This is a genomic window from Azonexus sp., assembly GCF_030824335.1.
GTDB lineage: Bacteria > Pseudomonadota > Gammaproteobacteria > Burkholderiales > Rhodocyclaceae > Azonexus.
Genome location: NZ_JAVBXX010000003.1, coordinates 115343 through 170834, shown reverse-complemented (window position 1 = coordinate 170834; position 55492 = coordinate 115343). Strand labels below are relative to the sequence as shown.

The 55492-nt window shown below is 57.7% G+C and carries 65 protein-coding genes (2 of these 65 cut by a window edge); 40 read left to right on the top strand and 25 right to left on the bottom strand.

Annotated features, from left to right (window positions below):
• The 4 genes from kdpD to RCI20_RS00720 form a co-directional block, all read left to right on the top strand.
• On the top strand, positions 1-2405 hold the 3' portion of the coding sequence (gene kdpD, locus RCI20_RS00735) for a two-component system sensor histidine kinase KdpD (RefSeq protein ID WP_306602546.1). 301 nt of this gene lie to the left of the window's left edge; only the last 2405 of its 2706 coding nucleotides appear in the window; its start codon lies off the left edge, out of view; its stop codon occupies positions 2403-2405.
• A 4-nt stretch (positions 2406-2409) separates the two neighbouring features.
• A complete protein-coding gene (gene kdpE, locus RCI20_RS00730) occupies positions 2410-3102 on the top strand; it encodes a two-component system response regulator KdpE (protein WP_306602544.1) in 693 nt (230 codons plus the stop codon).
• A gap of 425 nt (positions 3103-3527) precedes the next feature.
• Entirely contained in the window at positions 3528-5195 is a 1668-nt protein-coding gene (locus RCI20_RS00725; RefSeq protein WP_306602542.1) for a ShlB/FhaC/HecB family hemolysin secretion/activation protein, read from the top strand.
• Positions 5196-5254: 59 nt separating this feature from the next.
• Positions 5255-8272, top strand: coding sequence for a filamentous hemagglutinin N-terminal domain-containing protein (locus RCI20_RS00720; RefSeq protein WP_306602540.1), 3018 nt, complete (start codon positions 5255-5257; stop codon positions 8270-8272).
• 137 nt (positions 8273-8409) lie between these two features.
• On the opposite strand, the gene RCI20_RS00715 is transcribed toward RCI20_RS00720, so the two are convergent.
• The 16 genes from RCI20_RS00715 to RCI20_RS00640 all read right to left on the bottom strand — a co-directional run bounded on the left by RCI20_RS00715 (position 8410) and on the right by RCI20_RS00640 (position 19616).
• Positions 8410-8928 (bottom strand): phage virion morphogenesis protein, encoded by a 519-nt coding sequence (locus RCI20_RS00715; RefSeq protein WP_306602538.1) that lies wholly within the window; start codon positions 8926-8928, stop codon positions 8410-8412.
• 83 nt (positions 8929-9011) lie between these two features.
• On the bottom strand, positions 9012-10286 hold the full coding sequence (locus tag RCI20_RS00710) for a PBECR2 nuclease fold domain-containing protein (protein ID WP_306602537.1): 1275 nt from the start codon (positions 10284-10286) through the stop codon (positions 9012-9014).
• A 189-nt stretch (positions 10287-10475) separates the two neighbouring features.
• Positions 10476-10637 (bottom strand): hypothetical protein, encoded by a 162-nt coding sequence (locus tag RCI20_RS00705; RefSeq protein ID WP_306602535.1) that lies wholly within the window; start codon positions 10635-10637, stop codon positions 10476-10478.
• Positions 10638-10704: 67 nt separating this feature from the next.
• Positions 10705-12246 carry a DUF935 domain-containing protein gene (locus tag RCI20_RS00700; protein WP_306602534.1) on the bottom strand — a complete coding sequence of 514 codons (1542 nt, stop codon included), beginning with the start codon at positions 12244-12246 and terminating at the stop codon, positions 10705-10707.
• Positions 12239-13999, bottom strand: coding sequence for a phage terminase large subunit (gene terL, locus RCI20_RS00695; RefSeq protein ID WP_306602533.1), 1761 nt, complete (start codon positions 13997-13999; stop codon positions 12239-12241). The genes RCI20_RS00700 and terL overlap by 8 nt, the downstream gene beginning before the upstream one ends.
• Positions 13992-14486, bottom strand: a complete 495-nt coding sequence (locus RCI20_RS00690; protein ID WP_306602532.1) for a DUF1804 family protein — start codon at positions 14484-14486, stop codon at positions 13992-13994. Before RCI20_RS00690 ends, terL begins: the two co-directional genes overlap by 8 nt.
• 2 nt (positions 14487-14488) lie before the next feature.
• Positions 14489-14881, bottom strand: coding sequence for a hypothetical protein (locus RCI20_RS00685; protein ID WP_306602531.1), 393 nt, complete (start codon positions 14879-14881; stop codon positions 14489-14491).
• On the bottom strand, positions 14878-15426 hold the full coding sequence (locus tag RCI20_RS00680) for a lysis system i-spanin subunit Rz (protein WP_306602530.1): 549 nt from the start codon (positions 15424-15426) through the stop codon (positions 14878-14880). The genes RCI20_RS00685 and RCI20_RS00680 overlap by 4 nt, the downstream gene beginning before the upstream one ends.
• Positions 15423-16049 (bottom strand): transglycosylase SLT domain-containing protein, encoded by a 627-nt coding sequence (locus RCI20_RS00675; protein ID WP_306602529.1) that lies wholly within the window; start codon positions 16047-16049, stop codon positions 15423-15425. Before RCI20_RS00675 ends, RCI20_RS00680 begins: the two co-directional genes overlap by 4 nt.
• Entirely contained in the window at positions 16046-16243 is a 198-nt protein-coding gene (locus tag RCI20_RS00670) for a hypothetical protein (protein WP_306602528.1), read from the bottom strand. Before RCI20_RS00670 ends, RCI20_RS00675 begins: the two co-directional genes overlap by 4 nt.
• On the bottom strand, positions 16243-16602 hold the full coding sequence (locus RCI20_RS00665; protein ID WP_306602527.1) for a putative holin: 360 nt from the start codon (positions 16600-16602) through the stop codon (positions 16243-16245). The genes RCI20_RS00670 and RCI20_RS00665 overlap by 1 nt, the downstream gene beginning before the upstream one ends.
• 92 nt (positions 16603-16694) lie before the next feature.
• Entirely contained in the window at positions 16695-17303 is a 609-nt protein-coding gene (locus tag RCI20_RS00660) for a hypothetical protein (protein ID WP_306602525.1), read from the bottom strand.
• A 10-nt stretch (positions 17304-17313) separates the two neighbouring features.
• Positions 17314-18267, bottom strand: a complete 954-nt coding sequence (locus RCI20_RS00655; RefSeq protein ID WP_306602524.1) for a hypothetical protein — start codon at positions 18265-18267, stop codon at positions 17314-17316.
• 48 nt (positions 18268-18315) lie between these two features.
• On the bottom strand, positions 18316-18480 hold the full coding sequence (locus tag RCI20_RS00650; RefSeq protein WP_306602523.1) for a helix-turn-helix transcriptional regulator: 165 nt from the start codon (positions 18478-18480) through the stop codon (positions 18316-18318).
• Between the two features lie 68 nt (positions 18481-18548).
• Positions 18549-19043 carry a hypothetical protein gene (locus RCI20_RS00645; RefSeq protein WP_306602522.1) on the bottom strand — a complete coding sequence of 165 codons (495 nt, stop codon included), beginning with the start codon at positions 19041-19043 and terminating at the stop codon, positions 18549-18551.
• 87 nt (positions 19044-19130) lie between these two features.
• Entirely contained in the window at positions 19131-19616 is a 486-nt protein-coding gene (locus tag RCI20_RS00640; protein ID WP_306602521.1) for a helix-turn-helix domain-containing protein, read from the bottom strand.
• A gap of 97 nt (positions 19617-19713) precedes the next feature.
• Between RCI20_RS00640 and RCI20_RS00635 the strand changes: the two genes are divergently transcribed.
• The 31 genes from RCI20_RS00635 (at position 19714) to RCI20_RS00490 (ending at position 44133) form a co-directional block, all read left to right on the top strand.
• Positions 19714-19950, top strand: coding sequence for a helix-turn-helix domain-containing protein (locus RCI20_RS00635; RefSeq protein ID WP_306602519.1), 237 nt, complete (start codon positions 19714-19716; stop codon positions 19948-19950).
• A gap of 10 nt (positions 19951-19960) precedes the next feature.
• Positions 19961-21310: an H-NS family nucleoid-associated regulatory protein gene (locus RCI20_RS00630; protein WP_306602518.1), complete on the top strand. Its 1350-nt coding sequence runs from the start codon at positions 19961-19963 to the stop codon at positions 21308-21310.
• A gap of 3 nt (positions 21311-21313) precedes the next feature.
• Complete coding sequence (locus RCI20_RS00625; RefSeq protein ID WP_306602517.1) at positions 21314-22975, top strand: Mu transposase C-terminal domain-containing protein; 1662 nt, start codon at positions 21314-21316, stop codon at positions 22973-22975.
• Between the two features lie 10 nt (positions 22976-22985).
• Positions 22986-23930: an AAA family ATPase gene (locus tag RCI20_RS00620; protein WP_306602516.1), complete on the top strand. Its 945-nt coding sequence runs from the start codon at positions 22986-22988 to the stop codon at positions 23928-23930.
• A 9-nt stretch (positions 23931-23939) separates the two neighbouring features.
• The gene (locus RCI20_RS00615; RefSeq protein ID WP_306602515.1) at positions 23940-24254 is read left to right on the top strand and encodes a hypothetical protein; all 315 of its coding nucleotides are present in this window, start codon (positions 23940-23942) and stop codon (positions 24252-24254) included.
• A gap of 20 nt (positions 24255-24274) precedes the next feature.
• Positions 24275-24892: a DUF3164 family protein gene (locus tag RCI20_RS00610; protein ID WP_306602514.1), complete on the top strand. Its 618-nt coding sequence runs from the start codon at positions 24275-24277 to the stop codon at positions 24890-24892.
• A gap of 1 nt (position 24893) precedes the next feature.
• Positions 24894-25220 carry a hypothetical protein gene (locus RCI20_RS00605; RefSeq protein ID WP_306602512.1) on the top strand — a complete coding sequence of 109 codons (327 nt, stop codon included), beginning with the start codon at positions 24894-24896 and terminating at the stop codon, positions 25218-25220.
• Positions 25213-25911, top strand: coding sequence for a DUF2786 domain-containing protein (locus RCI20_RS00600; RefSeq protein ID WP_306602511.1), 699 nt, complete (start codon positions 25213-25215; stop codon positions 25909-25911). Before RCI20_RS00605 ends, RCI20_RS00600 begins: the two co-directional genes overlap by 8 nt.
• Positions 25911-26129, top strand: a complete 219-nt coding sequence (locus RCI20_RS00595) for a hypothetical protein (RefSeq protein ID WP_306602510.1) — start codon at positions 25911-25913, stop codon at positions 26127-26129. Before RCI20_RS00600 ends, RCI20_RS00595 begins: the two co-directional genes overlap by 1 nt.
• On the top strand, positions 26117-26572 hold the full coding sequence (locus RCI20_RS00590; protein WP_306602509.1) for a regulatory protein GemA: 456 nt from the start codon (positions 26117-26119) through the stop codon (positions 26570-26572). Before RCI20_RS00595 ends, RCI20_RS00590 begins: the two co-directional genes overlap by 13 nt.
• Before the next feature lie 2 nt (positions 26573-26574).
• Positions 26575-26991 (top strand): hypothetical protein, encoded by a 417-nt coding sequence (locus tag RCI20_RS00585; RefSeq protein WP_306602507.1) that lies wholly within the window; start codon positions 26575-26577, stop codon positions 26989-26991.
• A gap of 85 nt (positions 26992-27076) precedes the next feature.
• Positions 27077-27253, top strand: coding sequence for a DUF3606 domain-containing protein (locus RCI20_RS00580; protein ID WP_306602506.1), 177 nt, complete (start codon positions 27077-27079; stop codon positions 27251-27253).
• A 267-nt stretch (positions 27254-27520) separates the two neighbouring features.
• Complete coding sequence (locus tag RCI20_RS00575) at positions 27521-28522, top strand: phage protease (RefSeq protein WP_306602505.1); 1002 nt, start codon at positions 27521-27523, stop codon at positions 28520-28522.
• A 54-nt stretch (positions 28523-28576) separates the two neighbouring features.
• The gene (locus RCI20_RS00570; RefSeq protein ID WP_306602504.1) at positions 28577-29491 is read left to right on the top strand and encodes a Mu-like prophage major head subunit gpT family protein; all 915 of its coding nucleotides are present in this window, start codon (positions 28577-28579) and stop codon (positions 29489-29491) included.
• Between the two features lie 78 nt (positions 29492-29569).
• A complete protein-coding gene (locus RCI20_RS00565; protein ID WP_306602503.1) occupies positions 29570-29992 on the top strand; it encodes a hypothetical protein in 423 nt (140 codons plus the stop codon).
• A complete protein-coding gene (locus RCI20_RS00560; RefSeq protein WP_306602501.1) occupies positions 29992-30486 on the top strand; it encodes a phage protein Gp36 family protein in 495 nt (164 codons plus the stop codon). Before RCI20_RS00565 ends, RCI20_RS00560 begins: the two co-directional genes overlap by 1 nt.
• The gene (locus RCI20_RS00555; protein WP_306602499.1) at positions 30483-30890 is read left to right on the top strand and encodes a hypothetical protein; all 408 of its coding nucleotides are present in this window, start codon (positions 30483-30485) and stop codon (positions 30888-30890) included. Before RCI20_RS00560 ends, RCI20_RS00555 begins: the two co-directional genes overlap by 4 nt.
• A gap of 11 nt (positions 30891-30901) precedes the next feature.
• Positions 30902-31087, top strand: a complete 186-nt coding sequence (locus RCI20_RS00550) for a hypothetical protein (protein ID WP_306602498.1) — start codon at positions 30902-30904, stop codon at positions 31085-31087.
• Positions 31080-31730 (top strand): phage tail protein, encoded by a 651-nt coding sequence (locus tag RCI20_RS00545; RefSeq protein ID WP_306602497.1) that lies wholly within the window; start codon positions 31080-31082, stop codon positions 31728-31730. Before RCI20_RS00550 ends, RCI20_RS00545 begins: the two co-directional genes overlap by 8 nt.
• Before the next feature lie 18 nt (positions 31731-31748).
• Positions 31749-32060, top strand: coding sequence for a phage tail assembly chaperone (locus RCI20_RS00540; RefSeq protein ID WP_306602495.1), 312 nt, complete (start codon positions 31749-31751; stop codon positions 32058-32060).
• Positions 32060-32377 carry a DUF1799 domain-containing protein gene (locus RCI20_RS00535; RefSeq protein ID WP_306602688.1) on the top strand — a complete coding sequence of 106 codons (318 nt, stop codon included), beginning with the start codon at positions 32060-32062 and terminating at the stop codon, positions 32375-32377. Before RCI20_RS00540 ends, RCI20_RS00535 begins: the two co-directional genes overlap by 1 nt.
• Before the next feature lie 50 nt (positions 32378-32427).
• Positions 32428-37302, top strand: coding sequence for a tape measure protein (locus tag RCI20_RS00530; RefSeq protein ID WP_306602494.1), 4875 nt, complete (start codon positions 32428-32430; stop codon positions 37300-37302).
• Positions 37302-38846 (top strand): hypothetical protein, encoded by a 1545-nt coding sequence (locus RCI20_RS00525; RefSeq protein WP_306602493.1) that lies wholly within the window; start codon positions 37302-37304, stop codon positions 38844-38846. Before RCI20_RS00530 ends, RCI20_RS00525 begins: the two co-directional genes overlap by 1 nt.
• A gap of 1 nt (position 38847) precedes the next feature.
• Entirely contained in the window at positions 38848-39708 is an 861-nt protein-coding gene (locus RCI20_RS00520; RefSeq protein ID WP_306602492.1) for a hypothetical protein, read from the top strand.
• Positions 39708-40649: a hypothetical protein gene (locus RCI20_RS00515; protein ID WP_306602491.1), complete on the top strand. Its 942-nt coding sequence runs from the start codon at positions 39708-39710 to the stop codon at positions 40647-40649. The genes RCI20_RS00520 and RCI20_RS00515 overlap by 1 nt, the downstream gene beginning before the upstream one ends.
• The gene (locus RCI20_RS00510) at positions 40646-41209 is read left to right on the top strand and encodes a DUF4376 domain-containing protein (RefSeq protein ID WP_306602490.1); all 564 of its coding nucleotides are present in this window, start codon (positions 40646-40648) and stop codon (positions 41207-41209) included. The genes RCI20_RS00515 and RCI20_RS00510 overlap by 4 nt, the downstream gene beginning before the upstream one ends.
• A complete protein-coding gene (locus RCI20_RS00505) occupies positions 41206-41607 on the top strand; it encodes a hypothetical protein (RefSeq protein ID WP_306602489.1) in 402 nt (133 codons plus the stop codon). The genes RCI20_RS00510 and RCI20_RS00505 overlap by 4 nt, the downstream gene beginning before the upstream one ends.
• A gap of 150 nt (positions 41608-41757) precedes the next feature.
• Complete coding sequence (locus tag RCI20_RS17715; RefSeq protein ID WP_373691443.1) at positions 41758-41955, top strand: Com family DNA-binding transcriptional regulator; 198 nt, start codon at positions 41758-41760, stop codon at positions 41953-41955.
• A complete protein-coding gene (locus tag RCI20_RS00500) occupies positions 41918-42667 on the top strand; it encodes a site-specific DNA-methyltransferase (protein WP_306602488.1) in 750 nt (249 codons plus the stop codon). The genes RCI20_RS17715 and RCI20_RS00500 overlap by 38 nt, the downstream gene beginning before the upstream one ends.
• Positions 42668-42740: 73 nt before the next feature.
• A complete protein-coding gene (locus RCI20_RS00495) occupies positions 42741-43025 on the top strand; it encodes a hypothetical protein (protein ID WP_306602487.1) in 285 nt (94 codons plus the stop codon).
• 295 nt (positions 43026-43320) lie between these two features.
• On the top strand, positions 43321-44133 hold the full coding sequence (locus RCI20_RS00490; protein ID WP_306602486.1) for a hypothetical protein: 813 nt from the start codon (positions 43321-43323) through the stop codon (positions 44131-44133).
• A gap of 75 nt (positions 44134-44208) precedes the next feature.
• On the opposite strand, the gene ccoG is transcribed toward RCI20_RS00490, so the two are convergent.
• From ccoG to RCI20_RS00465, 5 genes are all read right to left on the bottom strand, one after another.
• Positions 44209-45624: a cytochrome c oxidase accessory protein CcoG gene (gene ccoG / locus RCI20_RS00485; RefSeq protein ID WP_306602485.1), complete on the bottom strand. Its 1416-nt coding sequence runs from the start codon at positions 45622-45624 to the stop codon at positions 44209-44211.
• Positions 45625-45719: 95 nt separating this feature from the next.
• Positions 45720-47132, bottom strand: a complete 1413-nt coding sequence (locus tag RCI20_RS00480; RefSeq protein WP_306602484.1) for a PLP-dependent aminotransferase family protein — start codon at positions 47130-47132, stop codon at positions 45720-45722.
• A gap of 30 nt (positions 47133-47162) precedes the next feature.
• Entirely contained in the window at positions 47163-47519 is a 357-nt protein-coding gene (locus tag RCI20_RS00475) for a PepSY domain-containing protein (protein WP_306602483.1), read from the bottom strand.
• Positions 47520-47579: 60 nt separating this feature from the next.
• Positions 47580-48329 (bottom strand): Crp/Fnr family transcriptional regulator, encoded by a 750-nt coding sequence (locus RCI20_RS00470; protein ID WP_306602482.1) that lies wholly within the window; start codon positions 48327-48329, stop codon positions 47580-47582.
• Positions 48330-48457: 128 nt separating this feature from the next.
• Positions 48458-49189: a Crp/Fnr family transcriptional regulator gene (locus RCI20_RS00465; RefSeq protein WP_306602481.1), complete on the bottom strand. Its 732-nt coding sequence runs from the start codon at positions 49187-49189 to the stop codon at positions 48458-48460.
• Positions 49190-49547: 358 nt separating this feature from the next.
• Here RCI20_RS00465 and RCI20_RS00460 point away from each other — a divergent pair, with 358 nt between their 5' ends.
• Positions 49548-49766 carry a prenyltransferase gene (locus RCI20_RS00460; protein WP_306602480.1) on the top strand — a complete coding sequence of 73 codons (219 nt, stop codon included), beginning with the start codon at positions 49548-49550 and terminating at the stop codon, positions 49764-49766.
• A gap of 59 nt (positions 49767-49825) precedes the next feature.
• Here RCI20_RS00460 and RCI20_RS00455 read toward each other — a convergent pair whose 3' ends face one another.
• The gene (locus RCI20_RS00455) at positions 49826-50020 is read right to left on the bottom strand and encodes a hypothetical protein (protein WP_306602479.1); all 195 of its coding nucleotides are present in this window, start codon (positions 50018-50020) and stop codon (positions 49826-49828) included.
• 252 nt (positions 50021-50272) lie between these two features.
• On the opposite strand from RCI20_RS00455, the gene RCI20_RS00450 reads away from it, so the two are divergent.
• Positions 50273-50653 (top strand): DUF4398 domain-containing protein, encoded by a 381-nt coding sequence (locus RCI20_RS00450; protein ID WP_306602478.1) that lies wholly within the window; start codon positions 50273-50275, stop codon positions 50651-50653.
• Positions 50654-50746: 93 nt separating this feature from the next.
• Here the strand turns inward: RCI20_RS00450 and RCI20_RS00445 are convergent, their stop codons facing one another.
• Complete coding sequence (locus tag RCI20_RS00445; protein WP_306602477.1) at positions 50747-51631, bottom strand: YihY/virulence factor BrkB family protein; 885 nt, start codon at positions 51629-51631, stop codon at positions 50747-50749.
• Positions 51632-51673: 42 nt separating this feature from the next.
• Positions 51674-51991, bottom strand: a complete 318-nt coding sequence (locus RCI20_RS00440) for a YqjD family protein (protein ID WP_306602476.1) — start codon at positions 51989-51991, stop codon at positions 51674-51676.
• A gap of 350 nt (positions 51992-52341) precedes the next feature.
• Here RCI20_RS00440 and RCI20_RS00435 point away from each other — a divergent pair, with 350 nt between their 5' ends.
• The gene (locus RCI20_RS00435) at positions 52342-53214 is read left to right on the top strand and encodes an OmpA family protein (RefSeq protein ID WP_306602474.1); all 873 of its coding nucleotides are present in this window, start codon (positions 52342-52344) and stop codon (positions 53212-53214) included.
• A gap of 96 nt (positions 53215-53310) precedes the next feature.
• On the top strand, positions 53311-53460 hold the full coding sequence (locus RCI20_RS00430) for a lmo0937 family membrane protein (protein ID WP_306602473.1): 150 nt from the start codon (positions 53311-53313) through the stop codon (positions 53458-53460).
• 86 nt (positions 53461-53546) lie between these two features.
• On the opposite strand, the gene RCI20_RS00425 is transcribed toward RCI20_RS00430, so the two are convergent.
• On the bottom strand, positions 53547-54110 hold the full coding sequence (locus RCI20_RS00425; RefSeq protein WP_306602472.1) for a lipid-binding SYLF domain-containing protein: 564 nt from the start codon (positions 54108-54110) through the stop codon (positions 53547-53549).
• A gap of 273 nt (positions 54111-54383) precedes the next feature.
• Here RCI20_RS00425 and RCI20_RS00420 point away from each other — a divergent pair, with 273 nt between their 5' ends.
• Positions 54384-55492, top strand: partial view of a response regulator gene (locus RCI20_RS00420; RefSeq protein ID WP_306602471.1) — the 5' portion only. Its footprint extends 1822 nt past the window's final position; only the first 1109 of its 2931 coding nucleotides appear in the window; its start codon is at positions 54384-54386; its stop codon lies off the right edge, out of view.

The window sequence follows — 55492 nt, the reverse complement described above, 5'->3', positions numbered from 1 at the left end:
TGGCCCGCAAACCCGCATTGATCCTGATGGACGAACTGGCTCATTCCAACGTGGCTGGTTCACGCCATGCCAAACGCTGGCAGGATATCGACGAGTTGCTGGCGGCTGGTATCAATGTCTATTCCACGGTCAACGTTCAGCATCTCGAAAGTTTGAACGATGTGGTTAGCGGCATTACCGGCATCCGCGTCTGGGAGACGGTGCCAGACAAAGTATTCGATGCCGCTGACGAGGTTGTCCTGGTCGACCTGCCGCCAGATGAACTGTTGCAACGCCTGCAGGCTGGCAAAGTCTATCTGCCCAACCAGGCGGAACGGGCGATTCGCAACTTTTTCCGCAAGGGCAACCTGATCGCCCTGCGTGAACTGGCACTGCGCCGTACGGCGGATCGGGTTGACGATCAGATGTTGCAATACCGGCGCGACCAATTTGTTTCTCCGGTCTGGCAAACCCGCGATTCACTGCTTGCCTGCATTGGTACCGGCATGGGGGGAGAAAAAATTGTTCGGACGACGGCCCGCGTTGCCAGTCGGCTGGAAGCTCCATGGCACGCCATCTATGTCGAAACGCCGGCTTTGCAGCGTTTGTCTGAAGAAGCGCGCCATCGCATCCTGCGCAACCTTAAATTGGCTGAAGAACTCGGTGCCCAGACGGCAACGCTTTCCGGTAACGAGGTGGAAGAGGTCGCGGTCAAATATGCCCGTGATCACAATCTATCGAAAATTTTTGTCGGGCGGGATAGGCCGCGTCTCTGGCGCCCCTGGTATCGCTCTTTTGCCGAGCGGATAGGTCAGCAAGCCCCCGATCTTGACGTGCTCCAGGTGGCGCGTGCCGATATCGACAGGGAGGCCGGAAAGGGGAGAGACAGGCCTGTCGGTGACGGCATTTTCGATCAGTGGCCGTCTTACGCCAAGGCAGGCGCTGGATGCGCGCTAGCCGGGCTGGCTGCAACCGTGCTGTTTCCAATCGTTGATCTACCGAACATCGTCATGGTCTTTCTACTGGCGGTGGTGCTGGTCAGCGTACGTTACGGTCGCGGCCCCAGCGTACTGGCATCCTTTTTGTCGGTGGCTTTTTTTGATTTCTTTTTCGTCCAGCCACGTTTTTCCTTTGCCGTCAGTGATGTGCAGTACCTGATGACCTTTATTGTCATGCTGGCCGTCGGTCTGATCATCGGACAACTTACCGCCGGTTCGAAATACCAGGCCAAGGTGGCGACACGGCGTGAGCAGCGTGTCCGATCCCTCTACGAAATGTCGCGCGATCTGTCCGGCGCCTTGATGCCAGAGCAGATTGCTGAAATCGGCGAGCGCTTCATCGTGGCTGAATTGGGCGCTAAAGCGGCGTTCCTGCTGACCGATGACAACGACCGCTTGCAGCCTGCGCTTCCATCGGCGAATGGCATGCCGGTTGTCGATATGGGTATTGCGCAATGGGCATTTGATCATGCCGAGGCGGCCGGGCAGGGGACCAACACGCTGGCCGCCAGCCCCATCCTGTATTTGCCGTTGAAGGCACCAATGCGTCTGCGTGGTGTGCTGGCACTCGAAATACGCAACACGGATCGTTTGCTCATCCCGGAGCAGCGGCGACTGCTCGATACTTTTGCCTCGCTGATCGCCATTGCCCTGGAGCGGGTGCATTACGTCGAGGTTGCCCAGAATACGACCGTGCAAATGGAGTCAGAGCGTTTGCGTAACTCCGTACTGTCAGCCATCTCTCATGATTTGCGTACCCCGATGAGCGTTCTGGTCGGCCTGGCCGATTCCATGTTCCTGACCCAGCCGCCACCAACCGGCCCGCAGGCTGAAATTGCCCGATCGCTTAAGGAAGAGGCACTGCGCGTTAGCGGTCAGGTCAATAATTTGCTCGACATGGCCCGCCTGCAATCCGGGCGTATCGAGTTGAACCGTCAATGGCAGCCGCTGGAGGAAGTCGTCGTCAGTGCGTTGAAAACGCTGGAGCGGGCTTTAGCAGAACATCAGGTCATGGTTTCCCTTGATGAAAACTTGCCGCTGGTTAATATCGATTCCGTCCTGATGGAGCGGGTCATCTACAACCTGCTGGAAAACACCGTGAAGTACACGCCGCCGGGAAGTGCTGTCGAGATTGGTGCCACGGTCAAGGAAAGGCTGATTGAGGTCTGGATCGACGACAACGGCCCCGGCTTGCCGGAAGGAAAAGAGGAGGTGATTTTCAAAAAGTTCGAACGCGGTCAACCGGAGGGTACGACCCGGGGCGTCGGACTGGGGCTGGCCATTTGTCGTGCTATCGTCGAAGCGCACGGTGGAGAAATCCACGCTGAAAATCGCTTGCAGGGCGGCGCTCGCTTCATGTTTACCTTGCCCAAAGGTAATCCGCCTTTACTTGATGCCGAGGAAGCATTCGATGCCGAGGAAACTTGATTAAATGTCTGCCACCACGCCGACCGTGATTGTCGTTGAGGATGAAGCCAAGATTCGCCGCTTCATCAAGTTGGCCCTGGAGGCCGAGCAACTGAACGTGTTCGAAGCTGATTCAGTGGTCCGTGGCCTGATCGAGGTCGGCACCCGACAGCCTGATTTGGTTGTGCTCGATCTCGGCCTTCCGGATGGCGATGGGATTGACCTGATCCGGGACATGCGGACGTGGTCGGAAATTCCCATCATCGTTTTGTCCGCACGTACTGCCGAAGCCGACAAGGTGGCAGCACTTGATGCTGGCGCCGACGATTACCTGATCAAGCCGTTTGGTGCGGCAGAACTCCTGGCTCGGGTTCGTGCTCACCTTAGACGGCATTTCCGTGCGGGGGCCACGGGCGTGACGGTATTCGAGTTTGGCAAGGTTTGCGTCGATCTTGGCAAGCGGGTCGTTGAGAAGGATGGGGAACAAATCCACCTGACACCGATTGAGTTCAGATTGCTCGCGTACATGATTGCCCATCCTGATTCGGTACTGACACATCGCCAGTTGTTGAAGGCAGTCTGGGGGCCATCCCATATCGAGGATAGTCACTACGTTCGCGTCTATATGGGGCATCTCAGGAAGAAAATCGAGGATGATCCGACCCGGCCAAAATTCATTCTGACAGAATCCGGTGTTGGCTACCGTTTCGTGAGCTAGTACCGTTTCGGTGATCGACCAAGCTCTTATAGGTTTTGCCGCTATGTTCAGGTTCCTTGGTTGCCATAGCCTTGTTTCGTCATTCATCATGGCGCGCTGGCGCCAAGTCTTCAGCATGCCTTTCGTAGCGTTGCTCCATTGATTTTCGGGGCAGCCCGGCAATACGCGTAGCCGCTTGCTCGTGATTCCTGCGGTCGACTGCCCATTCAGGTGATTTTTGCGGCATAGCGGTTCAGCAATGTCGGTAGTTTGAGGCAGCACACGATCCGGTATCGGGACAAGCTGCTAACACCTTCTTGTGGTTTGCCGCTCAGTCGGTGTCTGTTTGTCTTGTGTTCGCCAGCCCACAGACTGTGGGGGCACCTTGCGGCCATCATGCCACCCAGAAAAGCCTGCATTGCAAGCTAACTTAGGGGATACAAAGCATGAAAAAGAACAAACTTCTACCATTTGCCCTGCTGGTTTTGAGTCAAAGCCTGCTGGCCCAGCAAGTGCCCAGTGCGGGCGGGCAGATGCAGCAGATTCCGCCCATACCCAGCCCGCCAAAAGCCGCACCGCAGATTGAGGTCAAGCCGGTTCAGGGAAGTGTCATGACTGCGCCCGATACGGCCACGATGATCGTCCAGCGCCTGATCGTGACGGGGGCGCAGACTTATTCCGAAGCCGAGTTGCTGGCGCTGACCAGGTTTGTGCCGGGGAGTGAGCTGAGTCTCTCCCAGTTGCGGGCAATGGCGGCAAAAATTGCGGTCCACTATCAGCGCAACGGGTTTTTCGTCGCGCAGGCTTACTTGCCGGCGCAAGACATCAAGGATGGCGTTGTCACCATTGCCGTGGTCGAGGGGCGCTACGGGCAGATCACACTGAACAATCAAGCGCCGGTTTCCAGTGCATTGGCCGATGGTCTGCTGAGTGGTATCCAGACAGGCGATCCGGTTACGTCGGCACCGCTGGAGAGCCGACTGCTGCTGCTCTCCGATTTGCCCGGCGTGGTCGTCAAATCGACCCTGCTGCCAGGGGCTGCAGTCGGCACCTCTGATTTGCGTGTTGACCTCACACCGGGGCGGCGTATCACCGGCAGTGTCGATGCCGATAATGCAGGCAACCGTTACACCGGCGCCTATCGGGCTGGTGCCACGGTCAATTTCAATGAACCCTTGGGCTTGGGCGATGTGGCCTCTTTGCGCGTGTTGACCGCAGGTTCCGGCTTGAACTACGGCCGCGCCGCCTACCAATTGCAATTGGGCAAAGCCAGCGTCGGTGTAGCCTACAGTTATCTTGAATATGAACTGGGCAAAGAGTTTAAAAGCCTGGATGCTCACGGCACGGCACAGATTGCCAGCCTGTATGGTCGTTACCCGCTGATTCGCTCGCGCAATAACAATCTCTACGCCGGGCTTGCGCTGGAGACCAAAAAGTTTGAAGACCGGGTGGATACGACGCGATCAGTCTCCGACAAACGCGCCCATGTGGCGACGGCCAGCCTGAACGGGGATTGGCGCGACAATTTTGGCGGCGGCGGGATCAATAATTACGCCTTCGCCTGGGGCGTCGGCGATATCGACCTGCAAACGCCGGTGGTGCGTGCCTATGACGATGCAACGGCGCGCAGCGATGGACATTTCAATAAATTCGCTTTCAGCGCCGCGCGGCTACAGCGGGTGACCGATAGCGTTTCACTCTCGGCGGCTCTCAGCGGTCAATGGGCATCGAAGAACCTGGACGTTTCCGAGAAGATGGAACTCGGTGGCATGTATGGCGTGCGGGCTTATCCAGAGGGTGAGGCTTATGCCGACGAAGGTTATCTGTTGAATCTGGAAGCCCGGCTGCAATTGCCGAAATTTTCCCAGAGCATGCCTGGACAAATACAGTTGATCGGATTTGTCGATACCGGCACGGTCACGGTGCACAAAAACCCGTGGGGCCCCGGCAAAAACACGCGAACGCTCAGTGGTGCCGGTGTTGGCGCGAACTGGTATGAGGCCAACAACTTCATGGTGCGGGCCTACTACGCCTTCAAACTCGGCAGCGAAGATGCCACCTCTGCCCCGGATAAGTCGGGCCGTTTCTGGCTCCAGCTCATCAAGTATTTCTGATCCGATTGATCGGCTCCCTGCGTGATCCCCTTGCCAGTTAAAAAATTTGGAGTTGCCCCATGAACCGTGCTTATCGATCTCTCTGGAACGCGCAGACAGCCACCTTTGTCGCCGTGCCTGAAAATGCCAGCAGTGCTGGCAAAAAAACGGCGTCGCGCCGAACCGTCCTCGGTGGTGCTGATGGTTTTGCCCTGAAAGCGCTGACCTTGCTCGTGCTGCTGGCCGTGGGGGGCAGCGTTAACGCCTTGCCCGTCGGTGGCGTTGTGGCTGCCGGTGGCGCCAGCATCAGCACGGGGGCCGGCAATACGAGCATCATCCAGACCACGCAAAATGCCGTGATCAACTGGCAGAGCTTCAACATTGGCAGTGCAGAAAGTGTGAACATCACGCAGCCGAACAACAATTCGGTCATGCTCAATCGTGTGCTGGGGGCTGATCCGTCGAGCATTCTTGGCACCTTGTCGGCCAACGGCAAAGTGTTTCTGGTGAATCCGAACGGTGTCCTGTTCGGGCCGGGGGCTTCGGTCAATGTCGGTGGTTTGGTCGCGTCCACGCTCAATATCAGCGACAGTGACTTCATGGCTGGACGCTACAAGTTCATCGGTGCGGGCGGGACGGTGCTGAATCAGGGCACGCTCAATGCAAATGGCGGTGCCGTGGCATTGCTCGGCGCTACGGTCAGCAACGAGGGCACCATCGTGGCCAACCTGGGTTCGGTAGCGTTGGCGGCCGGTAACGCCATCACTCTGGATGTGGCGGGTGATGGCCTGCTCAATGTCTCGGTGGATCAAGGTGCGGTGAACGCACTGGTCCAAAACGGCGGGTTGATCCAGGCCGATGGTGGCCAGGTGTTGTTGACCGCGCAATCGGCCAGCGGCCTGCTGCAAAGTGCGGTCAACAACACGGGGCTAATCCGGGCGCAGACGCTGGAGAACCACAACGGCACGATTCGCTTGATCGGCGACAGGCAAACCGGCACGGTGACTGTGAGCGGTGTACTCGATGTCTCGGGCACAGGAGCCGGGCAGACTGGCGGCAATATCACGCTGACCGGTCACCACGTCGGCCTGTTTGGCGGGCAACTCAATGCCAGCGGCGACGTCGGCGGGGGTAGCGTGCTGCTTGGCGGCGACTACCAGGGGACGAACCCTGCTGTGCCGAACGCTGCGGCGACTTACATGAGTGCCGATGCTGGCATCAGTGCGGACGCGGTGACGCGTGGCAACGGTGGCAAGGTTGTACTGTGGGCTGATGATTCGACGCGTGTCGCCGGTCGCATTACGGCTCGCGGTGGTGCGCTGGGCGGCGACGGTGGCCTGATCGAAACTTCCGGCCATGCACTGGATGTGGCGGGGATACGGGTTGATGCCAGCGCTGCAAACGGTTTGGCCGGTAACTGGTTGCTTGACCCGGCCGATGTGACGATTGGCGCTGGCACCATCGGTGCCACCTTGAGCGCAGGCGTTTATTCGCCGGATTCCGGTTTGAATGCGGCATCAATCGATGCGGCTGCCTTGGTCGCGGTTTTGAACGGCGGCACCGATGTTACCGTCACTACGACCAATAATGGCACGCCAGGCAGTGGTGTCGGTGACATTACCGTCGCCGCCGCGCTGACCTGGACGACCGGTAAAATCCTGACACTGAATGCGCTCCATGATGTGATCGTCAACGCGGGCTCCGCCATCACGGCGAGCACGGCAGGCTCCGGCATTGTGTTGAATGCCGGTAATGATGTGAAAGTTAATGCTGCGCTGGTCGCCAGCGCACTGGGCTCCAAGATCGCACTGACGGCAGGCCAGGACGTGCTGGTCAACGCCGCGCTCACCGCCAGTGCCGCAAATACCGTACTCAGCATGAGTGCGGGGCGTAACGTGGCGGTAACGTCGGCACTCACTGCCACAGGTAGCGGTGCCAAGATCGATTTGACTGCCGGAGGGAACGCCAGCGTCTTCACGACGACCGCCGATGGTGGCGGTGCCGTAAGCGTGATTGCCAACAAGGATGTGACGGTCAATGGTCAGATCAGCGCCAGCGGTGGCACGGTGCTACTGCGTGCCGACAGTGACGGCAGTGGTCCGGGCATCATTGGCGGGACCGTCATTTTTACCGGTGACAATACGGTCAGCGCGGTGAGTGCCGCAAACACCGTCGTTCGCTTCAATCCTGCCGGGTATGCCAATACGACGACGGAAATTGCCACTTACGTGGCGAAAATCGTGGCCGGTGGGGCCGACGTGAAAGCCTGGGTGTTCGCGCAGGGTGTCGACAAACAGTACGATGGCGATGCGACGGCAACGCTTCAGTTCCGGGATCCCCTGGGGGATAACCCCAATGTTGGCAACACCGTCACGCTGGATGGCGGCACCGCTACCTTCAACACCAAGGACGTTGGCGTGCTCAAGCCGGTCACCTTCAGTGGCTATAGCGTGGGCGGCCCGGACCTGGCCAAATTTGATCTCTATTCCGCTCTTGGGGTGGCTTCCGGTAACGGCACCACGACGGCGGCCATTACCCCGGCGCCGCTGACGATCAAGGCCAACGACGCCAGCAAGAACTACGGTGAGGTATTGACCCTGCCAACCACTGCCTTTACGACCCCGGTCGCGCCTGTCGCGGGTGAAACAGTCGGCAGCGTGACCGAGACGAGTCCGGGCACGCCAGTCACCGCCAGTGTGGGCGGCAGTCCCTATATCATCACGCCGAGCAGTGCGACCGGTGGCACCTTCAATCCATCGAACTACACCATCACCTATGCGACCGGTTTGCTGACGGTGCTGCCAAAAGCGCTGATCGGCAGCATCACGGCGGCTGACAAGGTTTATGACGCAACGAGCACGGCAACGATCACCGGCCGCACGCTGGTCGGCGTAGTGGGCGCGGATGATGTGACCTATACCGGCGGTACGGGGACTTTTGACACGGCAAGCGTCGGTAGTGGCAAAACGGTAACGGGCAGCGGCCTGGGTTTGTCAGGTACGAGTGCAGGCAACTACACGGTTAACCCGACAGTAGGGAGGGGGGAGAAATCGGATGGGTGGGATGTATCGAAAACGGCTTGGAAGGGCCGTGGTTAAAGGATTTCGGGCCTTCTTTGGAAAATTCTGATTTCCGGACAGTTTTGGGGTAAAAGTCGGGGTATTTCGGGAGAAATGTGCGGGAAATTGGGGGGCGTAGTACGGGAATATTCCCACTTTGAAGGTCGTTTATTCGGTCAGCGAACTTTATTTGCGACCTTAGACAAATGATCAGCAAGCACGTCTGCGATTAGTCGCTGGTCTGAGTCAGGAAAGCCAAGCAGTCGCCTGACCGGCAGGCCGGGGTGATTTACCCGCTTCCTGTAGATACCACCGAATTTGAGCGACTTGCCTTTTTTAGCGGTGATGACGTGGGGCCGGGAGCCGTCCTGATGGAATATCGCCGGGAATCCATCGCCACTATCGAAGCCCAAGCGTAACGAGTCGCTTGTCACCTGATAATTGAGGTTACGCAGCATGCGGCCGGTACGCATGAGCGGGCCACCTTTACGCGGCCCGGCCGATTTTGTTGATTCGGCCAGCTCCTTCCAAGGATTTCCATCCGGGTCGACGCCGGCTTTGTGGCGATCCTGATTCTCTATCAACAAGGATTCGCCGACGCTACCGAGCATTTGTTGCGGCGTTGCCACCTCACGGCGGATGGCTTCCATGATCTGAGCAACATGGCTTGCTTGAAACTCGATTTTAAATTTCATATGATGACCTTGTGGTGATGAAGCTGCGGCTCTGCTTAGCCCTCAAATCTGACCCACTGACGCGGACTTGCAGGTCCGCGTTTTCATTTCTTGAACAGCAGCCGACCAATCCGCTGCTTATCAAAGTAGGCGGCGCGGTCTTCCGGTGATTTCTGTGTGCCCATGAACGTTGTCGCGCCAGACCACCCACTACTACCCCACTCGAACACCGCAAAGCCGTATTCGTCCGTGCCTTCGATCTGGAAGGCGCGCAGGTAGCGGCGCTTGAGGCGCCAACGGCCTTTTTCATGGTGATCCTTGACCCAGCCCCACCAGATTTCGTCGGGTTCGATCAAGGTCATTGCCAACAGGTTGATGGACTCCAGACGCGCAGCCTTGTTGGGCGACGATAGCCATTTGAAGTCGCCGCTTCCGTCCTCGAAAAGTGCCTTGGTGATCGCCAGCGTGCTACCAGCAGCGTCAGTGAATGCGACGCCTTGATCTACCGTCGCGCCGAATACATCAAGGAAGTCATCGACCGCAATTTCCGGCGGTGTTCCTGCTGGCAAGCGCACGCTGGACGGAACGGTTGTCGGACTCGGCATGCTCGGCCGCTTACTGTTGGTCGGCCACGGTGTGCCACGCTCTTTCAACACAGCATCGTAACCTTGCAACGGCGGCACGGTATGCGGTTCAAGGAAGGCCTTGCCAGGGCTGTAGGCGAAGCCGGGGTCGATGCCTTTAGGTACTCGAACGGTTCGGGGGTTGCTGCCGTTCTTGCCGACAACTCTTTCTTCCCATTCGATTGGCGGTGCCTGATCCGGGCCTGTCTTGCCGGCTTTCTTCCAGCGTCGTTCGGCTTCGACGCGGGACAGCGAGCGTTTGCGACATTTGCAGCCCCAGCCGTTTTTGGGTGAGTGCGTGTCCCACCAGATATCGTCCAGCGGGATAATCAATCCATCCCATGCCTTGTGTTCGAGGCGCGGATGCTCAATGCTGGTGTGGTCGTATAGGCCGTAGGGGCGCAGGTGCTTGATGGCCTGCATCTGCTGCTCGCGGCCGGCGTTGTATGCCTGGTCTACGTTGGTGTCGTAAATGATCTTTGAACGCCACCCAGGCGTGCCATTGTGTGACCAGCCGTGTTTTTTGACGATTTCCGGGAAGGCTTTCTGGAATTCGGCGAAGCCGCCAGATTCCTTGGCCTTGGCGATGGCGTTGTAGAAGTCTTCTACCAGGTCATCCGACGTGGCACCGGCTATAACGAATGCGTGGCTGTGCTGTTCCTGCCAGATGTCGGTCCAGCCGGAAGACGGCAGCTTGATCTTCTTTGCGAAGAAATCGGCGGCTTCGGTGAAGGGGAGATAGGCGGGATTGGTCACGTCAGTTTTCCAAACGATGGCGCCAAGCCCACAGACGTTCGTTGGCCTTGATCAAACCGCACAGGATTTGCTGCGATGGGCCAAAATGCCACTTTTCCCAAAGCAGGCCCGCACAGTGAAAGAACACAGCGACGGGAAAAATCAACACAACTTTCATCCTCTTTCTGTTCATCACTGTGCTGTATCCGATTAAAAGAACGTCGGTTGCGCCACGCTGCGGGTCAGCGCCATCAGGCCGGTCTGCATGTCGGTTGCACCAATGCTTACCCAGCGTTGGTCGGTTCCCTCGGTCGACCGCAGCTTTTCCACCAGTTCGCCGAGTTCTGCCCCCTTGGACTTGATCTCGTTCATCAGGTCGATTTCGTTCTGGTCAGTTCGCGATAACCCTTGATCTTGCGATGTTGATTTTCCACTTTGCTTACTCCTGATTGACTTCATATCGGCCGGCAAGATGCGCGGCCATCATGCCGCTGGCGATGGCTTCGGTCCATTTGGGATCGGCGCGCAGGGCGTCTATTTTTTCCTGGGCGTCGTCGAAGCTGCCGGCCTCGGCGACGATGGCGGAAATCTGTTGAATGAGCTGCTGCTCGAACGGCGCGCAGAGTGCGGCCAGTTGAGCGCTGTAGGCAGCAGAGAGGTCCGGCGAGGTCAGCGCAATACGTGATAACGCGGTTTCGCCAGCTGGTACGACCGGTTCCTTTTTGTTGGCCGTGAGCAGCTTGGCACCCTCTTTGGCGCGGGGAATCTGGGTGATTTCGTGCGCATAGTCGACGTCGATTTCCATACCCATGCTGGCTCCCTTTTCCAGGACGTCGACCATTTTTGCCTGGTCTGGGCTTTCCTCCGTCAAGTACGTGAAATCCGGGATTCTGTCTTCCGGGAACATACCGTTGAGCAAGGCAATCGGCTTGACCAGCAGCCCTTTCATGGTCGGTCGAACCTGCGATACATCGTGCAGCATGATCTTGCGTTCGCCGCGTTCGTGAACATTGCCTAGCGCGTTGGTACTGCTTTTTCCATCGGCCTGAGTCGTTAGTGTCCCGCCATTGATGGCGATTGATTGCTTACGCTCCCAGTAAGCGATGGCATTCAGAAAGTCGTCGACCGTGCCGGACTTGGTGGCCTGAACAAAGTCAATGATCATGTTTGACGGCACCACGCCAGCCCCATCGTTACCGATGTTTCGCACAGCGCGCAGCAGCTCGTTGCGTTGTTTTTCCGAAATGCCTGCCGGGTACTTACCAAGTCGCAGTGGTAAGCCGTATTTCTCCAGGAATTTCTGCATATCCAGCGCATTGAACGACTTGTACGCTGAGGCCCAGCCAACGACGCGGAACAGTGCAGCCTGCTCGATATAGCCTGACAATGCCTTGTGTTGATGGATGATCCAGCCACCTTCACGCAAAGGTTCTGGCATGCCGAGCTTCACATACTGCAGTTGCCCTGTTTTTGGATCGATTTGAAACTCGGTTTGCGGAACCCAGATGAATTCCTTTGGACGCCATGTGCTACCGGTCTGCCAGTCGATTTCATGGCAGGCCAGCCCTTTACCGATACCATCGGTCTGGTCGTAATGAAAACCCTCGAAGTTCGGCGTCGACCGCACAATATCTTCCAGTTCGGCTGACCGGTCGATTTCGCTTTGGCTGGCATCGTCCCTGGGCGTCAGTTGCCAGCCCAATCCAGTCACATTCTGACGGCGCTTCGCCATCGCCGAGAAGACGTGCGGATCGCCTTGCTCAATCAGATTGAACAGCCGCGCCTGGTCGGTGATGTAGCCTTGATCGGCCTGCTGGAAAGCAGCGGCCAAAACGGAGGGATCAATCGTTTGAACCGACAAATAGTTTGAGGTGCTACCTTGCGTCGTGCGCGGACCGGCCTGCAGGGCGCCCTTTGTGGCCTTGATGCCAGCATTGACGGTATCGCGCAGGGCCGCGCGCATCTTTTGAAAATTAATCATCGTCATCCCAATCGTCGTTATCCGGGTTGTAAGTGCGGCTGGTGCGCTGGTCGCGGCGCGATGCGGCGGCCGAGTGATAGGCCCAGTCGCCCGCGAACTGCGTCGCCAGCTTCCACAGCTTTTCCAGCGCATCCGGCCCGTCATCGTGGTCGGCCTCGGGCCAGAATTTCAACTGCTCTTTCATCAAGGTTTGCGAGTTGTGCAGGCGGATTTTTCCGTTGCCGACGTGCGGCTGCATGCTGATGATTCGAAGCTCTTTCTCAACGTCTTCCGGCATAGGAATGCCGGGGAAGGCAACGCCGGCCAAGGCCGACCGCTTGAGCAGTTCCGTATACATGAACTCCTGAAACTGCACGGTTTCCACGCCCCAGGCGAGGCAATCGTATTCCTGCTGGTATTCAACTGCGCGGCTAATGATCAAGTCCGGTACACGCCACGCAATATCGGCCTCGACAACATCGAGCGTCATCGTTTCACGGTTGAGACCACCGACAAGAATTGCCGAAGGATCGCGTTTCCGGTTTTTTCTGCCCAGGCTGGGGTCAATCGCGCCGAACATCAGCCAGTCGCTTCGGCGATCTACCCAGAACTGGATGTTCTTGAACGGGGCCGTGTCATCGTTGCCGGCTTCGTTCTGTTGTTCCTGGTTGAACGCATCATGATCTGTTGCCCGCATGCACATGAGGCGATACAGCGGGCGCACCTCCGGCCAGGACACGACAGCGCCGGCATCCATCAATTCCTTGTTGGCCTGGTAGAAAGCCAGCGCCTCGGCCTCGGCCGCTTCCTGTGCGCCATCATCGTCGCTGGCCGAGGCCGATGTGTAGATGCCTTCCCACTTCTCCCACAAGTCCATGCGATCCGGCCACTGCATGATCGACTTGAAGACCTTGCGGCGCCAGCCGGGCTTGCGGGAAACGCGGTTGATCGCAGCGTCGTAATGCAGACTGGTGCCCGGCCAGAACACGTCCATGCCGCCCGATGGGCCAGCGAGGCCGATAACTGCCTTCAGGACGAAGGCTTCGACCTTGTCGCGCTGATCCTTGTCGCGCACGTTCTCATCGTTTTCCAGGTCATCGAGAAAGACCAGGTCAGGACGATGGGGGCCGTTCTTCATGCCGCGCATCTTCTTGCCGGTGCCGCCCGTGCGAATCTTGATCCCGTTGGCGGTGACAATCGTTGTCGCCTGCCAGATACGGCCTTGGCCGACTGCCTTGGGAAAGTCCGCTGCCAGGCGTGGATTGCTATCCAGTTCGGCCTTGATGGCCTCCAGCATTTCTGCCGCTTGCTCCAGCGTGTTCATGGTGACCACGATCATCCACTTGCGCGCCTTCTTGCTGGCGTGTGGCACCAGCTCGGCCAGGTAGTTCGCCCGGCCGATGCACCACAGCGCACCGAGCTGGGTTTCGTAGGTGGACTTCGCCTCGCCGCGTGGGGCCTCATGCACTTCGCGCCCGTCAGCTTGGCCGTCGATAACTTCCGGAAAGCGTTTGAAGATGAATTGCTGGAACAGCGAGAAATGGGGCGTCGGGACGTAGTGCGGGAAATAGGTCTGACAGAAAAACTGATAGTCGACCACGGCCCGCTCGCGGCGCGCCTTGCTGGCGGCCGGGTCGATTGGGAAGGACTCGCACTCGAGTTCGATGGTCTGGCGCAGTTCTTCCGACAGCGCCTCCATGCGCTGCTGGAAGTCGCGCAGATTCGCAACCTCGGTCAGGTCTTCGTAGTCGTCAGACCAGTCGAACTCAGGCATACCGCTTACCCAGAATCCCGCCAATATCTTCAACGTGCGGCTGCAGCGCCCGTAGCGCGGCCGGGTCGTTCTTCTTCAGGTATTCCGCAATCACCTTGAGCGTGTCGAGCGCCACAGACAGCCCGGAAAACTGCGGATTCAAGCGGCCGAATGCCTTGCTGAACTTGGCGTAGCCATCGGCCAATTGGGCCAGCAGTGCGGCCTTGTCGCTGGCGGGAATCTTGGCTTCTTCAAGCTCCCGCGTGGTGGTGATGACCTGGCGGGCGAAATCTTCGACGAGCTGCTTGTTTAGTTCGTCCATGCCCTGGTCGCTGATGCGGTAGGCGGCGCGGGCCGTGTCCCAATCGTCGCCCTTGGCCTTGGCGATGCGCTTCCACTCGCGGGCGGTGTCATAGCTCACACCGCAGGTGATGGCGGCACCGTTCAGCGGCATGGCCTCGATGTAGAGCTGCCGGACGCGTTCGCGGGTTTCTTGACTGTGGGCCATGATCAGAGGCGCTTGATGACTTCAACAGCCGCCGCTGCCAGGGCGCCACCGATACCGCCGCCGACTGCGCCAAGCTGTGCCGTTTTCGCGATCAGTTTTTTATCCTCGGCCTCAAGCGTCGAGACACGTGTACCGAGGCCGTCGATGCGCTTGCTAACGCTGCTTTCGATCGTGTCGATACGCTTGTTCACATCGTCTCGGACCTGACCAATCTGCCCGGACAGGTTCTCTTCGATCCGCGTCATACGTTCACTTTGTGCTGCTTCGAGCCGCCGGATATCGCCCTTGATGTCTTCGATGCGAGCCGTCAGGCCTTGGTGCATCGCATTCACCGCGCCGGTCAGTTGCCCAATGCTGTGCATTACCTGGGCGTTGTCGTTTTTGATCTCGTTCACTTTCTTGCTCCCTGGTTTAAGTATTCGCAGGCCGCGATGACGGCTTGCGCGGCGTTCAGTTGATGGACGACGTCGTCGGCTTCGCTGGCGAGGTCGACAAGAAATTCAGCAGCCGCTGGCGAAAGTTCGCCGTGCGTTTCACCATCACATCGGCCGGCGCTGGACTCGCCTTCGCCGGCTGCACCTCCACCGGCTGTTTCGCGGCTGGCAAGTTCGATGCGCAGGCGCAGAGCGCCAGAACGCAGGTCAGCGATAGTGCGGTCGCGAGTCGCTTTTTCATGTTGCAGGTTCTCCTGATAGGTGGCTGATGCTTTCGCAAGGGCTGCGGCATGGCCCTGTTCTGCCTGACGGGCTTCGGCAGTCAGTTCGAGAATGCGGGCGTTGGCGGCGGTCAGTTCGGCGTTTTCACGCTGCTGCCAGGTAGTGCGCTCAGCCTTCTTGCCTTGCTCGAACTGCACCAGACCGTAGCCGTAAATCGCAAAACCCAGCCCGGCGAACAAGACAAGGATCAGTACGATGGGAATCCAAACGGGAATGACTTTCACAGTGCAATCCCCCGGCCCCAACCCAGATAGCGCGGCTGAATCAACAACATGATCCGGCGCGGGTAATCCAGGTTTTCTCCGCAGTGCAATGGGTGCCGCTTGGCCTTGCCGCAGGCTGCGTCGATAGCGGCCCTGTCGGTAGCCGGGCGAGCCTTTGCGGCTTCGGTTTGCCAGTGACCCAGCCCGCCGTTGTAGCTGCGTAGCGCCGCCCACCAGCGGTCGAACTCGGATTGACCGCGCACCCGCTGGTATAGCCACAGGTCGTAGCCGATCAGCGCCCGCATGGCCCAGACCGGGTTGTTTGGCTGGCACGATTCGGCATCTTGACCGTGCAGCTCGCACCACCACTTAGCCGTTTCCGGCATGAACTGCGCCATGCCCCGCGCACCGACACGGGAGATGGCCTGCGGGTTCCAGCCGCTTTCCTGGTGTATCTGGGCCGCGAACAACGCCACAGGGGCATCCAGGCCGGCCTGGGCATGAGCGATCCGAACGAGGTCCGCCCGGTGCTTTGCCGCCACGCCAGACACGGTTTGTGCGATGGCGGCCAGACTGACCAGCCAGAGCAGGCACAGCACCGGCAATACCCGGCCGGCACGGCGCAGAATGAGTCTTGGATTCATGATTTCAACCCTCGCAGGCTGACCAACCGGGCCGCGTATTCGTCACGCAGGCGCTTGGCGTCTTCCGACAGCAGGTAGGGGCCGTGATTGGCCGCTGCCGCCTTCAGCGCGTCCTCGCTGTATACCTTGGCAATCTCTTTCGAGAAATTGGCCGCGTGCACCGACGATATGTGGGGATTGGTCAGAACAGCCATTAGGCACCGAGGCCGATGGCAAGCATGGCGCATCCGACGATGATCGCGCGCCGCAGCATTGCCATGGCAAACACGAAACCATCGCCGCTAGCGACTTCGAACGGGATCAGCTTGCAATCGCCCTGCAGGTCGATATCGCAGGCCTCGGCATCATCGACGGGGTCGATATGTTCGATAAACGCATCCGGGCGGGCGTAGGGAAAAATGCTGCGGTCAAGCCAGTAACCGACGACGCCGGCCATGGTGATCAGCGAGAGCTTGTACAGGCTGACGGGGATTTGCTGCGGGTAGAACAGGCCGATAACGGCAAGCAGCATGAGGGTGGCGACGAGCCACCAGAACAGGCGGGGGAACTGCATTTTGCAACCTCCAAAGGATCGTCAAAGGGACGATTGGAGGTTACGCAATAGGGTTACATGGGGTTAGGCTGGAAACGTTTCCTGCTGATCCACTACAGCGGAGTCGTTCCATTTTTAGGCCAATCCTTAACGCGGTTCAATTTGCCTATTTCAGAAACAGCGTTATCTTCCGGCGAAGACTTTGCTTCTTGGAAAAGTTCTGTCATTTGCTTGTTCTGGCTTTTTTCGCGCTCACGTAACCGCAAGGTAGAACGAAACTCTCGTAACTCTTCTTGCCAATACGCATGCAGCACGATGCTGTAAACCGATAGACCTGACGCCATTCCAGCGAAGACCATTATGGCGTGATAGACCGGCACCTTGGCATCAACCAACGCTGCTGGTATCAACACCACAATCACGAAACAGAAGTTGAGCATCGACCATAACCAAATCCTGCGAACGGATCGCTTGCACTTGGACTCCAGCCTTTGGTGCTCAGCTAATGACAGAGATGGAGCTTCAGTGATGTCGCCGATTTTGGTAGCAAAGGTCAGTAAAGTTACCCAAGCACTTCCAATTAGTACCGCGAGCAGCTTGGAAACCGACCCGAATAGCGGATACGTCCCGAATAGCGTGAGCGCATACCCGAACCCGCCACCGACAAGCAGCGCGAGAACGGGAAGCGCCTTTATCCACGCATTTCCAGGAGTTAGCTTCATTGTTTTTCACCTACAGTTGCCCAGTATTGGCTAAGGATTTTAACCAGCCATACATTGACTCGAATACGCTGGAAACGTTCGGCACCCCATCGGTCGCATCCATGGAAAGGGACGTTATCAACCGTAGTCGATCATGGGCGATTTTTTGCCCATTGGCTAGAACCAGATCTGTATCGACCCCCTCTACATGGCGCAACGCGACAGCCAAATTGTCGAGCAGTTTCTGGGCTTCGGTCGTGGTATCACGTTTGAACGTCAGTTCGAGTTTTGCCTCCAAGTTTCCATCCAGTCCATCCAGCCAACGAAACTGTTGGCCGCCTAGAGTAGCCTTCACGGCATCGAGCATCGGCCCCGCTAATTTGACACTTTGTCGATCCACTTTGTCTGTCGATAGTCCCTCTTGGTCGGCCGATATTAGCGAGCCACCAATAAACACCGATTTCACGTGGTTAGTGCGGATCAGTTGCTCAACATCCCTGGGAGCCCTATCGGACAGCGTAACAATGACCGGTGATGCTACGTTTTGGGTTAACAGCCAAGTCAGATGATGTTCCAATTGAATTGACCGAACAGTAGTTGATTGGGCAAAAACCACATAATTTTCCCGAATCATAAAATAAAGCAATCCCTCGACCCAGTCCTGTGGCGTGCCGGTAACATCGTCATCCGGTGCCGAAAAATGGGATATCGATAGTTGCTTGGCAGACATATCCTTGATGAGTGCAGCAGCTTTTGAGCCAGGCTCATAGGCCAACAGAACTCCCGCCAGTGCACCTTTATAGGTGTAGCTTTGCGCAATGACACGGGATCGCCCGACAGAGCCACTGCGATTGGATACACGTTCTAGACGATCTGCCGCTTGCTCACGTATCGCTAACTCTGCTGCAACTGCTGCTTGTAGACTTCCTTTTAGCTTTGGAACTTGAGCAATTTTGCAATGAACTGTTTTGTGAATTTTTGCCACAGTCTAGCTCTCTATCATGGTAAGAAGTTTTTAACTCGACTAGCATCGTCAGCCGTTTCGCAACCATTTCACTAATGCTTCGACATCCTCTTCTGCTCCATACGCAATCTGCAGCGCCCAGCCAACCTGAACGGGCATATTCCGTCCGGACTCGTAGCGACTGCCGACCGACTGTGTAATGCCTACGCGGGACCAGAAATCGGTTTGGTTCATGTTCAGGCTCTTGCGCAGATCGCGTGCAGATTGACCGTATGGACAGAGTGGTTTTGGCGGTTTCATTCTTAAGAAGCTTTCAGCTTGGCTGCAGCCTCGTCGCCAAGCGCGCAACCTCGTTCAACGTACCGCTTCAGTTCAACGCGCGACAAGGAAAAAACCTGGCAATCGCAACTCATTTGCGTGCAGTTCCAAGGTACGTTGTCGCTATTCCAAAATGGGTCACTGGCCAGCAAAGTTTTTTGCTCAGCGCTATGCCCTGGGCACTTGCCTTTGAGTTGCCAGAACGGGCGCAAGTGCTTTATTTCGTTCATCTGTCCCAGCCGATAGAGCGCCATGTGTCTCGAGCGTAACTTGTCGTAAACATGCCCAGCCATCTGTGGTGCCTGAGGCATGCATTCTTGGAGAACTGGCGTGCAGACACTGTAGCCCTTCTGGAACACATTGGCGATTTCGGATTCCCTGGCAAGCAGCGGGGCCGGATCAACACCCGCCAAGTTCGCCACCCAAATTAGCTGGCTAGAGAAAGAATGCTCAGGAAGATCAACGGGCATGTCGGGCATCTCATCATTTCCCAAAAATATGCATGTGCATGTGCAGGTGAAGGGTTTGGATGACGACTGAACCTGGTCCGGTGTTTCCAGTGACCGTCATTTGTTTCCCAAGGTGTTGTTGTCGCCGGTGATGGTCACGGCCTTCTTTCCCCGGTTTTTGATCTTGTTGGCTGCTGCTTGGGCACCGTCACCGTTGGCAGTCACGGTGGTTTGGGTCTGGGCTTGTTCAGCAACCTTTTCCTTGATCTTCTTCTGTACCGCGACCGGGCCTGACTCGGTCAGCATGAATGCCAAGGCCCGCCGTTTTGTTGTCGCATCAAGAGCGCGATAGCCCTCCAGAAGCAATTGCTCATCAGGCGCGGTCACGCTGCTTGAACGGATTCCCGTGAGTATGTATTGAACATCAGCTCCCGCACGGGCAAAGAGAAACAGCACATCGCCGCCCATTGCCGCCTTGGCGCGTTCGTACTTCCCCCACATCTCGCGACTGACCCCACACGCCGCCCCGGCCTGCTCCTGGCCAAGTTTCAGACGCTTTCTTTCCTCGGCAATACGAGGGGAGCAAAGAGAACAAAAATCCATATACGTCCATTGACAGAGAGAACAATAGTTCCCATAATTGAAACAAATTGAACGAACTTAAATTCTCAATCCAGCTTTGCCTAAGGAGTGAAACAAAGTGAAAGAAAACGAAAGGCTAGCACAAGTGAATGGGCGGATAAAGCTCGCTGGCATCTCCCAGTCCGACATTGCCCGTCGTTTGGAAGTGCCTGAATCGACCGTCAGCAAGGTGCTCACAGGAAAAATGCCGGGCAAGCGTGGCAACGCTCGCAAGGTTGCCGTGGCGCTTGGAATTGTCGATGGACGGCTTGATGTGACGCTCGACGATGTTCTTGTTGGTTTGAAAGCAGCCTGAGGGGAATTAAATGAGCACAGAAATCAAATACTGCCACCCGAACATGAGTGACCTGCAATGGTCCGGCAAGGGGCGTCAGCCGAAGTGGGTTGAGGCTTATCTTGCCAATGGTGGGTCACTGGTCAGCCTTGAAGTTGCCGTTCAGGACAGAGATGAGCTACGCCACCTCGAAGACTCCCTTGGTGCAGCCGAGATGGAGTCGCCTGAAATTGACCTCGGCATTGGCGAGGCTAGCAAGCCCCGCTTTGGTTCTACGCTCTACGCTCAGCGCATCGTCGCTGGGCAGGCTGAAATGCCGGCTGTGGTCGATGCCGAGTTACAGCGGGCCATTGATATCGCTGCCGAACAGCAAATCTTGGTGCGCCAGGATGCCGATGGCGCCGCAAACCCCGTCAGCCCCATGTTGGTCACCGACCCCCTCGAACCCGGCCAGCAGCAACTTGAGGTGTGCTTGCGGGAGTTTGGCTTTCAGGCCCTGACCGCCGATGAGTTTATTCAGGTCGGCATTGATGAACTCAACCAGGCCACGATCCGCGCCTGTCGTGCAGGTGTGGCCTTCTGGGCAGCACAAGAAGCCGTGAAAAATACCGAGTCCGCCGAGCGGACTCCGGAATTTAAGGACTGGATCGCTGATGCAGGACTGACAAAGCAGCGCGTCTACGAGTGCATTGCCATCGCCAAGTTCTATTCACGCCTGCCCGAAGAGAACCGCGCCAAGGCGCTAACCATCGGCAAGAAAAATGCCCTGCTGCTGGCCTCGCTGCCCCAAGAAGTGATTGACCAAGCCGCCGAGTCTGGCAACGACTTGATCGGCAAGGCCGACATGATGACGGTGGCCCAGTTGAAGGAAGAAATCCGCCTTCTGCAGCGGCGGGAGAAGAACTACGAAGCCGAGCTGGAGCGGGCCAGCAACCAGGTCAAGCGGCTCTCTGAGGCAAAGAAGCGCACCACGGATTTTCTGCTGCGCACTGAAGAACTGCGTGAAGAGTGCATGGCCCTGCAATTCGGCGCTGAACTGCATTTGAACAGCCTTAAAAAGCTGTTTGTAGAAACCGAAGTGGTGAGCGCAGAAGGCGCGTTCCAGGTTGAAACCATCTGGATTGTTGCCAATACCCTGGCTGCCCGGGCGCTGGACCTGGTCGGGTTCATCGAAGATCAATTCCCTAACAGCTTGCCGGAACGCCCCATGACCAAGCACATGCTGAACCCGGACGAAGCTGCCCGCTGGCTGTGCGACTACCCCCTGATCGAAAACCGCTTTGCCGCCGAGCAGGCCATGCGTCAGGAAAAGCGCGATGCCGCCAAGTCAAAGGGTCCGGGGCGTCCCAAGGGCTCTGCCAACAAGGCAGACGGAGCCTAAGCCATGGCCCGCGCACAAATGCTCAAACGCATTGAGCCTGCCACCGGTGGGGGGGCGGTTGTGATGCCCACCGCCAAGGTGCTGGCCCTGCGCAGTCGAGACCCCTGGCGTGAAGCCACCGAACGGGCTCGGCAAGTAGCCCTGTACCGGGAAGGGGTGGTGCTTTATGTCCGTGCCCTGACCGATACCGGCGTGACTCAAAACAACGCGGTCGGGCTGCTGCTGGAGCGTGGCGCGGCCGACGTGTTGCCTGCCCACGTCAGCACCATGCTGGCTGGTGCTGCCAAAGCGGGCCGTCCTGCGCCCTCCCGCTCGGCTATTTGCGAGTGGTGCGCCCAATACCGCGAGGGCGGCGTTACCGCCTTGCTGCCCGACCACAAGGGCCGGGTGGTGGAAGCCGCCGGATGGTGGGGCCCCGCCCTGGAATATTTCAATGCACCCAGCAAGCCGGACATGGCGGCGGTGCACAAACAGTTGGTCGAGGTCGACAGGTTTGCCATCAGCTACGACCAGGTTCGCAATTACCTATCAGGAGTCCCCGCCATGCTCGGACGCAACAGCCCGGTCCGCTTGGGGAAAAACCTCTACAGGCTCTCCCAGAAAGCCTACATCCGCCGCTCCACCGAGAACGCCCTGGCCGGTGACGTGTATGTGGCCGACGGCTACCGCGCCGACGTGTATCTGGCTCACCCGGTGACCGGTGATATCTGGCGCCCGGAACTGACGGTGGCAATGGATATGAAGAGCCGTGTGATTGTCGGCTGGCGGGCCGACGAACACGAAGGCACCTACGCCGTGCAGAACATGTGGGCCGAATGCTTCGCCCGCTGGAACCATGTGCCGCCACTGCTCTATGTCGACAACGGCTCCGGCTACAAGAACATGCTGATGAGCGACGAGGTGGTCGGTTTCTACGCCCGCGCCGGGGTTCAGGAGGTGATTCACGCCATCCCCGGCAACCCGCACGGCAAGGGCTGGATCGAACGCTTCTTCCGCACCGCCAAGGAAGATTTCCTGAAGATGTGGATGCCGGAGTTCTACTGCGGCGACGACATGGCGCCCGAGGTGTTGCAGCGCACGGTGCGCGAAATCAAGGCCGGCCGGCTGGCGCTGCCCACGCTGGATCAGTTCGTTGCTGCCTTCAATGCCTGGCTGGATCGCTACCACCTGCGCCCGCATCCGGAAAACAAGTACGTCACGCGGGCGGCGCTGTGGTCGGAACTGGTACCCATTCCGCCGCATGCCTGTGTGACCGAGCTGAAGCGTCAAGCCGTGCTGCTCACGGTGACCAAGGCCCAGGTCAAGCACGGCAAACGTTTCTACAAGCACCCGGACCTGCATTCCTTCAACGGCGAAAAGCTGCTGCTGGAGTACGACCTGATGGATGACCGGGTAGGCGTGATGCGCACCCAGACCGGACGCTGGATTTGTGATGCCAACCTGGTCACCAACATGGACGCCATCGCACCGAACCGACTGGAAGAAAAGCGCATGGCCCGCGCCAGCGATGCCATGAAGCGCCTGCAAACCAAGATGAACGAACAACAGGCCCGCGCCGGGCTGGTCATTGATGCCGATGCAATGGCAGATGGCGCGGCGCTGGAAGGCACCGCTACCCGCCTGCTGAGTGATACCAGCGGCGACGAAATAAACATTTTTGACTGAGGGGAAAAACGTGACAGAACAAATGCACTGGCCCGCCCATTACAACGGAGCCGACCGCGAAATGATCGAAGCCACACTGAAGTGGATTCAAGAGCGCGACTATACCCAAGCTGGTCTGGCTCGCCTGGCCCGCATCAGCGCCAGCAGTTTGAACCAGATACTCAAGGGCACCTACGCCACCAGCCCGACCAAGCTGCTGGCTTCGGTTGAATCGGCCATGCGCCATGCCGACGAAACCAGCGGCCACGCCATGGCACCGGTGCAGACCAGCGTGTTCAAGCTGATGAACACGGCGTGCGACATGGCGCGGCGTTACCGCAATTTTGCGGTCATGACTGGCTTTGTCGGCACTGGCAAAACCTTCGCACTCAAGTACTACGTCAGCACGCACCCGAACACCTACTTTATCGAGGCGGCGCCGACGATGACGCAGGCCAGCTTGACCAAGCAGCTTTACCGGCTGGTTGTGGGCACCGGCAAGGGCAGCATCGCCGACAAGTTCGATGATCTGGTCGCCAGCCTCAAGAACACCGACGCCTTGCTGATCGTCGACGAAGCCGAGACGCTGACGCCGAACCAGTTGCACACCATCCGCCGCGTTCGAGACCTAGCTGGTATCGGCATCGTGCTGGCCGGTACCGAACACCTGTCCGGCCTGATCAAGCCGCAGCACGGCCAGTTTGACCAGATTCGCAGCCGTACCGGCTTTTGGCCGGGCACCGTAACCGGCATCACCGCTGAGGATGCGGCCGCCCTGGTGCAGTCCGCATTCGGCGCCGAAGAGGTTGCCGATGACGTGATTGCCCGACTGTTCGCCTACTGCAAGGGCAGTGCCCGGATGCTGGTGGAGGGCCTGATTGCCGGCATCAAGGAATTCCGCAAGAACCGCCCGCTCGACGTGAAGTTGGTCGACGCGGTCGCCAAACAGGCCCTGTGCCTGCAATCCCTCGCTTAGGAGATCGCCATGCCGCTACAGCTTGTTGTCCCCGCTGCCCCGCTGACATCTGCCCCTGCCGTGCTGACGCCGGCTTTTCAGGACCGCCTGGCTTCACTCAATGCGGCTACCCGCGAACTGCGCGGCATGGGCCTGGCAGTGGTCTGGTCGAAGCTGGCCGGCCCGGTGCCACAGGCGCACATCCGGCGTCATGACGCCATGTCGCTTTCGCCGCTGCTGGACCGTATGGGGCCGCGCTCCTTCCGCCCTGATGGCGCTTGCGTTGTCGTCAGCGGCTTGTTCATGGGCATCCAGCTGAGCTGGGTCGAACCGAAACCGCAGTAACCCTTACCTCTGGAGAAATCATGCAAAACCAAACCATTCCCGCTGGCTACCGCAAAGACGCGCAAGGCCGGCTTGTGCCGGAGAGCTTGATCGGCCCGATTGATCGCATGCGCGATGATCTGGTGCTGGAGCTGGCCAAGGGGGCCGAGCAAGCGAGCGCGGACCTTGCCGCCTTCAAGCAGCGGGCCTTTGCCGACGTGGGCGCCTTTGTCTCGCTCAGCGCCGAGAAGTACGGGGTCAAGCGCGGTGGCAATAAGGGCAATGTCACGCTGCATAGCTTCGATGGTCGCTATCGTGTCAGCGTGGCCGTTGCCGACCGCATGGTGTTCGACGAGCGGCTGCAGGCGGCCAAGCACCTGATCGACGAATGCATCATCGACTGGAGCCAGGGTAGCCGTGACGAAATCAAGGCGCTTGTGCAGTCGGCCTTCGATACCGACAAGGAAGGCAAGATCAACGTCGGCCGCGTGCTGGCCCTGCGGCGCCTCGATATCAAAGATGAGAAGTGGCAGCGGGCAATGCAGGCCGTCTCAGAAAGCCTGCAGGTTGTGGGTAGTACGTCGTATGTTCGGTTTCACAAGCGCGTAGGTGAGACGGACAAGTACGAACCGATTCCCCTTGATGTGGCGGCGGTGTGACATGACGACCCGTTACGCATCGGAATTCGGCGCGTTTGAAATTTCGCCCATTCCAGGTCAGCCCCAACTCGCGCACTGCCACGGTTTTTTCATCGTGCCCGCTGGCCGTGGTAAAGGCCTCGGCACGCAGCAGAAGCTTGAACAGATGAGGCTGCTCGACGAATCGCTGTACGACTACGCCACTTGCACGGTCGACGCGGAAAATGCGGCCCAAAAGCGTGTGCTGACCAAAACCGGCTGGACGTTTCTCGTTGCTTTCGATAATCGCCGCACCGGCAAGAAGACGGAACTGTGGGGCTGGGAAATCGGAGGTGAAGATAATGGATAAGCGTAAAGCCATCGAGAAGATCAAGAAGTGCCTGGCGTTGTCAAAGAGCGCCAACGAGCACGAAGCTGCAGCGGCCCTTCGCCATGCGCAGAAGCTGATGGCGGAGTTCAAGGTTGCGGACCTGGACATCGAAGCCAGCCGGGCTAGTGACGCGAAGGCGAAATCGGGTGTGACTTCGACGCCGCCGCTTTGGGAAAACCTGCTGGCATCTGTGGTGGCTGAGTCGTTCGCCTGCAGGTTGGTTTTCGCACCCGGCTGGTCATCGCGACGGGCGGAATGGTTGTTCATCGGTTGTGGCGCATCACCAGAGATTGCGCAGTACGCTTTCCTGGTGCTGAGCCGCCAGTTGCGTGCCGCACGTGCTGAGTACATCCAGAAGACTCTGCGCCGCTGCAAGACGTCGACCAAGACACGCCGTGCCGATATGTTCTGCGAGGGCTGGGTACGGGCGGCGACGGCGCTGCTGCCGGCCCTGTCGTGCAGCGAATCGGAAACGCGTTCCATCTCGGCATTCGTTGCCGCCGAGTATGGCGAACTGGCGAAACTCGAAGCGCGGGACCGCAACGATGGTCGGAATCTGCGCGATCACGAACACCGGGACCGCTGGAATGGCCACTCTGCCGGGCGTGATGCTCAATTGAATCGCGGTGTTGGTGCAGATGTTGGCCCGCTTTCGCTGGGAGTCCGCTGATGAACGATATCGAATGGCTTGAAGCGCGGATTCGCACGCTTGAAAAGGATTTGCGCTTGGCCCAGCAGACGTTGCGCGATCAGTTCGCGATGGCGGCGCTGCCAGGAATACTTGCGTATCACGGCGTGGGCAATGACAAAGCTGGCCTAGATGCTGCGCTGCAAATGGCCTATGCGTACGCTGCCGTGGCACTGGAGGTACGCGAATGTCCGGTCTGAGCAAACACCTGCTGCAGCTCGTTGGCATCGCCAAAGGCTGGGCGCTGAAGAACCTGCCGGGCTGGTCGGATGATAGCCACCGCGATCTGCTCGCCCGGCACGGCGGCCGGCGCCAGGGTGACAAGGTATCGGCGCTGACCATGACGCTGCCGATGCTGTCGTCGGTGCTGGCCGACTACGAGCGCCGGGGCTGGCCGCGTGAGAAGCAGCCGCACAAGGCCGGCAACGGCCAGAAGCGTGCGGCGCCGCCGGACATTGCGCATATCGTGCGCCTGTGGGGCAAGCTCGGCGAGTCCGGCCGGATCGAGAACGCCAGCCGGCCCGCGCTACTCAAGTGGTGCGCCCGCCAGGTCGGCCACGACGTGCCCGACCTGGACAGCCTGACGCCGGAGGACGAGCGCCGGAACATCATCGAAGCCCTCAAGGGTTGGCAGCGGAGGTAGCGATGGACTGGCCCATGGTCGATACCGAACTGCTGTCCCTGCTGCCGCCGGTGCTGAAAGCCGTCGTCAAGGCGCTCGGCTACGTCCGGGCACGGGAATGGCTGGAGACGCGCGGCGGCGTCAACGTCAACATCCCGGTGCTGAAAGGTGAAGCCCTTGGCTTGAAGGCCGATGAAATGGCCCGCCTGCGCATCGTGCTGGCGGCGCATATGGATGCGGCCGGCCGGGTATCGATGCCGAAGGCCGACAAGCTGTGGCAGGTCGCGCGCAACGTTGCGATCTGCAAGACATCGACGCAATACAGCATCCGCGACCAGGCACTGGCATACCGGCTGACCGGTCGCCAGATCACAAACATCCGCCGCAACGGCGATACCGGCATCAACCCGGCCGGTGATGGGCAACTTGATCTGTTTTAATGTTACCGACATCCCTTGAAACCCTGAAAACCCACCCCATGTGCACACATGCAGCCATCGTGGCTGTATTTCCAGGAAACATTCAATGAGCGACAATCTCAAGATCAAGGGGCCACAGGACCCCCATACGATCAACCTCAATCAACCGCACGAAGTTGATTACTGGACCGAGAAGTTGGGCGTTACGGAGCAACAGCTCAGAAACGCCGTCGGTGCCGTTGGCAACTCTGTACAGAAGGTCGAGGATCACCTCAAACCGTAATCTGACTGCCACACACCTAGCCCGTTTCTCATGAAGCGGGTTTTTTTTCGCTTCATCACGCCCACGAATGCCGCGTAAAGCCGTTTGAAGACCATTTAAAAGCGCGTTGCATGGGCATCTCAGTGTCTCCGCCGCGGCAACACGGAGAAAACGCCTTGTAGCGCGTTTCTGTGGGTCCGGCATTCAATGGCTGGAAACGTTTCCAGCGATGCCCAGCTGACAGCGAAACGGGATCATGGCTCCAACGCAAACCGCTGGAGCTTTCACGTGTCGCAGAATAATCCCCTCATCGGACAAATTGCCGCCCTGGTCATCGACCTGCTGGCGAAGCAGGATTACCCCGAAGGCTGCAATGCGCACATTTTCCCGGACGGCAAGTTCCGTAGCGATGACGGCCGTCCGGCCCGTGATACCGAGGGCCAGGTGCAGGACTGGCGCATGGACGCGGAGATTGCCGCCGACCTGATCGCCGCCCTGGAGCAATCCGGCAAGCCCATCCTCTACGACTACGAGCACAACAGCCTCTTCGGCGACAGCGTGGCCGCCGGCTGGATCACCAAGCTGGTCTATGTCGCCGGGCGCGGCCTGTTCGCACATGTCGAGTGGGTTGACGATGCCGCCGAGGCAATCGCGAAGAAGAAGTACCGCTATTCCAGCCCGTGCTTCTACTACGACGCCAGCGGTCGGGTCACCGAACTGATTTCGGTCGCGCTGACCAACAACCCGGCGCTGGGCGATCTGGGCGCCGTGGCGCTGGTTCGCCGGGCTGCTTTATCGGCCTTGCCTGTCGGGGCGCTCGCTCAGCATTTTTTAACTGCGGCCGGGCGCATTCCCGGCAACCCTGCGGGAGACCCTGAAATGACCCCTGAACAAATTGCCGCACTCACTTCCGAGCGCGACACCCTGAAAACCAGCCTCGCCAGCCTGACCGCCGAGCGTGACAAGGCAAACGCCGATCTGGCTGCGCTGCGCAAAAAGGTCGACGACGACAAAGCAGCGGCTGAAGCCAAGGAAAAAGCCGACCTGCTCGCTGCCGCCACGTCGGGCGACAAGCCGAAGATGACCCCGGCTCAGGCCGAGGCTGTGAAGGAGATGCCTCTTGCTGCGCTCAAGAACCTTATCGGCACGCTGGGTACGGTGGCGCTAACCAACCTGCAGTCTGATCGGCCTGATCAGGGTGGTGTCAATGGCCTGACAGCCGATGAGGTGGCCGCCTGCAGCCGCATGAATGTCACGCCCGAAGAGTACTTGGCAGCCAAAAAGCGCTGATTTTCAGTTCTGCCGAATCACCAACCGAATTTCGAGACTTAGGAGAAACACAACATGGGTGCTCCCCTCACGCAAGCGCAACTCGACGCGCTTAATACCACCATCAAGGCTCGCTTCAATGCAGGCCTCAAAGTCAATCGCGAGGATTGGCGCAAGGTTGCCGGCTATGTGACCAGCGACAGCTCCAGCAACACTTACGAGTGGCTGTCTCAGTTTCCCGCTTTCCGTGAGTGGGTTGGTCCACGCCAGCACAAGGTTGCCAAAGAAACGGCCTACACGGTCAAGAACCGTAAGTTCGAGAACACGCTCGATATTCCTGTCGACAAGGTCGAAGACGACGAGTACGGCATGTACGGCGACGTTGCGCAGAGCTACGGCGAATCCGTCTATGACCTGCAGAATGACCTGGTCTTCGGCCGCATTGGCAATGCCATCGCCGAAATTTGCTATGACGGCCAATACTTCTTCGATACGGATCATCCGGTGTATCCGAATGAGGATGGCTCGGGTGTCGCAACGACTGTCAGCAACTTCCAGGCAGGTGCAGGGGAGTTGTGGATGCTGCTCTGCACGAATCGCGCACCGAAGCCGTTCTACTTGCAGGAGCGCGTGAAGCCACAGCTCGTCTCGAAAACCAATGCCGTGAACAGCGATTACGTCTACGAAAACGACGCAATCAGCTATGGCGGCCGCTGGCGTGGTGAGGGTGTGTGTGGTTTCTGGCAACTCGCCTATGGCTCCAAGGCCGAGCTGACCGAGGCCAATTTCACCGCCAATTTCAAGGCAATGATGAAAGTCACCCGCGATGGCGGTAGCAAGCTCGGGATCATCCCGAATCTGCTCGTCGTTGGCCCAGACAACATGGCCGCTGCCGAAGCGCTGATCAAGGCCATCAACAAGGCCAACGGAGCCTCGAACACCAATTACAACAAGGTCGAACTGCTCGTTTCGCCCTGGATTGGTTCGTAACTCATCCCCCGCGAGCAGGCCTTCGGGCCATAGAGAAACCCCGGCCGGAATTGCCCGGCCGGGTCAGGAGATCAAACCATGAAGAGCATTTATGTGCGCGTACGGCCGAAGAGCGGGTTGCCCTCGTTCTTCCGCTGCGGCATGAAGTTTTCCCAGGGCTGGGTGCGCGTCGAAGTCGACGAAGCCGCCAAGAAGCGCCTGGACCAAGAGCAGATGCTGGAGGTGTCGGAAACGAAGCCGGCCGCGTTCGATGATGTGCCGGCAGGTGATAGCGCCGCCACTTCGACCGCTGCAGGCTCCGGCACTGGCACCCCGGCTGACGCACCGACCGACCCAGCCGAGCGCCTGGCGGCGATCCGCGCTGCCATTGCCGGCCTGAACAAGGAAGATGCAACGCTCTGGACCAAGGGTGGCAAGCCGACGATGGAAGCCGTTGCCGCAGTGACGGGCTGGCCGGTGCTGGCCGCTGAACGTGACGCGGCACAGGAAGGCGGCAAGTAATGCCGTTCGCTACCCGCGCCGATCTGCTGGCTCGCAGCAATGCACGCCGACTGTTTCAGCTTGCTGTGCCGGCAGATATGCGGATGCCGCCCGACGATGCGCTACGCGTTGCTGTCGAGGAAGGCGACCTGTCCGGTTATACGGATGCCGAGCGCGCAACGTTGTCTGCGGCGCTGTCTGCCATCGATACGGCGCTCACCGATGCGGATGCACTGCTGCTCTCCTACGGGATTCCGCAGACCGTGCAAACCACGTTGCTGGCCCGGCTGGCGTCAACGGTGGCGCTGTACAACCTGCAGGGCGCGGAGCGTATGACGAAAGAGGTTCAAACCGCATACGACGGCGTGATGAAAACACTGACCGCTCACGCCGCCGGCCAGGTGAATTTGATTCCTGCCGCATCGACCGATCCGGTACGTATTGATGACGTGGCTTTCATTGAGAGTGCCCCGTCGCGCTACGGGCGTCGGAATCTGAATGAAGCGGGTGAATGATGGATACGAAGCCCCTTGCTGACTATTTGAGAACTCAACTTGTCGATGTGCGTGAAGTTGGGGCCGCTGCCGATTTTATGGCCGCTGCCGATGGCAGTGTGAGTGTTCCGGCGGTGTTCGTCATACCGCAGGAGGAACGCGTTGCTGAGGATGATTTTGACGGCGAGTTTCTGCTGCGCGTGGTGATTGCTGTTGTGTGCGTTGTGAGCAATTACCGGGACTCAATCGGCGAAGCCGCGCAGTCCGATCTCGAAAAATTGCGGTGTGCAGTTAAAGACGCGATTGACGAATTCATCCCGGCCGGTGCGCAGGCTCCTGCGCGATTCATGCGTGGCGGCTTGATGAGTTTCGATGCTCAGACGATGTGGTGGGCCGATGAGTTTGAAGTGCTTTTATCTCAATAGGAGGTGCGTCGATGGTGAAAGTAAGAATCGTCGAAGAAATCAAGTTCCGGTCAGCCCCGCTGACCGTGAATCAGGAAATTGAGGTGTCTGCGTTGGATGCCTCGCAACTTGTCGCCGCTGGTCACGCTGTCGTAGTGACCAAAGCTGGCAAGGCCCCGAAACCGGAAAAAACAACTGGGAGTAATGAACATGTCTAAAACGCTTGCAACACGTATCAAGTTTTCGATTGCAAAAACCTATGGTGCAGCCGTGGCAATGAGCGCTATCAGCAACGCGGCGGAGGCCGTTGCAACACTTGCTGCCGCTCATGGCGCTGTTGCTGGTGAATACGTCGAAATCCAATCGGCCTGGCCGGCGCTCAACGGTCGCGTTGTGCGTATTAAATCGGTAGACGTTAACGAAGTAACGCTGGAAAAAATCAATACCGTTTCTGCTGATAAATATCCTGCCGGCAGCGGTATCGGTTCGATTCGCCGCATCACGGCATGGGATCGTCTGTCACAAGTTAACGGCGTCAGCACGGCTGGTGGGGAGCAGCAGTACTCTGACGCGACCGACATGGATGACGAATTCGAAATCAAGCTGCCGTCAATCAAGTCGGCCAAAACAACGACCCTGAAGTTTTTTGACGATCCATCGCTCCCGTGGTACCCGACCGTCGAAGCGGCATGCGAAGCAAAGATTCCTACTGCATTGCTGGTTGAGCTGCCGAATGGTGCCAAATCTGTCAGTAACGCCTACTGGTCGATGTCTGATGAGCCGACGATGGAAAAGAACCAGGCGCTGGTTTCCACCATCACGCTGGCGATGAGCGCACCTACCGTGCGCTACGCAAGCTAATTCCACGAAAGGCATGCCATGTTGAAAATCAAACCGAAAGACACGTTTAAAGCAAAAGTCGGGTTGTCCGTGCCAGGTAGCGAAAAACTCGAAGTCATCAGTGTCGAGTACCGGCATCTGTCCCGATCTGCCCTGCAGGAGTACTACGCAGGACTAAAAGGCAAAACGGATGCAGAAGGTCTTGCAGAAATCATGCGTGGCTGGGACGGACCCGATGCAGCGTATAGCCCGGAAAGTCTGCAGGAGCTGCTCGACAACTACCCAGCTTCAGCCGGCGAACTGTACGAGTCGTTCCGCGCTGAGCTGGTCGAGTCGAAACGAAAAAACTAATCGAAGTCGCCGAAACCTGGGCCGATGGTGGGGGTGTTGAAAGCCTGAAGGCGCTGGGATTCGGCGACGACGATTTAGATATAGAACTGGACGTACTGACCGAGAACCTGCAGATCGTCGAGGTGTTTTTTGCCCTCAGTACGCAATGGCGGGTCGGCATGGGCGGACTGACAGGGCTGGATTACAACGCATTGCCAGCCCTGTTTTCCTTACTCGGCATCAAGAAAAAATCTCGCCGTGAATTGTTTTTTGGTCTGCGCGAGATGGAGCGTGCGGCGCTCAATGTCTGGGCCGACCAGCGGGAAAACGCAGAGTGAGCTGGTGGCCACCTGCACATGAATCAAGCGTAAATTTTGAGAGAAAAACAATGACGCGCGGTCCGGAAATCAAAGTCACGTTCACAGGCGACAGTGGTAATTTTGTCAACGCCACTCGTAATGCAGATACCGCAGTAACCAGCCTTTCGGGATCTGTCAAAAACCTTGCTACCGGCTTGGCTGGTGCTGTATCAGCCAGCGCATTTGCATCAAAACTGGTTGCTGTTCAGCGCGAATTTGACGTAATGAACGCCAGCTTGATCACGATGACTGGATCGACGGCAAATGCACAGATGGCTTTTGCCGCAATCCAGCAATTCGCAGCAACAACGCCGTATAGCCTGCAGGAAGTCACATCGGCATTTACGAAGTTAAAGTCACTCGGGCTTGACCCATCGCAACGGGCACTAGAGTCATACGGCAACACAGCCGCCGCGATGGGAAAAGGCCTTGATCAATTTATCGAGGCGGTTGCTGATGCCAGCACCAGCGAATTTGAACGACTAAAAGAATTTGGCATAAAGGCAAGCCAGGAGGGTGGCAAGGTCAGCTTTACCTTCCAGGGCGTGACAACTACTGTCAAAAACAGTGCTGCGGAAATTAATGAGTACCTGACAAAGATCGGTGAAAACGAATTTTCGGGTGCAATGGCAGAGCGTGCAAAGACGCTGGATGGTGCCATCAGCAATCTCTCAGATACGTGGGACAACCTGTTTTTGACCGTAAGCCAAAAAAATACAGGCGGCTTCATTTTCGATTCGGTCAAGTTGGCCACCGGTGCTGTCGACGATTTGACCAAGATCATTAATGCCATGTCCGGCGCAGCTGACGACAATGCTCGGGCCACAGGAGCAATGGCAGAGATTCAAAACGGTATCGGTACTGTTTTCGAAACCGTCGCAGTGCTTGGCGCGAATGTCGCTTATGTTTTCCGGTCTGTTGGAACAGAAATCGGTGGTTTGGCTGCTCAGGCCGCAGCCGTTGCAACGGGGGATTTTTCTGGCGCCAAGTTTATTGGCGAGGAAATGAAGCGTGACGCCGCCGCTGCCCGAGCAGAAATTGATGCGCTGAGTGAGCGCATTCTTGGTGCTAGAACGGCCACACAATCTGCTGCAGCCTCTCTTGACGATCTTGTAAAGCCACGGCCAACAGTCAAACCTCCTGTTGATGCCGCAGGTTTGAAAACGGCCAAAAAGGAGGCTGACGAACTTGCAAAACTGATGGACCGCATCTATGGCAAAGAGTCCGGACTGGATGCTGGGTACTGGAACGACCTTGAAAGGCTGAACAAGCAATTCCAGAAAACCGGTGACCTGGAAAGCTACGCTGACGCCGTTTCAAAGCTGACGACGCAACAAAGGTTCTATCAGGATCAAGTCAAAGCGGTAGCGAAGGCTGAAGAAGAAGCCGCTAACGTCAGCGCAGCTCGATTCGCAGAAATGGCGAAGACTTCTGACGCATTACAGGATCAGGTCAGCCAGTTGCGTCTCGAAAATGACGAAATTGGCCTTACCGCCGAACAGCTTGACGTCCTCCGGATTGCCCGCATGGATGACGCCATTTCAGCTAAAGCGCAGGCACTGGCTGTTGCTGAAAAAACCTCGCAAAGCGCATCTGAAATCGAGATGCTACGAGAGCAAATTGAAGCAATGCGGGAACTGCGCGGCTTGACCGCAACTGGGCAGGTGCGGCGAGCGAACGCTCGGGCGATTGAAGAGCAGAAGACAGCTTGGTCCGGTTTCTTCGGTGACATCAGTCGTGGAATGACTGATTCAATTTTCAGGTCATTCGAAGCTGGCGAATCCCGAGCAGATGTGTTCTTCGACTCGTTACAGCGTACCGCAGCCACAACCCTTCTGAAATTTGGTGTCGAATTCACGGCGGATGCCGGCAAGCAATTGCTCGGCCTTGCGCTGAATGCGCTATCTGGATCGTCGGCTGGTGGTGGTAGTGGCGGGCTGGGTAGTGCGCTGGGCCTTGTCAGCAATGCCAGTTCGGCCTATGGACTGCTATCTGGTCAGACGCTGGCCAATGCTGCAAACATGGTCGGCACGGGCTACGGTGCGATAACAGGATCTGGTGCCCTGGGCGGCCAGGCATTTGCGGCCGGGCTTGCGAACCCTACTGCTAGCGAAGCGGCAATGTGGGCCTATCAGTCCGCATTCCAAGCGACAGGCGATGCCGCAATGTTAGCGACGGCCGAAGGGATTGCGGCTGGCCAAGGTGCGATGTCCGGGTTCATTTCGTCACTCGGCACTGCTGCCATAGTGGCAGCGCCCCTCATTATCGGTGGCCTTGTCGATAAATTTGGCGGCGGGGACACATTTCAGACCGGCGTCACGCTTGATGGGAAATATAGCCAGGGCGGTTTCAGTGGCGCAATCGGCGAGAATTACAAAACAACAAGCGGCTGGTTCAATAACGGTGGAACTGAAACCTATCTGACAGACATCAATCTGTCGGTGCGCGACATGATCGGCATGCTGACGTCGAACGCCGAGCGCCAGGTGAGCCGTATTGGTGGCGAGGATTACTACACTTATAAAAACACATTGACGGATGAGCAGTACAACATCCTGCTCGGGCAGATCGGCCTTCAGGTTGGCGAAAAGCTTGGGAAGGTTGAGCGCCAAGGCACGTGGGTTGATGACGAAAATGGATTTGTCACCGGCGCTCAGATGGTTGATGCAATTGTGCCGGTATTCAAAACAGCGGCAGAGATGACCGAAGCAGAAATCCGCACGAACTGGTCAAAACTTGTCGACATCAACAACAACCGGTACTTAAGTCGTGATGTCGGCGACGAATTCTTAAGTGGCTACACGCCTTCCGTTGGCGAAATGAATATGGGGGACGGGGGTTATAACGGCCCGGTCGTTAACGGTATCCAGGACGCAGATTACGCAAAACAGATTCTCGACGGAATCTTCGGCGCGAACGTCAAAAGTCGTCCAGAGCGACTGGTATCAAAGGACCTCGGCACATACGATGCGATCAGCACTGCGCTTGACAGCATCTATGACCAAACCGTAACGAGCTTCGAGAAGCTGGGCACCTCTTTGGGCGCGACTGACATCAACGCGATCATCGCCGGCTATACAGCGGACATCACGATTGATAACGTCGGTGGGATAAAAGAGTTGCTGACCGGCGCGGCCACTCAACTACAAGAAGGTCTTGGTAAGGCAATTTTTCCGGTGATCGACGAAATCCGTACGAGCAGCGGCGAAACTGGCTCATGGGCCGAAACCTTTTCCCGCGTTTCGGCGCAGGTTGCACAGGTTGGAGAGGCATTCAAATTACTTGACGTGTCGCTGACGGGCACTGGTCTTGCAAACGACATCCTGAGTGCCGGAAATGCCCTTGTAACGGCATTTGGAGGCTTGGAAACCCTGCAAGCCACGCTGTCAAATTATTACGAAAACTACTACACCGCTGAGGAAAAGCGCGCCAATGTCGTTCGTGCAATCACAGAATCACTCGCTGCAGCAGGCGCTGTTATTACAGAGACTGACGTAGCAAGCGCGACGCGAGAACAATTTCGCGATGCATACGAAGCTATCGTCGAGACCGCCGGGGCCGCATCGCCCTTGGCCGTTGCGATGCTGAAGGTTGAGTCGGCATTTGCCGGGATCACACCTGAGGTCGCTGGCACAGCAAATGCCATCAATCAAGCGGCTTCAACGATTGCCGCCGCTCGACAAAAGGTTGTGACCGAAGTAGCCGCTACCAGGCAGGAATCCGCACTAGATACCTACATCGCCGCACTTGATGCGGATAACGCACGGGTTGAGCAATACGCGAGTGACTACGCAAGCAGCGTGCAGTTGCAAATTTCGGCGCAACAGCAGTTGTTGGATGCGTTTGAACAGGCTGTCGATTCGATCCGGGATTATCGGGATAGCTTGATGCTGTCCGATCTGTCAGTCCTCGATCCGGAACAAAAATACCGTGAGGCGAAGCGCCAGTTCGAAGAAACGTACCGTCTGGCTCAACTGGGCAACGCAGAGGCGATCCAGCAGTTGCCGGAAGCTGGTCGTAATTTCCTGACGGTCAGTCAAGATTACAACGCCACTACTGGCGCGTATGTCGCTGACTATCAGCGCGTGCTTGAATCCTTGGACAAGTCCGAATCTGTTGCTAGCCGCAATGCCGAGCGTGCGCAGGATTCGCTCGTCGGCCTTGAGCGCCAGATGGGATCGCTCAACAGCAGCGCTTCGTCGGCGGCAAGTTCGCTGCTGTCTGTTGATGCGGCGATGCAGTCGCTGTTGCTTGAAGTTCGTAACTCGGCCGCAATGGGTGTTGCGATCAACCAGGGCGTGTTGGATGCGCTCAATAAGGCCGGGCAGACCGGCAAAGTGGTAGAGACAGGCGCAGGGCCATCTTACACATCAACCCGAGGCGCATCTGCGTTTATCAATGATGCTGGCCAACTGGCGGTGACAGGTAAGAGCGGCGGCACGATGACTCAATCAGAAATTTATGGGTGGGCCGAGAATGCCGTTAAAAACAACGACGCGCAGTCGATTTACACCGCCGCATGGAACGAAGGCCTGACGCTGAAGGAAGTGGATTCGCTGCTCGGCCTTTCTGCCGGCACAGCAGAAGACTGGGCTAAGAAAAACGGTCTGCCGACCTTTCGGGCAGGTGGTTACCACGTCGGTGGCGTTCGGATGGTGGGTGAAGGAGGTCCGGAACTCGAGGCCACAGGCCCGGCACGCTACTGGTCGTTTGAGCAGACCAGAGCGATGATGCAGTCGCCAAGCCCGCAGCAAAAGCAGGATAACAGCGACATCATCCGTGCCATTGAAGCTTCTGCAGAAAGCAACGCGCTGGGTCAGAAAGCCTTGATCGAACGCATTTCCTTCCTTGAAAAACAGCTTGCAGCGATTGAAAGCAGCGGTGTTTTGCGGATGGCTGCGTAATGGCAACTATCTATCTTGCGCACATTACGGTGTTTGACCCGGCCATCGCTGGTACGCGGATGTTGTATTTGTCGAGTGCCGGATATACCACCGGGTCTGCCGGTCTGCCGCCCGGTGGGCTGGCGCACACCGCGTACGAACCACGCATCAAACAGCCGGCAAACATGCGCCGAGAGATGTTTGGTCGCGGCACAACGGGCGGCGAATCGACCGTTGGTTATGGGGTGCTGGAACTGACGAACATCGATGGTGGGTTGGATGACATTGCGACATTTGGTCTTGATGGCCAGCCGATCACTATTCTGGTCGGTGAAGTACGTCGCGGTGGCCCTCCTATCTGGACGACTGTGCTTGTTGGCACGATGGAGCAACCTGCTGTTACGTGGCAAAAAGTATCGATTCGTTTGCGCGACCGCCAGGCTGAACTCGATAAGCCGGCAGCGCCGAATAAGTACGGTGGCACGAATGTGCTACCGGCCGGCTTGGATGGCGTGGCCGGCGACTTGAAGGGTAAGCCGAAGCCGCGCATTTTCGGTCGCGTGTTCAACATCGCGCCGCCCTGCGTCAATACGAGCCGGCTGATCTATCAGATCAATGATGGTGCCGTTTCTGCTGTGTCGGCAGTTTATGTGCGCGGTGCAGCGTTGACCGCAGGATCAGCCTACGGCAGCCAGGCGGAGATGGAAGCCAACGCGCCGGCCGCAGGACAATACCGCGCTTGGGCGGCGGGCGGCTATATCCGACTTGGCACGTCACCGGACGGCATCGTCACAGCCGATGCGACGCAGGGTATAGCAGTCGGAAACCGCACTGTTGCGCAACTGGCGCAGCAGATTGCAACAGGCGCGGGCGGTATTGCTGCGGGGGATATCTCTGCAGTCGACTTGCTGGCGCTTGATGCGAAAAACAGCGCGGAGGTTGGCATCTGGATCAACGACGAAACCTGCCGTGAAGTATTGGACAAGCTGTGCGAGTCGATTGGTGCTTGGTGGGGCTTTGATCGGCTTGGGAAATTCCGGATGAGCCGGCTTGAAGAACCGGCCGGTATGCCGGTGCTCGACATCACAGCTGACGACATTCTGAGCATTGATCGCGTGCCGAGTAACGATGTTGGCCGGGGTGTGGCCACGTGGCAAGTGACGCTGAAATATGCCCGGTTCTGGACCCGGCAGGATAGCGACGTGGCCGGCGCCGTCGGTGCTGCACGGCGCGCTGAACTGCGCGAAAGCTACCGGTCTGTTGTCGCCAGCGATGCGGCGATCAAGATCAAGCATTTGCTGGCACCGGCGCTTGAGTTTGAAACGCTGTTGAGCGATGCCGGCGCGGCGGCGGCTGAGTCCACTCGCAGGCTCAATCTTTACAAGGCTGACCGGCTGACGGTTGAGTTGGTCATGGCGTACGACCCTGGGCTGATTGCGGATCTGGGTGATGTCGTTCGCGTCACGCTGTCGCGTTTCGGCATGGGGCCCGGAAAGCTGTTTGTTGTGCTCGGCATCCGGCCTGATCTTGAGTTGCGCCGGCTCTATCTCACGTTATGGGGTTGATATGGGAAAAGTCACGATAGGACTTATCAATAGAGCCGACGAGGCGATCTTGTCGGGCGGTAATTGGATGGCCTCGCTGCCGCTGTCTAATTTGCAGAATCGTCGCTTGTCGCGAGTTGCACGCTCTACTGATGCGTCTGATGCCTCGACGAAATTTGATATCGATCTAGCGCAGGCCCGACGTATCCGTGTTGTTGCGCTGGTCGCGCACAACCTATCGACCTCGGCAACGGTGCGGATCATCGGTGATGATGAAAACACGTTCGCAACGCCGCTCTACGATTCTGGGGCTGTGCCCATGTGGCCGGCTGGCACGATCCCGCAGGATTTACTGGAATGGGAAGACGATAACTTCTGGCTCGGAACTGTCAGCCAGCAGGCGGTTGCGGGATATCAAGCACCATTTATTTGCGTGCTGCCTGCTGCGGTCATTGCGCGCTACTGGCGCGTTGAAATTAGTGACACCGGTAATTCAGATGGGTGGGTGCACATTGGCCGTCTGTATATCGCCGACGCATGGCAACCAAAACACGGTATGCGCCCTGGTGTCGGGCTGGGCTTTGGTGATGCTTCGGCCGTCGATGCTTCGCTGACCGGTGAAGAGTTTTTCGAGCCGAGGCGAAAGCGGCGGACGCTGAGTTTTGATCTGCCGGCAATGAGCGTTACCGAGGGCTATCAGTTTGCGCTGGAGATTGACCGCATGGCCGGCGTGACCGGCGAAGTGCTGGTCATACCGGACCCGAGCGATAGCGAAAACGGCGTGCGCCGAAACTTCCTTGGGCGGCTTCAAAGCTTGCCGGCGCTGTTGCATAGCAGCAAGCGAATCATGAGCAAAAAATACGAAATCACGGAGATTCTGTAATGACAAACAGCGTGTGTTTTGATCCGGCAGTGGGTGGCGATGGCAGCGTGCTCACCGATGACTCAAACGCTGAGTCAGGTCTGGGGAATGGAGGGCACAGGACACGGTTTGTGCCGGCGCTGGCGCAGGTGGTTGCTGTAGCAGCGCACGTCGTTGAGCGTGCTGCTGCTGCGGTAGCTGCAGCGCTCACCGCCAGTGATTACGCGGATGCCTCTGCATCAGCAGCTGGCGTATCGGTGGCAAAGGCCGGCGAGGCGCTGGCGTCGGCAAACACAGCAATAGACAAAGCAGCAGAGGCAGTAGCCGCAGCAGCGCTAGTAAATCTTCCTGCGCTTTCGCCTGCAGCCGAAAATAAAGTGCTTTCTGTTACCGCTTTTGGCGAGTGGGTTCTGAAGTTGTTGACGGCGGCTGATGTCGGTGCAGAGCCGACGATCACAACGGGCACTGTGAATGACTATATCGCGGGCAACAAGACGATTCGAGATTTCGCGGCGAATGTCCGGATGACGGTCTTGACGGGGCTGTCAACGGCAAGTGCTGCGGCGATTACTGCGGCGGACAGCGAACTAGCGGCGTTCGGGAAGCTGCAGGCACAGCTCAATGATAAGCAAGCACAAATTAATGCCAAGCAAGCGTCATTGGTGTCCGGTACAAACATCAAAACAGTTGCTGGTGTCACTTTGCTTGGCGCGGGAAATATTGCGGTGCTGCCTTTGGATTTTGGGCATGGAAACGTCGGTAGTCTGGCGTTCATTTGGCGCAACGTGAGTACTGAAGTTGCCGCCGGAACAATTGTCTCATCTGCCGAATATGCAGTTATCGGCGGTGGATATGCATCTGCGACATCCGGCGGCAGTGCTCCCGGCTCCTGGCGATTGCTGGGCAAGGCGCCAGCGTTTCATCCCAATCCAGTTGCTGTGCTTGCTCAAAGGATCGCATGATGGAAGTCATCGACGTCAAAAACTGCGTCTGGGGCGCTCTGGCGCAAACCATTAACTGCAATGTTCTATTCGGTGGGTTCGACGACTACATCCCGTTTTCTGCGTCGCCCGATGACACAGAGGCGCACGGTGTATCAATCTATAACCGGGTGCTGGCTGGTGAATTTGGTCCGATTGGTCTCTATATCGCACCACAACTGACGGCACCACAACTCGTTGATGCAGTCAATGCCCGCCGCGATGCGCTAGAAACCCAAGGCTTTCCGCATGCTGGTCTCTGGTTCCAATCGGACGAACGTTCAGTCGCACGGATCAATTCGACAGCGCTGGCGGCAGTCAGCGCTTTGATGGGTGGCCAGAATCCCGCATTCCCGGATTGGATCGCGGCTGACAATACGCCTCTGCAGGTTGATGCTGCGGGCGTGCTGGCGCTACAGGCAAGCCTGACGGCCCATGCCGGCGCACTGCATGCCCACGCCCGCGTGCTGAAAGCCGCGATTAACGCAGCGACATCAATTGATGAGTTGTCGATGATCGACATCGATGCGGGCTGGCCATGAGCGACTGGCGTTACTGCATTGACCGGAAATTCACGCTGTGTTCGCCCTGGCTTGATGGTGTCTTCTACATGGGCGAATGGGTACGGATCGCATCACAGACAATCGAGATTGCCACAAGATATGCATGGGATGGCTGCTCGCCTGCGTATCGTCTATGTGGTGATATTTGGATCGGCCCATGGGATGGTCCGAGTGGGCGTGATGGCAAGCCGGTCACATGGCAAGCGACATTAGTTCACGATGCGCTATGTCAGTTTCGGCGGGATATCAGAGGGTTGACGAAGGGCGCTACAGTAGGTTTGTTCGACGCTCAGTTACGTGCAGATTTGGCGCCGGCCTGGATGTGCCAAACCTACCCGCCCGTTGTCGATTTATTCGGCCCACAAGAATGGTTTTGATGTTGGGTATAACGCCCCACTGAGACGGTGCGACCGTTACAGGTGCAGGAACACCCGTAACGGCCACCTCCCGCAGAAGCGTCCTGCGTTTAGCCAAGGCACCGTGCTGTGCACACAGCGGGCAGAAGGCTATCACTGCAGGTAGTAAATATGGAAATCATCCGTTGCGGCGCATGCAACAGAAAACTGGCAGAAGCGGAATACACCCGCCTGTCGATCAAGTGCCCCCGCTGTGGGGCGATCAATCAAGTGAAGGCCACGAGCCACGAATCTGAACGCCATGGAGCGTCATCCCGAAAGGAAACACCCCATGGAAGCAACGAAACAGCAGCACCCTCCGTTCTTTAACAATCAGAAACATGAGCACTTGACCAGAGCCGATCTACACCGTGGAGATTGCTTGACGGTGATACCCGCCCTCGAAGGTCTTTTTGATGCCGTAGTCACTGATCCGCCATACTCAAGTGGTGGTCAGTCGAAAGGCAACCGTGCGGCGTCGACAGGGAGTAAATACCTGAACAGTGGCGGTACCCAGTGGCCTGATTTTGCTGGTGACTCAAAAGATCAGCGCAGCTATTTGCATTGGTCGGCGCTTTGGATGGCCCTTTGCTACGAAAAGCTGAATCCCGGTGGATTGATGATCGTCTTCACTGATTGGCGTCAATTGCCGGTCACAACAGATGCATTACAAGCGGCTGGATTTACTTGGCGGGGGGTCGGCGTTTGGGATAAAGCAGGCAGCGCTCGGCCCTACAAGGGCGGTTTCAAGGCGCAGACGGAATTCTTCGTTTGGGGCAGCAAAGGTAGCTTGGTTGGAGATGCTTACTCGGCAGGTCTATTCAGGGTGCAACAAAAACCTGGTGAGAAGTTGCATCAGGTTGGCAAACCTCTGGAGCTTATGAATCATCTGGTAGCAGCGTGCGGCCAACGCATCCTTGATCCGTTCATGGGGTCAGGCACCACAGGCTTGGCTGCTATCGATCAAGGCAAACAGTTTGTCGGGATAGAGGTCAGCAAACATTATTACGAGGTCGCTGTTGATCGGCTACGAAATGGCTGACATTTGAAAAAAACCGCCCTGATCTAGGGCGGTTTTTTCTGTCCTGAAATCACCGTATATCTTCAAATATTGTTTGTCCGGTTTTCAAACGGCTTTCATCCGGAAATCAAAGCCGCTTTACTCCGACAGCGACCACGACCGCGGCCATCACGGCAATAGTGGTCGTACCGCCGGTTGTGGTGCCTCCGGTCGTGGTGCCTCCGGTCGTGGTTGTGCCTCCAGTCGTGGTCGTACCCCCGGTTGTGGTTGTGCCTCCAGTCGTAGTCGTCCCGCCGGTCGTGGTCGTGCCTCCAGTCGTGGTCGTACCCCCGGTTGTGGTTGTCCCGCCGGTACTACCGGTAGAGCCCGTCGCTATTGAACCCAACGAACCACTGGACGTCGAGCAGGGCCTGACGTCGCCCTCGGTCCTGGTGACTGTGCCGACTTGGGTACCTACGGTGGAACGTACGACCACGCCCCCTCAGTTGTTGGCCTTGGCACCACCGCCAGTGGTGACGGAACCTGTAGTGCCGGTTGTCGTACCGGAGCCAGCATCAGTAGGGATACCCGACCAGGCTGCACCAGCGGCTTATGTGGCGCCCCATCGCCCACGCAAACAAGACCGTAACTGAGCACAGCGACGGCGTTGTGTCGAGGAAGGCAGGGTAAAGACGATGCGCCTGATCACACGGACTTTGGCAAAAGGCTTTGGCCTGGGCTTGTTGGCCGCCGGTGTCAGCGTCTTTCCTGCTTTTTCGGCGGAACTGGTGCTGTCACCTGTTGCCGGGGAGTCCAACACGATGGCCCCGGCTGACAGGGTGGTTCGGCGAGTTAACTTTGAACAGGAAAGTGCATCGCCGGACGCCCGGCATGTGGCTGACTGGATTGTTCATGCCAACGATAACCGCCAGTTGCCGTTCGTCATTGTCGACAAGACGCAGGGCAAGGTATTCGTTTTTTACGCCGACGGTCGGCTGCGCGGTGCCGCGCCGGCCTTGCTCGGGCTGGCGGTGGGTGATGATGCCGTGCCCGGTATTGGCGAGCGCAAGTTGTCGAGTATTCGTCCGGAAGAGCGCACCACGCCCGCCGGGCGCTTTGAGGCGTCGCTCGACCGCAATCTGAAAGGCGGCGAAATTCTCTGGGTGGACTACGAAACTGCGATCTCCTTGCACCCGGTGGCGACCGGCAATCCTCGGGAGCGCCGTGCCGAGCGCCTGGCAACGCCATCGCCAGGCGATAACCGGATTTCTTTTGGCTGCATCAATGTACCGGCCGCTTTTTTCAAGAATGTGGTCAGCGCGGCTTTCCAGGGTACCAACGGCATTGTCTATGTACTGCCGGAAACCCGCTCGCCACAACAAGTTTTTGCTTCGTATGAGCTTGCTGCGCCTGCGGCATTGCTGGCGAGCAATAGGGACTTGCCGTCATCCGCGCCGGCTACGGTCTCGGGCAATGGGCCGAGCAATACCCGTCTCGCCGAACGGTGATTTTTACCTGCTTGACGCCACTATCCTGAGCGTATCCGTCAGCTTGGGACAATGAACCGATTTGCCTCGCCCATCTCAGGGCAGGGCAAAGCGGCTGGGCTGGCGCAAGCGCAGGCCATCCTGTATGGACGAAATTTCCAGCGCGATCGGTTGCAGCCCCGACAGATTGGCGCTGCTCGGTGCGGCAAGCGTGAGCTGGATTGGCTGGATGCTGCCAGCTGGAATATCGAATTGCCGGGCACCGATAATTTCCAGGCCGGGCAGGCCGTCGGCGCTGATCTCGATGCGACGCGGCGTATCCGCCTGGTTGGTCAGCTTCAGGGTGTAGGCGTTTTCGATCCGGCCATCCGGCATTTCGCGTAGCAAGGCCCCGCGATCGCGCCAGACATCGACGACGAGCAGCGTACGTTGGCTGAGCGTCCAGGCGCCGAGCAGGGTGAATGCTGCAATCAGGCTGGCGTAGATGATGATGCGTGGCCGTTTTTGGGCTATTTCCTGGACCACAGGAACAACGGCTGGCTCTAGGGGTGACCGCAGATTCAGTTCGTTTTCCGAGGCAAAGCGGATTAGTCCGGTCGGCAGCTTGAGGCGTTGCATGACCTGATCGCAGGCATCGATGCACAGGCCGCAGTTGATGCATTGATATTGCAAGCCATTGCGGATATCGATGCCGGTCGGGCAGACCTCGACGCAAATAGCGCAATCGATGCAGTCGCCGGCCGCCTTGTCCTGGCGGCGCGCCGCACGCGGTTCGCCGCGCTGATGGTCATAGCCGACTTGGCGCGTAGCCGGGTCGAACATCACCCCCTGGAAGCGCGAATACGGACACATGTGCTGGCACACGGCTTCACGGGCGAGGCCGGCCTGAACGTAGGTGAAGGCGGTGTAGAAAATCAGCCAGAAGGCTTCCCACGGCCCGGTCTGCCAGGCGGCCAGGCTCGGCAGCAATTCGCGGATCGGGGTGAAATAGCCGACGAAGGTGATGCCCGTCCACGCGGCAATCAGCAACCAGACGCCGTGCTTGAGGGTTTTCAAGCCCAGTTTCCGGGCGCTCAGCGGGCTTTGGTCGAGTTTCAGGCGGGCCAGATGGTCGCCTTCGATGCGCGCTTCGATCCAGACGAAAATGCTGGTATAGACGGTTTGCGGGCAGGCAAAGCCGCAAAACAGGCGGCCAGCCAGCGCTGTGACGAAAAACAGCCCGAGCGCGGCGAGCAGCAAGGCAATCGCCAGCAACAGCGCATCCTGCGGCCAGAGCACGAGGCCGAACAGGTAGAGTTTTTCGTGGGCGATGTCGAACAGGATGGCTTGGCGCGGGGTGTCGGCCGGCGTCCATTGCAGCCAGCAGGCGCCGTAGAAAATGATCTGGGTCAGCCAGACGGCGGCCCAGCGCAGACGGTTGAAACGGCCATCGACTGCTTTGGCGTGAATTTTTCCCTGCTTGCGGTAAAGCTCGATCTTGGCGGTGCGGACCTTGCTGACGGCTTTTTCCATCCCTGTGCTCCTTGGGCAATGTGGATGGGCGAAGTAAATCAGCCGCCTGCTGATGGGTACAGATTCAGCTTGTCGTGTTTTTTATAGGAACAGATTCAGCACAGCGCGTGCGCCAGTTGGCCCAGTTTGGCGATTGCCGCTTCAAGGCCGGGAAAATCGGGGTGGCCGAAATTCAGGCGCAGGAAGTGGGCAAATTCCCGCTGGGCCGAGAAGATCGGCCCCGGCGCAGTGCTGATGCCGTGGGCCAGCGCCTGTCGATGCAGTTGCAGCGCATCGACCTGCGGCGGCAATTCCAGCCACAGGAAATAGCCGCCTTGCGGCCTGGCCAGTCGCGTTCCGGGCGGAAAACTGCGGTCGACCGCAGAAACCAGCCAGTTTTCCTGCTCGGCCAGGGTTTTGCGCAACTGGCGCAGATGATGTTCGTAAGCGCCGTGTTTCAGATATTCGGCCAGCGCGATCTGGACCGGGACCGTGGTGGCCAGGCTGGTCGACAGTTTCTGGCGCTGGACCTTTTCGGCGAAGCGTCCGGCTGCTACCCAGCCCAGGCGATAACCGGGCGCCAGGCATTTCGCGAAGGACGAAACATGCATGACCAGCCCGTCGCTGTCTTCGGCCTTGGTGCACAGCGGGGCATCCGGGCCGAAATAAAGTTCGCTGTACACGTCGTCTTCGATCAGCGGCACCTGATGCCGGCGCAGCAAGTCGAGCAGGGCTTTTTTCCCCGCGTCTGGCAGCAGGCTGCCCGAGGGATTGGAGAAATTCAGCATGAGCAGGCAGGCTTTGACCGGATGGCGCTGCAATATTTCCGCGAGCGCGGCCAGACTGATGCCGTCGCGCGGATGGGTCGGGATTTCGACGACGCGCAGGCCGAGGCGTTCGGCCGCCTGCAGTCCGGCATAAAAAGTCGGCGATTCGACGGCAATCAGGTCGCCCGGCCGGGTGACGGCCTGCAAGCAGAGATTGATGCCCTCCAGCGCGCCGGAGGTGATGACGATTTCCTGCGTGCCGACTTTGGCGCCACGGGCGAGGTAGCGCAGTGCCAGTTGGCGGCGCAGTTCCTCATTGCCGGGCGGCAGATCGGTGACGGTGGCTAGCGGATCGAGCCGGCGCGCGGCCTGGGCGAGAAAGCGCCCCAGTTTGGCCAAGGGGAACAAGTAAGGGCTGGGAAAGCTGGAGCCCAGCGGAATCACGCTGCTGTCCTTGACGCTGTCCAGAATGCGGAAAATGAAATCGCTGATCTGCAACTCGGTGGCCCCGTCGACCGGTTGCGTCATGGCCGGTTCTGGCAGCGCCGGTGTCAGGCGGGCCCGGACAAAATAGCCGGAACGTGGCCGGGCTTCGATCAAGCCCCGGCTTTCCAGCAGGTAATACGCCTGCGTGACGGTAATCGGGCTGACTTGCCGGGTTCGGCAGGTTTCGCGAATCGATGGCAGGCGTTCGCCGGCCCGCAGGATGCCCTGGGCGATCAGTTGTTCGGTGTGCTCGGCCAGAGCCTGGTAGCGTGTCATGGCCGGATATTAGCAGGCTGCACGCCAGGCTTATTTTCCGGCAGACTTTGCTTCGTAAGCTACATTGCTCGATTGGTTCTGCACCTTGTTGTGACGAACCAGCGCCCCGGATATCGGGTGGTAATACGCCTCGACGATAGCGCCGTCATGCTGGACGGCGTAGAACTCATAGCATCCCCCACGGGAAACCTTGAGTTTGGCGACGGCATATTGCTGGTCACCAAAGTGTTTCCGGATTGCCTGTTCCGACATCCAGCTTGACCGTGTGGCGGGATCGGCGCAGACGATCTTTTCCGCTGGCGGGCTGGCCTGGGCGCCAGCCGACCACAACGGCAGCCACAGTGCCAGCAGCGCGCTACAAAATACTTTGCCATTGTTCGTTTTCATTCGTCGATACCTCGCACAGATTTCATGCATGCATCGTAGCGATGCAAGATGAATTCTGTCTTAAGGATTTCTTTCGGCAATACCGGATGCATCGTAGATAGCCATTTGCATTCCCGAGGCATGGCTGAGCTTGGCTGCGTTGTAGCACGCACAACTGGCCTGCTCCAGTCCGGCCCGGTCGACAATCATGATTTCGCCGCGCCGGTAGCTGATCAGTTTTTTGTCCTGCAGCGCCGTGGCTGCCTTGGTGATGCCAACCCGTCGAACTCCCAGCATGAAGGCCAGGAATTTGTGTGTCAGATGAAAATGGGGGGCGTGCGCCCGGTCCTGGGTCATCAGCAGCCAGCGTGCCAGCCGTGCCTCGGCGACGTGGAAGTGGCTGCATGCGACGGATTGGGCCAATTGTTCGATCAGGATGAAAAGGTAGCGCTTCAATATGCGCTGCAGGGTCGGGCTCAAATCAAGTTGCTGACGGAAGGCCACGACGCCGATGCGCAGCACCGGGCCGCCTCCCTGAACGACCGCATGCAGCGGCGAAATATTGACGCCGAGGATCAGCGTGATGCCGAGCATGCCTTCATCGCCAATCATGCCGACTTCCAGGTTAGGGCTGTCTTGTTGCGGTGTGACGAGTGAAATGAAACTGTTGGTCGGAAAGTAAACATGCACGATCGGCGCGCCGGGTTCGGCCAGGATGTCGGCAAAAGTCAGTTCAACCGACTCGCAGGCCGCCAGAAAGCGTCGCCTGTCGTCGTTCGGCAAGGCAGAGATGAGCTGGTTGGTCAGCGGTGTTGTCGTGGTGGTGGGCATGTGAGACTTTCTCGATGAGCAGGCCCGCAATCAAGAACGACGGTAGTCGACTTGCCGGGGCTGCCGGAAACATGCCCAGAATGCACAAAGGAAGGGGGGCTGTCGGGGCGCTAGCGAACGCTGCGCGCTTAGCGGGATGACTGCTTGAAACCCACATCCGGCAACAGGCGGTCGCATTCGTTCTTGACCACGGCATAGCATTCGCAAACGCGTGCTTCAAGGCCCGGTCGGTCGAGCACCGTGATATGGCCGCGCCGGTATTCGATCAAGCCTGCCCGTTGCAGGTTGCCGGCTGCTTCGGTCACGCCTTCGCGGCGTACGCCGAGCATGTTGGCGATCAGTTCCTGCGTCATGACCAGATCATTCGTCGGCAGGCGGTCCAGGCTCAACAGGAGCCAGCGGCAAAGTTGCTGATCAAGCGAGTGGTGGCGGTTGCAGGCTGCCGTCTGGGCCATCTGGGTGAGCAGGGATTGGGTATAGCACAGCAACAGCTTTTGCATCGGGCCGGCCCGGAAGAACTCGTCTTTCAGCAAGGGGCTGCGCATCCGGTAGGCATGCCCGGCGCTTTGCACCACGGCGCGACTGGTCGTTGTCTCGCCACCCATGAACAGTGAAACCCCGACAATCCCTTCGTTACCGATCACGGCGATTTCGGCCGAAGCGCCGTTTTCCATGACATAGAGCAGGGAGACGATGCTGTCGATCGGGAAGTAGACGTTTTGCATCTGGACGCCCGGTTCGTAAAGCACTTCGCCCAGGGGGGCCGCGACTAATTCGAGTTGTGGGATCAGACGGTCCAGGTCCGCTGCCGGCAAGGCAGCCAGAAGATGATTTTCACGGTGTCGGTTCGATGCGTGCATAGGCAATCTCATTTCTTTTGGGGTATTACTCGGAAACAGATGCACAGCCTTCGATGCGCCTGAATGGGGTTTTTTTGATTATGGCCGATTCTTGCGCTGCACTATGTGCGATATCGCACTTATGCTTTTTGATTATTGCGGTCGACCCCGTTTTTCGAGAGTTTTCCGTATTTTCCGTTTTTGTTCGCCAGCAGACAGATGGCGAATTGGTATCCGGTTACCGTGCTTTCATCACTGCTGGATTTTGGGAAGTTCTGCCCCTTGTTCGTCCAGGGTGAAGTTCAACAAACAGGTTCCGGGTAGCGTGTCCACGCGGGTGCGCGGCGCCGGGACGGTGCTGATAGAAAGAGGTTATCCCATGAAAATGACAAAACGATTTAGTCTGGGGATCATGGCTGCGGCTATGGTTCTTGGTTTGGCCGCCTGTTCCGGTATGTCGTCACGTGACAAAAATACCGCGATCGGCGCCGGTGCCGGCGCACTCGGCGGGGCGATCCTGACCGGCGGCGGTACGGCCGGCACCATTGGTGGTGCCGTAGTTGGCGGCGTGATTGGTCACGAAGTCGGCAAGAAATAATCGACGCACCAAGCAAAACCCCCGGCGTGCCGGGGGTTTTTTCATCAGGCAAGCAGCACTTACTTGCTCATTTTTTCGTCCAGACTTTTCTTCATTTTGTCGGCCGTCTCATCAATCTTTGATTCGGCCTTTTCCATGCTCTGGTCAATTTTCTTTCCTGCGACTTCGGCAGGGCCAGGCTTGTCGCAGGCTGTGCTGGCAATGGCTAGCATGATCGCCAGGGCGATCCATTTCTTGTTCGTCAGGTGTTGCATGGTTTTTCCTTGTTGGGTGACTGATTAAGTTGCTCATCCTACGCTGGCGGGCGGGCGGTTTCTGTTCGTCAGCGAACATGCTTTTTCTTGTCTGGCGCGTGTTGACCGCAGAATTTTGACCGACTCGACAGCGGGGGCGATTCAACCCGGTATGTGTCTCAGCGTACCGAATTATTCCGGCAATCTGCCTATAACTGATGCTCGCAAGTGCAGTTTTGCATTCAATCCCGCTTCGCTTTACGGAGAAACAAAATGAACAAAAACTCAAAACAATATGTCGGCCTGCTGTGCGCTACGGCCATTCTGTTGCTGGCCGGCTGTTCCAGCCTGAAAACCCCGGCCACGGCGGATGTGGCGGTTTCCAAGGCAGCGGTGGAAAACGCCGCAAGTGCTGGCGGCATGGAATATGCCCCGGTGGAAATGACGGCTGCGCGTGAAAAGATGGCTCGTGCCAACAAGGCGATGCTGGCGAAGGACTATGTCTTGGCGGAAGAGCTGGCAGCACAAGCCCAGGCCGATGCAAAGCTGGCCCAGGGCAAGGCCAATTCAGCCAAAGCCACTCTGGCGGCAGATGCCTTGCAGGAAGACATCCGCGTCTTGCGCGAAGAAATGAATCGGGCACGCCAGCAGTAAAGTTGCTTGAAGGCCTGGTCGGTGCTTCGGCATGACCAAGTGGAACGAATCAGGGTCGCTTTTTGGCGGCCCTTTTTCATTGGGCAAGAAGTACTACGGTAGATCCTGCGAACGAGCAGCGGCGGGGCGCAGGCTGCCGAAATACATCGCGTACTGTTTGGTGAAAATGGCACCGAGCAGAAAAATCTGGGCCGAGTAGTAAACCCACAGGAGCAGGGCCACCAGCGAGCCGGCGGCGCCAAAACTCAAGGCCATTGCGCTCTCTGTCAGATACAGGTTGATCAGGAATTTGCCGACGCTGAACAATGCTGCAGTAAAGAAACCGCCGGTCCAGGCATCACGCCAGGAGAGCGGGGCATCCGGCAGAATTTTGTACACCACGGCAAACAGCGCGGTGGTGATGGCAAAGGAAATCAGCGCGGTGCTGCTTGTCGCCACAAGAATGGCTGAATCGCTCCAGATCTCGCCGGCATAAGTCGTGGCAACGGCCACTGCTGCGCTGGCGATGATCGATATCAAGGCCAGCGTGCCGAGAAAAAGCACCAGGACAAAAGACAGCAATCGCGTATTCAGAAACTCGATGAATGCCGCTTCCGGCAGATTTTTTCTTCCCCATAGATCGTCCAGGCTGTCTTTCAGTTCAGCAAACAGGCTGGTCGTACTGAACAGCAGCAAGGTGCCGGCCAGGATCGTCGGGATCAAGTCCAGGGTAGGGGTACGGTTGGTTTCCAGGATGGCAACGATGGTTTGTGCCCCATCATTGCCAATCAGCGCACGCAGTTGGCTGGCAATTTCGGCGAGTGCCGATTCCGTGCCAAAAGCGATGCTGGCAATACTGATCGCCAGCATCGTGATGGGAGGGAGGGAGAACAGGGTGTAAAAGGCCAGCGCGGCCCCTTTGCTGCCAGCGCGGTGGGCAAACCAGCTATTCAATGTCTCGATTAAAAGTTGGCCCAGTCGTGTTTTTTCCGGCTGCATGGGGTTTTCCATTCAAATTCAGCCCTCGGGCAGCCGCCTGGTTCAGTGGTGTCGAGTGCTCAGTATGCCAATGATAATACCGAGCATGGCGACCGCACCGGCTGTTTTCCAGGGGTTATGGGTCACGTAGTCCTGGGCATTTTTGGCTGCACACCTGCTGCCGGTCGACAGTGCCATGCGCATTTCATGCAGATTGGCTTCGATCCGGGAGCGTGCCGCAGCAAATTCCTCGCTGCTTGCATTGCTTACCTGATTGAGCAGCGCATCGGCTTCTCTGGCAACGTCTTTCAGGTCTTTGACGATGGCATTTTTGCCCTCTTCAAGCATTTCACGTGTTGCTGCAATTGCATTGCTCATCATGTCTCCCGGGTATCAGTCAGATCAAAGGAAAAGTCGGGGCTGGAAAGCCGCGATGGACATCTTCCGATGACTGATAGTGCGTTCGATCAGCGATGGCTTCTGTCTGCCATCGAACAGAGCGGGAAAATCGGCGCAGACGGTGTTTTTCCGGCGCTTCACGAGGCAAGGCGATGGCTTGCCGGTTTATGTTCGTCAGCAGACAGAACATGCCGGGCAGTTTGACTACCCTTCGTATTAGCCGAGCCAGCGGGGGCAATCGTGCCCGTCGCTCATGGTCCAGTCCGGAATTGATTCAGTCCTGGCAAGGAAGGGCACCTTGAGCATGCAGCCAAGTCAACACTAAGGATTCAATGATGAAAACCAAACAATTTACGCCAGTCTTGCTGGTGATAGCGACGCTGCTCGGGGCATGCAGTTCCATGCCCAAAACGACCGGTCTGCTTGATCAGACACGTAGCGATTATCGGGTTGTGCAGAATAATCCACAGGTTGGAAATTATGCTGCACTCGAAATGAAGCAGGCCAGCGAGGCCATGGCAAAGGCCAATCTGGCTGCCGAAGAGAATGAAAGCACCGAGGATATCGATAAGCTGGCTTACCTGGCGAAGCAGAAAATTGCACTGACCGAGGAAGTCATCAAGCGTAAAACCGCTGAGGCGGAAGTGGCCAGTTCGGCCAAGGAGCGCGATCAGGTTCGTCTCGATCAGCGCACGATGGAAGCAGACAAGGCCACGGCAGAAAAGCGTCAGGCTCAGGGCAATGCGGCTTTCGCCGAGCGTCAGACGCGGGAAGCTCAGGCCCGGGCGGCTCAGCTGGAAGCCCAGTTGGCCGCACTGTCGGCAAAAATGACCGAGCGCGGCATGGTCATCACACTGAGCGATGTGCTATTTCAGACCGACCGTGCCAAGCTGAATCAGAACGGCCTGGTTACCTTGCAGAAACTGGCCGATCTGCTGCAGCAACACACGCAACGTACTGTCCTGATCGAAGGCTTTACCGACAGTACCGGATCGGCTGCGCATAACCAGAAACTGTCTGAACGGCGTGCGATTTCCGTGCGGCGCAGTTTGCAGGACATGGGGATCAGCCGCGACCGTATTGCCATTCGCGGTTTTGGCGAGTCGTATCCGGTGGCGAGCAATGAAACGGCTGAAGATCGCCAGTTGAACCGTCGTGTCGAAATCATTCTGTCCAATGAGGACGGGGCCATTCGTCAGCGTTGAGCGGCCTTCTTCTGCGGGTTAAAGCGTGTTCCATCTGTTTGATGGGCACGCTTTTTTGGCCTTGGCAGTGTCACTATCTTTTCTGAAGGATGCACCATGCTTTATACCCTTGCCGTTGTTTTACTCATTCTGTGGCTACTTGGTGTGGTCACTTCTTTTCAACTGGGCGGATTCATCCATGTGCTGCTGGTCATCGCGATCATTGTCATTCTGTTGCGTTTGATCAGTGGGCGGCGTGTGCTTTGATTGCTTGATTGGACAAAAAATCCGGCACGCCCGGGAAGCCTTTGCAGCTTCCCTGGCGTGCCGGATACGTTCTGCTTGATTCGTGCTTAACGCTTGATGCGGGAGATCTTGGTGCCTTCAATGCTCAGGCTGGCCATCAAGCCTTGCTGATCGAAGATGAACGCGTAGGCATCTTCCTTCATGGTCGATGAAGTCAGATTTTTGGCGATTCCTTCGTTGACCACCACGATGCTCGGACCGACACCGAATTCCCAGCCTTTTGAATCATCGAGATACTTGATGGCTTTGTTGCTCATCAGGAAAACGACGTAGCCGTAAGATTCGGCACCAGCCTGCCAGCCCCAAGATGCGGAAACCGAGTTGTAGTAGCCGACATGCTTTGCATTGCGGTTCAGGACGCCCTCACCATAACTGCCGCCAAAAACCAGGCCGGCCTTGAGGATTTTCGGGAAGACCAGAATGGCCTTGGCTTTCTTTGACAACTGTTCGGCCGCCGGATTGCTCTTGTAGAGACTTTGCAGAGCCTGCGCGGCATCTGCATTGAGGTCTTCAGCCGAGGCAGCAATGGCTGCCGGACTGAATGCGGCGAATGAAAAAGCCGTTGCCGTGATGAGCAGGATGCGCTGCAGCACGCTTTGTGTATGGGTCATGTTGATTCCTTTGAATTGAGGAGAGGCATGGAAAGCTTGAGCAGAAACCGCGTTGCATCTCTGTCATTTCCATAGCACAGCCTATTGGGATTGCTGGTCACGCACTGTGCGATAGCGTACCCAGCGTTCTGGGTGCCGCCGGTTTTCGTGGCTATGTGTGCTAGTAGACAGACCGAAGAAATTCCCTCTCCTAAGATCGGACTATCGCTATTTCCAACCCCGGCAAGCGGGCTGCATGGTCGCTTCCGCATTCGTCCGAGAGGGCATGCACCGATGAAAGCCATCCATAAAATCATTGCCGCGTTAAGCGGTGCAATTCTCCTGGTGAGCCTGGGGATGGCTGTGTCGTTCTGGGCGTTTGAGCAGATCGAGGCATCCGCTGCTGCGCGGCGCCATACCCGCCTGGTCATGATCAGTGCGGGTGAGTTGCTGGGCAGATTGATGGATGCCGAGAGCAGTCAGCGGGGTTACGCGCTTACTGGTAACCCGGTTTTTCTCGAACCTTACTTGGCGGTGCGCGACGACATCCATAGTCATCTGCAGGTTTTGCGCGAACTGACCTTGATTGATTCGGCGCGTCATCATCTGGATGTCATTGCCCCCTTGGTCGAGAACAAGATGGCAGAGATGGCGAAAATCGTCGAATTGCGTGGCGCCCACAAGTTGGCTGCGATGCAGGCGATGTTCAGCAGCGGTCAGGGCAAGCGCACGATGGATTCGATTCGTGACGGGTTACACAGCTTCGATCTGATCGAGGAGGCGGCGCTGGATGCGCATGAGGCGGATTTCAAAGCAAAAATGCGTTTTCTCTTCTCGGTGATTGTCTTTGCCAGCGTTTTCGCATTATTGCTGGCGCTTGCTTTTGGCTATCAGGTTTATCGGGGAACGCAGCAACGCCTGAAGAACCTGATCAATCAGGAAAATGAGCGTTTTCTTGGTGTTTTGCAGGAAAAGAACGTCGAGCTGGAAAGTGCCCGGGAGGTAGCGGATCGGGCCAATCTCGCCAAATCCGACTTCCTGTCCAACATGAGCCACGAAATCCGTACCCCGATGAATGCCATCATCGGCATGTCGCATCTCGCCCTGAAAACCGATCTGACGCAGCGTCAGCGTGATTACATCAAGAAGATTCAGGCTTCCGGCCGGCATTTACTCAACATCATCAACGATATCCTCGATTTTTCGAAAATCGAGGCGGGCAAGCTGAACGTCGAACATATCGGATTCGAGCTGGAAAAGGTGCTCGACAATGTGGCCAACCTGATCGCCGAAAAAACTGCGCTGAAGGGGCTGGAGTTGGTTTTCGACGTGGACAAGGGCGTGCCAACGCACCTGATCGGCGATCCGCTGCGCCTGGGGCAGATTCTGATCAACTATGGCAA

Bases quoted from the DNA above. Each gene is read 5' to 3' on its own strand.
- RCI20_RS00615 (WP_306602515.1), top strand. From the start codon at position 23,940: ATGCCGCTACAGCTTGTTGTCCCCGCTGCCCCGCTGACATCTGCCCCT.
- ccoG (WP_306602485.1), bottom strand. From the start codon at position 45,624: ATGGAAAAAGCCGTCAGCAAGGTCCGCACCGCCAAGATCGAGCTTTAC.
- RCI20_RS00595 (WP_306602510.1), top strand. From the start codon at position 25,911: ATGAACGATATCGAATGGCTTGAAGCGCGGATTCGCACGCTTGAAAAG.
- RCI20_RS00565 (WP_306602503.1), top strand. From the start codon at position 29,570: ATGAAGAGCATTTATGTGCGCGTACGGCCGAAGAGCGGGTTGCCCTCG.
- RCI20_RS00675 (WP_306602529.1), bottom strand. From the start codon at position 16,049: ATGAATCCAAGACTCATTCTGCGCCGTGCCGGCCGGGTATTGCCGGTG.
- RCI20_RS00515 (WP_306602491.1), top strand. From the start codon at position 39,708: ATGACAAACAGCGTGTGTTTTGATCCGGCAGTGGGTGGCGATGGCAGC.
- RCI20_RS00470 (WP_306602482.1), bottom strand. From the start codon at position 48,329: ATGCCCACCACCACGACAACACCGCTGACCAACCAGCTCATCTCTGCC.
- RCI20_RS00525 (WP_306602493.1), top strand. From the start codon at position 37,302: ATGGCAACTATCTATCTTGCGCACATTACGGTGTTTGACCCGGCCATC.
- RCI20_RS00600 (WP_306602511.1), top strand. From the start codon at position 25,213: ATGGATAAGCGTAAAGCCATCGAGAAGATCAAGAAGTGCCTGGCGTTG.
- RCI20_RS00665 (WP_306602527.1), bottom strand. From the start codon at position 16,602: ATGCAGTTCCCCCGCCTGTTCTGGTGGCTCGTCGCCACCCTCATGCTG.
- terL (WP_306602533.1), bottom strand. From the start codon at position 13,999: ATGCCTGAGTTCGACTGGTCTGACGACTACGAAGACCTGACCGAGGTT.
- RCI20_RS00460 (WP_306602480.1), top strand. From the start codon at position 49,548: ATGAAAATGACAAAACGATTTAGTCTGGGGATCATGGCTGCGGCTATG.
- RCI20_RS00660 (WP_306602525.1), bottom strand. From the start codon at position 17,303: ATGAAGCTAACTCCTGGAAATGCGTGGATAAAGGCGCTTCCCGTTCTC.
- RCI20_RS00625 (WP_306602517.1), top strand. From the start codon at position 21,314: ATGGCCCGCGCACAAATGCTCAAACGCATTGAGCCTGCCACCGGTGGG.
- RCI20_RS00500 (WP_306602488.1), top strand. From the start codon at position 41,918: ATGGAAGCAACGAAACAGCAGCACCCTCCGTTCTTTAACAATCAGAAA.
- RCI20_RS17715 (WP_373691443.1), top strand. From the start codon at position 41,758: ATGGAAATCATCCGTTGCGGCGCATGCAACAGAAAACTGGCAGAAGCG.
- RCI20_RS00645 (WP_306602522.1), bottom strand. From the start codon at position 19,043: ATGCCCGACATGCCCGTTGATCTTCCTGAGCATTCTTTCTCTAGCCAG.
- RCI20_RS00545 (WP_306602497.1), top strand. From the start codon at position 31,080: ATGTCTAAAACGCTTGCAACACGTATCAAGTTTTCGATTGCAAAAACC.
- RCI20_RS00450 (WP_306602478.1), top strand. From the start codon at position 50,273: ATGAACAAAAACTCAAAACAATATGTCGGCCTGCTGTGCGCTACGGCC.
- RCI20_RS00425 (WP_306602472.1), bottom strand. From the start codon at position 54,110: ATGACCCATACACAAAGCGTGCTGCAGCGCATCCTGCTCATCACGGCA.
- RCI20_RS00570 (WP_306602504.1), top strand. From the start codon at position 28,577: ATGGGTGCTCCCCTCACGCAAGCGCAACTCGACGCGCTTAATACCACC.
- RCI20_RS00555 (WP_306602499.1), top strand. From the start codon at position 30,483: ATGATGGATACGAAGCCCCTTGCTGACTATTTGAGAACTCAACTTGTC.
- RCI20_RS00540 (WP_306602495.1), top strand. From the start codon at position 31,749: ATGTTGAAAATCAAACCGAAAGACACGTTTAAAGCAAAAGTCGGGTTG.
- RCI20_RS00435 (WP_306602474.1), top strand. From the start codon at position 52,342: ATGATGAAAACCAAACAATTTACGCCAGTCTTGCTGGTGATAGCGACG.
- RCI20_RS00640 (WP_306602521.1), bottom strand. From the start codon at position 19,616: ATGGATTTTTGTTCTCTTTGCTCCCCTCGTATTGCCGAGGAAAGAAAG.
- RCI20_RS00465 (WP_306602481.1), bottom strand. From the start codon at position 49,189: ATGCACGCATCGAACCGACACCGTGAAAATCATCTTCTGGCTGCCTTG.
- RCI20_RS00490 (WP_306602486.1), top strand. From the start codon at position 43,321: ATGCGCCTGATCACACGGACTTTGGCAAAAGGCTTTGGCCTGGGCTTG.
- RCI20_RS00630 (WP_306602518.1), top strand. From the start codon at position 19,961: ATGAGCACAGAAATCAAATACTGCCACCCGAACATGAGTGACCTGCAA.
- RCI20_RS00445 (WP_306602477.1), bottom strand. From the start codon at position 51,631: ATGCAGCCGGAAAAAACACGACTGGGCCAACTTTTAATCGAGACATTG.
- RCI20_RS00670 (WP_306602528.1), bottom strand. From the start codon at position 16,243: ATGGCTGTTCTGACCAATCCCCACATATCGTCGGTGCACGCGGCCAAT.
- RCI20_RS00580 (WP_306602506.1), top strand. From the start codon at position 27,077: ATGAGCGACAATCTCAAGATCAAGGGGCCACAGGACCCCCATACGATC.
- RCI20_RS00430 (WP_306602473.1), top strand. From the start codon at position 53,311: ATGCTTTATACCCTTGCCGTTGTTTTACTCATTCTGTGGCTACTTGGT.
- RCI20_RS00610 (WP_306602514.1), top strand. From the start codon at position 24,275: ATGCAAAACCAAACCATTCCCGCTGGCTACCGCAAAGACGCGCAAGGC.
- RCI20_RS00605 (WP_306602512.1), top strand. From the start codon at position 24,894: ATGACGACCCGTTACGCATCGGAATTCGGCGCGTTTGAAATTTCGCCC.
- RCI20_RS00505 (WP_306602489.1), top strand. From the start codon at position 41,206: ATGAGCGACTGGCGTTACTGCATTGACCGGAAATTCACGCTGTGTTCG.
- RCI20_RS00530 (WP_306602494.1), top strand. From the start codon at position 32,428: ATGACGCGCGGTCCGGAAATCAAAGTCACGTTCACAGGCGACAGTGGT.
- RCI20_RS00475 (WP_306602483.1), bottom strand. From the start codon at position 47,519: ATGAAAACGAACAATGGCAAAGTATTTTGTAGCGCGCTGCTGGCACTG.
- kdpE (WP_306602544.1), top strand. From the start codon at position 2,410: ATGTCTGCCACCACGCCGACCGTGATTGTCGTTGAGGATGAAGCCAAG.
- RCI20_RS00715 (WP_306602538.1), bottom strand. From the start codon at position 8,928: ATGAAATTTAAAATCGAGTTTCAAGCAAGCCATGTTGCTCAGATCATG.
- RCI20_RS00585 (WP_306602507.1), top strand. From the start codon at position 26,575: ATGGACTGGCCCATGGTCGATACCGAACTGCTGTCCCTGCTGCCGCCG.
- RCI20_RS00455 (WP_306602479.1), bottom strand. From the start codon at position 50,020: ATGCAACACCTGACGAACAAGAAATGGATCGCCCTGGCGATCATGCTA.
- RCI20_RS00560 (WP_306602501.1), top strand. From the start codon at position 29,992: ATGCCGTTCGCTACCCGCGCCGATCTGCTGGCTCGCAGCAATGCACGC.
- RCI20_RS00550 (WP_306602498.1), top strand. From the start codon at position 30,902: ATGGTGAAAGTAAGAATCGTCGAAGAAATCAAGTTCCGGTCAGCCCCG.
- RCI20_RS00725 (WP_306602542.1), top strand. From the start codon at position 3,528: ATGAAAAAGAACAAACTTCTACCATTTGCCCTGCTGGTTTTGAGTCAA.
- RCI20_RS00720 (WP_306602540.1), top strand. From the start codon at position 5,255: ATGAACCGTGCTTATCGATCTCTCTGGAACGCGCAGACAGCCACCTTT.
- RCI20_RS00690 (WP_306602532.1), bottom strand. From the start codon at position 14,486: ATGGCCCACAGTCAAGAAACCCGCGAACGCGTCCGGCAGCTCTACATC.
- RCI20_RS00705 (WP_306602535.1), bottom strand. From the start codon at position 10,637: ATGAACGAGATCAAGTCCAAGGGGGCAGAACTCGGCGAACTGGTGGAA.
- RCI20_RS00590 (WP_306602509.1), top strand. From the start codon at position 26,117: ATGTCCGGTCTGAGCAAACACCTGCTGCAGCTCGTTGGCATCGCCAAA.
- RCI20_RS00650 (WP_306602523.1), bottom strand. From the start codon at position 18,480: ATGAACCAAACCGATTTCTGGTCCCGCGTAGGCATTACACAGTCGGTC.
- RCI20_RS00510 (WP_306602490.1), top strand. From the start codon at position 40,646: ATGATGGAAGTCATCGACGTCAAAAACTGCGTCTGGGGCGCTCTGGCG.
- RCI20_RS00700 (WP_306602534.1), bottom strand. From the start codon at position 12,246: ATGATTAATTTTCAAAAGATGCGCGCGGCCCTGCGCGATACCGTCAAT.
- RCI20_RS00480 (WP_306602484.1), bottom strand. From the start codon at position 47,132: ATGACACGCTACCAGGCTCTGGCCGAGCACACCGAACAACTGATCGCC.
- RCI20_RS00520 (WP_306602492.1), top strand. From the start codon at position 38,848: ATGGGAAAAGTCACGATAGGACTTATCAATAGAGCCGACGAGGCGATC.
- RCI20_RS00440 (WP_306602476.1), bottom strand. From the start codon at position 51,991: ATGATGAGCAATGCAATTGCAGCAACACGTGAAATGCTTGAAGAGGGC.